We start from the raw sequence: 57671 nt of genomic DNA on the forward strand, positions 1-57671 counted from the left end.
GTAGTGTCAGAGCAACCTTCCGAGGGCACTGTTTCGGAGCTGACCTCGCCGCCACAGCGCGTGCGTTTGCAGCCATAAACCCGCGTGCTCACACAGGAGCCAGGCTTTGAGACTACCATCATTCGGATTGACCTTTTGCTCACCACTCGACTAGCGTACGCGCCGAACACGAAGCCTCGAACGGGCGTGAGTTGCCCACCACGCTGACCCAAACGGGGCCCAGGTTCAGCTGATCCCAAACGGTTGTGCTCTAGCTTGGAGTCCTCTTTACCTGTTCCAATGACATGCCTCCCCCGAGAGGCGCGAATGGGTGAGACTCCGACGCTCTGAAGACGCGAAAGCAGGCGGAACACACGATGAAGACCATCTCCTCAGAATCTCGGCAGCGCAGTGGCTTGTTCATGCTGGCTATCGCCGCCCTCGGCTTCGTCGCCATGGGCTGTGAGAGCGGCGGCGTCGGTGACCCGTGCATTCCCGAGGACGAGTACAACCCGAACTTCGCCAGTTTCTCGAGCGAAGAGGTGAACGTCGAGAGCCGCTCGTTCCAGTGCGAGACCCGCGTTTGCCTCGTGAACAAGTTCCAGGGTCGCGTGAGCTGTCCGTACGGATCACCTGGCCTGCCCGACGGCGTAGCCCCCGCCGATGCGAATGCTGAGCAGATCAAGAACCTCTGCTCGATCCCTGGCACCGATCCAGGAAGCGGCTCTGTGCAGGACAAGGTCACCGCCGCGGTGACTGGCCAGCTGGTGGATCGCCGCGAAGACCGGGCGGTCTATTGCTCCTGCCGCTGCGCGAATGCCCAAGGCAACAAGGACGACGGAGCCACCTACTGCGACTGCCCCAGCGGCTTTAGCTGCGAGAAGCTGGTCGACGACGTGGGTCTGGGCGGTACGCAGCTCGCCGGTTCCTACTGCGTGAAGGAAGGCACCAACCAGGTCGGAACCGGAGCAACTTGCTCGGATACCCTGCAGAACTGCGACGCGAAGTACGACTACTGAGTCGTAGCAACGCTGCTCTGCAGCCCCGTCGAGCGCAACGCCCAGCCTTTTGGCTGGGCGTTCTGCGTTTGTGCGCGATCACCGCACTTCATGCAACTCGAGTCGCAGCCGTCCGACACCCTCAGGTGGAACGTCGGGACACGTTGTTGTGGCAAGAGGCGGAGCGCCTGGTGGCGGACTACCTTGAGCGCGTTGGGTTTCAGATCGTAGCCACGAACCTTCGCGTAGGACGCCTCGAGATCGACATCGTCGCGCGGCGCCGCGAGCTCATCGTCGTGGTTGAGGTTCGCACCCGCGGGGAAACGGCGTGGACTCGCGCCTTGGCCTCGATTGACTGGAAGAAGCGTGAGCGCGTCCGCAGAGCCGGGCAGCGACTCTGGGGTAGACGCTACCGTATGGATCCAAGCGCAGAGCGCCTGCGCTTCGACGTCGCGAGCGTTACCTTTGGCGTCGCGGGGGCCCAGATTGAGTATGTCCCTGCGGCGTTCTGAGGGAGCCCCCTCACCCCCAAAAGAAGAAGACCCCGGAGCACTTCGTCGTGTTCCGAGGTCTTGAGGTGAGGAGCCTCGGTAGAGCTCTCAGCCGAGGGCGTCCTGCATCTCCTTGCGGAGGTCTTCGAGGGGCTTGAGATCCTCGTCAGAGGCCTTGCCACGCAGGCTTTCGAGCGCCTCATCGAGCATCGCGATCTCCCCCTCTTGCCGCTTGCGCAGGTCGCGCACCATGTCGGCGAAGGTCTCGAAGAAGTGCACGAGTTCGTCGCCTTTCCGCAGGGCACTGGGGACCTTGAGGTGGCCCTCCCCAACTTCCCGCAGGTGACGCTTCATCTTGAAGATCGGGCCCGCCACGCGGTGAGTCACGATGATACCGGCGAGACCGATCAAGAGCACCAGGGCGATCAACACACCACCCAGCGCCCACGCCATCGTGCTGCGCTGCTGGGCGAGCTGCGTCGACTGTTCCTTTAGCCGGGACGCTTGCGCTTCAAGGTCCGCCTGCTGCTGATTCAGGCGTTCGTCTTGCTTCTTTGCATCCTCGTCGAAGGCATCGCGAAGGGCCGGGTTGTCCTTGTAGTCCGGGTCCTTCACGATGTTCATCTTGACGACCTGGCTGACCTTCTTGCTCTCGTCGACCACGTCGCGCCCGCGCTTGACCACCTCTTCACCGAGGGAAACGCTCTTCTGGCTCTGGCTGATCACCGCGTCGCTGGTGCGCCACAGGATGATGCCCAGCGCTGCTGATAGCGCGATCGCGATCAGCACCAGATAACCGGTGTATTTCAGCTGGAAATGCGGATCCAGCAGGTAGTTCTTGAAGCTTCGTTGGTGGCGACCGCCGGACATGCTGACTCCTCGTCCCGCTCACATGCGGGCATGGTGAGTACCAAGCTACAACTCGGCAGCGAATAGCGTACGGGTAGTCCGCCCGAGCGAGCAACTAAGCTTTCGTCAAAGCCGCCCGGGCTCCCGCTCTACACGCCCGCCTCATAGAAGGAGTTGTGTAAGCGTTACAGGGAAACCCGATGGCATGCTTCGACGCACCTCCGTGTTTCCACGCGGGGCTACTTGAAACGATCCGCGTTGTCCGCGAACTTTTCCGCAGCGCTGCGTCCTGCCTCACCCAAGAGTTCTTTTTGGGCTCCCTTGTCGCTCTCCTCGACATCGGGGAAGCCGACAGTGACGCTAAAGCTGCCCTTCAACGCCTTGTTTGGATAGGTGAAGACGCTAACCGAGAGCTTCACCTTCATGGTCCCGCCTGAGTAGGTGAGCTTCGCCTTGGCCATCAGATAGAAGCCGTCAACGCCCTTGTGCTTGGCCAGCAGCTTCTTCGCGTCGCTCAGCTTTTCGCCGGACGGCGCGACGGCAAAGCCACTCAACTTGGCGAGCTTTTTGACCAAGCCGCTGCGGACCTCCGTCTCCACCAGGTCGTCGGAGACGTCGCTGCTGTTCTTGATTTCGAGGGCTACGTAGAACTTCGTATCCGCGGTGATTTCGCCGCCGCCCTTCTTCAGCGCCTTCTTGATCTTCTTGATCGACTTCTTGATCACCGACTTCACCGAGGAGGAGCTCTCCTTCTTCAGTCGGTCTTCAAGGCACTCCACGCCACCCTTCTTGAGCTTGCCCAAGGCAGCTGCCGCCGCCGCTCGGACCGTGGTGTTGTCGTCGTCCAACCCACCACACAGGGGGTCGATGGCACGCTTGTCTTTGGTCGCACCCAGCGCCAGCGCAGCCTGCGTGCGAACGCGAAAGTCATCGCTTCCCTTCAACTGCTGAGCGAGCCGATCGACCTTGTCTTCGGCAAACGCGTGCGAGCTCGTGGTCAGCACCAACGAGAGGCACAAGAGCCAAGGCCACACTCGGGCGAACCACGAAGTCATTCCCCTCGAGAGTATCACGCCACCCCTCACCTTGGATCCTCGACATGAGCACGCGTACGCGGCGGCGTTTGACTACTTTTCCGCACCAGCCGCTCAGCCGTCCGCTCCCAGCGGCTGTGTTCCCAACAGCTGTGTTCCCAATCACGGCAGAGCAGCGAATGCGCGGAAACGGACCTGGACACGGAGTCGCAGAGTCCTGACATGAATGAGCACGAGCTGGGGAGGGAGTCAGGCATCAGTCGGACCAGTGGGGAACGCGGCGGCTGGTTCTGGTTGGACGACCCATCCGGTCATGTGTTCAAGGCGAAGCAGTGGATGTGCTTGAGCTCGGCCGCTTTGGTGTAGGCTGAGTCGTGCACAGCGAGTCCAAAATCCCGGTGACCTCGAGCGTCCAGAGCCGACGTCGGGCGCTCGCTGGCCCACGCAGAGACGTCGTCCTCGCGTGGTGGCTGGGTGTAGTCACTTGCTTGGTGTGTTGCCTCGCACCCAGGCCTGCACACGCGGTGAAGGTGCGTATCCGTGGGACCGCCTCGCTCGAAGCTCGGCTGATCCCGACGGAATCTGGCGTTGAACTGAGATCGCGCCTCACTGACGACACGGGCCGACCGATCGGGAAGGCGCATGTCCGCCTGCGGCTGAGCCCCGCGCAGCCCAAATTACCCGCGGCAACCGTCTGCGGAAACACTCCCCTCACGGCGCTTCATCGTTCCCTCGGCGAGTTCATCCTCGACAGCTCCGCGGAAGGCACTTTTTGCCTGCGAATTGTCGAGTTGAGTGACGACGCCAAGCTCCAGCTTACCTTCGACGGAGATGCTGACTACGACTCGCTGACCAAGCAAATCGAGATAGACAAGTCACGCACTCCCCTCGCCCTGCGCTTTCAGCCGATGCCGGCGACGCTGGCGCTCGAGCGCGAACAGCACTCGGTGTGGGTGGCTACCCGTTCCGACACGGATCTGGGTCTCGAACCTCAAAAAGCACAACTCAATCTTTTCCTCAAGGAATTTTCTGGGGAGGAGAGTCGCCTCGGGCAGGTGACCGTCAGCGTCGGGCAACGAGCGCAGTTCCTGGTGCCGACGGCGAGCCTAGGAGCGCCCGGTGCGGCTCAACTGATCGCGAGGTTCCCTGGAACGCGCGCGCTATCGCCGGCCGAAACCGAAGCGCCAGTCTTGCGCACCACCCAGGTTACGTTGAGCCTCGATGAAGCGCCGACCTCTGACACGGCTCGCGGAAGGCCGCTCGATCTGGCAGTCATGTCAACCGTCGGCCCAGTTCCGTCGGGAAGTGTCGAAGCGATCTATGACGGCCGTTCGATTGGTACCACACCCGTTCGGGATGGGCGTGCCTCCTTGGTGCTAGAGCTCGAGGGAGACGGAGGACCGGCACACTTGACGCTGCGGTTCCTGCCAAGCTCACCCGCGTGGGTCTCCTCGGGGAACCTCGAAATCGAGGTCCCTGTGCCTCCGCCGAGTCCCTGGGGGCGCATCGCGCTGATCACTGGCGCGCTGTTGATCACGGCTTGGCTGGTTCGCGCCTGGTATCGCCCCGGGCGCCATGAGACGAAGGAAACGGACGAGCGCAGGAGTATTCCGAGCGGCAAACCAGCGGTGGAGTTGCTTGAGCCTGCGGGGGCAGACGGGGGCTGGAGGGGCCGCGTCAGCGACGCGCACGAGGGGACGCCTGTCTCTGGAGCGACCATCACGTTGCTGATCCCGGCGTTCTCCTCTGACGGCGTGGCCGCACGCGCCACCACGGGTACAGACGGTCGCTTCGAATTGCAGCATGTGGACTTCGCCACGGCCGAAGGTTCGCGATTCAGAATCGAAGCGCCATGGCACAGCACCCTCGAGCGTCCGGTGCCCCGACCCGGGGCGATCGCGATTTCGATGGTCTCTCGAAGAAGGGCCTTGCTCGATCGTTTGGTGCAATGGACGGGACGCAAGGGACGGCCCTGGTCGTCGGATGGAGGTGCGACGCCAGGTCACGTGGCGAGTGTGGCGAAATCGAAGGGCCAAGCGGATGTCGCCGAGTGGGCCGCGGAGATCGAACGAGCCGCCTATGGGCCGATCGCGCCCGACGCTGACGCCGAACAGCGCATCGGCGAGCAGCAGCCCGGGCGTGCCGAAGCCGATTAGAGCCGCTCTTAGCGGTAATGAGCCGATAGAAAGCGGCGAAAGCGCCAGTTTGGCTTGCAGTCGTTGACGCCTCTGAACGCCGCTCCCTATAGTCCGCGGCGCCAGCGAATTCGGGACCCTCCGGTCTCGGACCATCGCCCGCTGAAAGCCAATGATCTACGTCATTATCGCAGTCGTCATCATTGCCGTCGTCGCCTTCTTCTTGATGAACAAGAAGGGCGAGCCGCAGGTTCCCGCGGCCCCGCAGCCACAGAAGCTGCCGGAGAAGGCACCCACCAAGTCGAAGCCTGCCGCGAAGGCCAAGCCTCCGGAGCCGGAGGACGACGAGGACGACGAAGAAGAAGAGGCTCCTCCCCCGAAGGCGAAGGCCGAAGCGCCGAAGCCCGAGCCCGAACCAGAACCTGAGCCGGAAGAGGAGGAACCCGTTGCTAGCGGCGATGGGCGTCCTTCCCTCACCTCGCGCCACGATATCAAGAGCCTCCGCAAGGGTCTCGCCAAGAGCCGTGAGAGCGAAGGTTTCTTCGGCCGGCTGAAGTCCCTCGTCACTGGGCGCAAGGAAATCGATGCGTCGATCGCCGAGGAAATCGAAGAAATCCTGCTGACGAGCGACGTCGGTGTGAAGACCACCGAGGCGTTACTCGAACGCATCAAGGATGGGCTGTCCAAGGGCGAGCTGAAGGACCCAGATGCGGTCTGGGACGCACTCCGCACGGAAGCGCTGCAGATCCTCGAGGCGGGTGACCCCGGCGCGTTCAAGATGATCGGGGCGCCAACGGTGGTGCTGCTGGTCGGCGTGAACGGCGCGGGAAAGACCACGACCATTGGTAAGCTCGCTACCCGGCTCTCGGCCGAGGGCAAGACGTGCGTGCTGGCGGCGGGAGACACGTTCCGCGCGGCGGCGGTGCAGCAGCTGATCGTCTGGGGTCAGCGCGTCGGTTGCGAAGTCGTCCGCGGGAAGGACGGCGCCGACCCAGGCAGCGTGATCTTCGACGCCGTGGAGAAGGCGAAAGAGCTGGGGGCGGACATCGTGCTCGCTGACACCGCTGGACGCCTCCACACCAAGACCAACCTGATGGTTGAGATGAAGAAGATCGCCAAGACAGCAGCAAAGGCCCTGGACGGCGCACCTCATGAGGTGCTGCTGGTGCTCGACTCGACGAACGGGCAGAACGCCCTCGCCCAGGCAAAAGAGTTCAAAGAAGCGCTGGACTTGACCGGTCTAGTTCTGACTAAACTCGACGGAACCGCCAAAGGCGGGATGATCTTGGGCATCTGCGACGAACTGAAGTTGCCGGTGCGTTTCGTTGGGCTCGGTGAACGACCTGACGACCTTCATGACTTTGTCCCTGCGGACTTCGTAGAAGCCCTGCTTGGCAGGGAGGAATCGAACTGATCGCTTCCCAGGCGTCTCGGTGCGGTTCTCTGAACGAGACAACTAGTCCCCCAACCCCAGAAGCCGGCGGTCCACTGCGTCGTCAGTCCGTGCCTAATGGCTTCCGTTCCTCGAATTTCCGCGCGCTACCCGAGCGGAAAGTTGGCTCTTCGAGGAACGCAATGTTCAGGACGCCGCTAATCGGCGCCATCCCTGAAGACTGGGAAGCTTCAGGATCTTCACGGAAATGAAACGAGCGTCGGCGATTCGGCGCGGAAACCAACAGACAGCTTGGGTCACCTCAGAGACCATCGGTTCAGCACAAGGTAAGTACGGCGGGTTGGTGCACCGCGGAAGCGATCCACCAACACTGTCAACCGACACCCTGGGCTGAGTTTTAGTGTGGATTCAACTTGGATATTGATCGCGCGAAATCCTGCGTGATATAGTCGCCCGGCACTTGCGACTGGCGGATTTCGTCAATCTTTTCACGCAGTTGCGCGACTTCAGTAGCGATGGTCCCTGAGGAGAGCGGAAGAGGCATCGGATGAAAAAACGTCCCATCGGGCTCCTCGTAGCAGCGGCGCTCTGCTTGTGTCCGGCCGGCGCATTCGCCCAGAAAAAGGGCGATGCGGAGGCTGCGGCACCCGCAGACGGGGAGGAAGCCGCCGCTGGCGAAGGAGAAGGCGGCGAGGCAGCTGAGGGTGAAGGCGAAGTCCCTGAAGGCGAATTGCCTGAGGGGGAGGTTCCCGGCGGCGACATCGGCGGCGAGGGACTGGGAGACATCTGCGAGATCGATCCCGCTGCCTGCCCCAAGCTCGACTTCGACAAGGAAGCAGCCAAGGATCTGAACGAACAGATCTACGCCGTGCAGCAGCTTTACGCGCTGCGCGTGCGACGTGTCGAGCTCCAGCCCTACTGGGCGACGAGCTTGAACGATCAGTTCGTAAACCACCCTGGCCCGGGCCTGGCGCTCAACTACTACATCACCAACGTGCTCGCGGTCGGAGCCAACTTCAACTACTACCGACCCTTCAACGCTGACAGCTCGTTCAACGCCCAGGTGCGTCGCGCTGCTCGCGTTGGTGTGCCGCTGAGTGAGTACGACTGGGGTGCGGCGCTGAACTTCACGTACGTGCCTGCGTACGGCAAGTTCGCCGGCTTCGGTGACTTCATCTTCCACTACGACGCGTACGTGGTGGGCGGTGTGGGAGCCATCAGCACCCGACCCATCCCGGTTATCGACCCGGACAACCGAACGTTCGATTTCGAACCCAAGTTGGCGTTCAACGCCGGCATCGGTTTCCGCGTGTTCTTCACTCGTTGGTTCGCGGCCATCCTGGAGGTGCGCGACTACATCTTCAGCGATCGCTTGGAGAACGACGACACGTCCGTGTTGGCGGCTCCGAACGACCCGCTCAACAAGGACAACTGGTACGGCGACAACTCGCTGACCAACGCTGTTCAGGCCCAGCTAGGGGTTGCCATTTTCTTGCCGTTCTCCTTCGAGTACCGGCTGCCGAAGTAGTCGAGGTCTGCACCCATGCGAAAGACGACGAAGAAAACGATGCGCCGGCTACTCGTAGGTTTGACGGCCGGCCTCGCCCTCGCGGCGGTGGGCGAGCAGACTGCTAGCGCCCAGGAAATTCTGCTGACTGGTCCGCTCGCGGGCGCTCCTGCCGTGCGGAAACTGCGACTGTACCGTGAAGGTCGTATCGAGGTGGCCCCGGCCATCTCCTTTACGCTCCTCGACGAGTACCAGCGCACGATGCTCTTCGGGGCGCGCATCAACTACAACTTCACCGACTGGCTCGCGCTAGGCGTGTGGGGTGGGTTTGGTGGCCTCAAGCTCAACACCGGGCTGACGGATCGCGTCCAGGACGTGAACGCCGAGCGTCGCACTCAAGAGCAGGCACGAACCGACGCGGGCCTCGGTCCGTCGGTCAGCCGGCGCCTGACGGCGACCAATATGGGGCCGAAGTTCGAAGACCAGATCGGCACCATCGACTGGATCGCCGCTCCCCAGATCACTGCGGTTCCCTTCCGCGGTAAGCTGGCGCTGTTCCAGAACATCTACCTCGACACGGACCTGTACTTCTTCGCTGGCCCCGCCTTCATCGGGGTGAGCGAACGCAAGGAGTGCGATCCCGACGCAGGAACGCCGTGCCAGGGAAGCAACCTGGACGACAAGACGCCTTATGAGCGTGAGAGCCGAGTGGCGATCGCACCGACCTTCGGTCTGGGCTTCACGTTCTACGTCAACAAGTGGAACGCAATCGGGTTCGAGTGGCGTGGTATTCCCTTCGCTCGTAACACCGGTGGCTTCGACAACCACGGCGGTGGTCCGGACTCGAAGTTCCCCGATCAGAAGGTCAACGCGGACGATCGCGACTTCAAGTTCAACCAGATGCTGACCCTCAGCTACAACTTCTACTTCCCGCAGCAGTACCGCGTCAGCGAGTAGCCCGGCGGCGTAGAACAACGCACCAAGCGCCCTTGGCTTTGCCAAGGGCGCTCGTGTTTTGTGCGCCCACCATTCGTGCGCGATGTCCCAGAACGCGCTTGGCGGCAGCTAGAGGCAGACGCCAAGTACTCCGTCTTCGTCGGCTTGCACGCACTGCTCGAAAGTCCCGCAGTCGTCTCCCGCTAGTCGGCAGAGGGCGTGACAGGTGTAGCTAGCCCCGCTGTCGGTTGACACACAGCCGCCGGTCGCACGATCACCGCTTGGAGCACAGAAGCCTGTTGCTGTGCACTGAGCTCCGAGCGGCGTGCTTTCCACCGAAACGGCTACACAGACGCCTGAGTAGACGCAGCGGTCTCCAGCGTTTGGACAGTTGCCCGGACCATTCCAGAAGTCACACAGGTGGCTGCAGGTTCCGTCAACGCACGCCAATCCCGGAGCGCAGTCTTGCCCGGGAAACGCCGACGTGCAGCTGGTGCCTGCGGCGCCCGAACCTGCGGGCACACAGACTCCGGAGCCATCGATTCTGGGAAAGCAGGAGTTGTTCGGCGGGCACTCATTGCCGCCCACCGTGCACTGGCGGTAGCAACCGCCGCTCGCCGAGCATGCTTCTCCGGCATCGCAGCTTCCTGCTGTGCAGGCAGCCGTGCACTGGAGGGTGACGGGGTCGCACACGTCGGGAGAGCAGTCAGCGTTCCGCCAGCAGCTGCCAGCACCCGAGCCCCCAGACCCGCTGCCTGAGCTCGCGCCGCTCCCTCCCCCACCCCCAGCGGAGCTGCCGCCTTGGGCTGAGCCGCCGCTCGCGGCGGAGCCGGCGTTGCCGCCGATGGCCGTGGACCCGGCGCTGCCTGCATTCCCTCCGGCGCCCTGACCGGCGCTGCCGCCATTCCCACCCGAAGCGAACTCGCAGCGCGGAGCCGCAGGAACACTGCCAGGGTCGGTCAACACGCCGAACACGCAGGCTAGCGTTTCCTCGGGGATTGCCTGACGTGCGATCACTTGCTGCGCGCAGTTGAGGAACGTCGCTGAGCAGGTCAGGCCTGACGCACACTCCTCCGCAACCTGATTCGCTAGTGCATCGCCGAACGGTAGAAACGCCAGCCCGATCCGCGCGTCGCCGCTGCCACCACTCGCCTCGCTACTGAAGAACAGCTCTTCGCAATGTGGCGCGCCCAAGGCGCACTTCTCGCAGAACTTCTGAGCCAAATCTCGATGGGCCTGAGTCGGTGTGAGCGCTGCGGCTCCCTTTGGCAAACAGGCGAAGGGCGATTCGCCAGCGCGAATGCACTGCTCCGTCGACGTCAGGAAATCGTCGGAGACGATCGACGCCACCGCAGCACAATCAGTGACCAGCGCCTCATCACACGGAGTAGTCGCCCCGCATTGATCGAGGTAGGCCCGAGCGGCAGAACACATTCGCTCGGCCGGCGTTTGCTGGTCCGAGGACGTACCGTCGCTTCCGCACGAAACCAACATTCCCAAGAACGCAAGGGCGCCAAAAGAGGCGCGCACAACCGTTTGGCGGACAATCCCATGACTAAGTCGTCGCTTCATGCGGCGGAACCTAGCGGCAACCCGAACAGCCTCACCTGAATTTTCACATGGCAATGCTCGCTTTCAAGACCGATCGCAACCGACCGTTGCGTCGTGCTCGCTGGTCACGGTTTCGCGCCCCACCCACCGCACGGTGGAGCCCAACTCTTGCACCCCCGGTTTCCGCGGCATTTCCAACTATTTCCGCCCGGCAATCCACAGTGAGCCGTGCCAGTAGGCGGGCGAGCTTTGCCGCGAGTCACGGAGATAGGACACTCGGCGCGCCGCGGCTGCCCCTCACCCCCAAAAAGAAACCGCGAGTAGACCCTGAGTTAGCTCAGGATCCACGCGCGGCATGAGCGCTCACGAGCGCTTGGTTAGCCGACTGCGACGACACACGACTGCGACGACACACGACTGCGACGACACACGACTGCGACGACGAGCGACGTGTAGTTAGTCGACGCGGCAATCAGCCGACGCGAACGACCTGCGCACCCTGGAGCTCGAACTCCTCGGGGAGCGCTTCCGCGCACTGCTCGCGCAGGGACTCTTCGATCTCCCAGCCAGCGTCTGCCAAGCGTTGAGCGATGCGGTTACGCACGCGCAGCGACTCGTCTTCGGCGAGCGCCGTGACCAGCGCAGGGATGCTCTCGGGGTTGTTCATCGCGAACACCGTGGCGACGGCGTGGAAGCGCACCGGCTCGCTCATATCCTCGAGGAAAGGTTCCACCGCGACGCGGACGTCTTCGGACTTGAACTCCTCCAAGGCGTTGATCAGCTGCACCTTGGGCTCGGCGTTGCGCACGTACTCGGTGTCGAACTGATCGAGGATCGTCAGCAGCTCATCAACCAGCGCTTCGTCAGCCAGGATCTGACGGAGGATCTTGATCGGCCAGGTCAGGCTCTCTGCCTTCGCACAGTACTTGCGGATGGGCTCCAGCGCCTCTTCCCCTATGGAAACGACACCTGCAACGGCCATCTCCTTCTCCTCTTGATCCGTGATCGACGGCTCCATGGAGAAGGTGAAGCGCCTGAGCAGACCCGCCGCAGCGTCAGCGGTGCCGATCTTCGTCAGCTCCTGGAGCGCCTCTTGGCGGTCGTAGTTCTGCGAGAGCTTGTCCCCGGCCACGCGGGTGAGCCGGTTGAGCTCGCGAGGAGTGGCGCGCTTACCGGCGCTGGATCCCGCCTCAGTCGAGGCCTCTTTCTTCTTGAAGATATCGAACAAGCCCATCGAATCTGCTCCAGGCTGACGGCGCAGGGTGGGTCAGCCGGGCGTGCTTATAGCTCGAATGACCGCGAAGTGCAGTTGATGGTCCAGAAAGCTCGCGAAATGCGCGGTTCCGGGGCTTTTGCCGCACTTCCAGGGAAAAAAAAGCGGCGCGTGAGTCATGTTCACGCGCCGCAGCGAACCTCAAGCGAAGTGCTCGCAGATCAACCGTAGTCGCCAGGCCCTGGAGGCGCTGACGGGCGGCCCTCATCGTCGGTCTCCGGTACACCCATCAGGGCGTTCAACAGCGAGTTCAGTCGATGCACCAACCCGCCGAGCTCTGCGTGCTCGATTTCGAAGCGGTAGTTGGCGTTGCCGTTGATGACCTGCAGCAAGCCCTCTTCCATTTCGCTGATGGGACCCTGGATGTAGTTGCCGAGCAAGAAGCCACCCACGACCACCAGCAGCACCCCGAGGCCGGTCACCGCGAACACGGGCCAGAGCAGCCCGTTGACTGACCCGACCAGTGATGCGGGCACCGTCGCGATCAACACCGCTCGCTTACCGTCGCCGTAACCAGCCAGGCTTTGGGTCGCGTACAGCTCACCGGGGAACGCGTCCTCGACCACCGTGATGTTACCCGAGTCCGCACTCGCTTTGCTTGCTGTGGTGGTCTTCTCACCTGCCCCCGCCTCGAGCATGGGACCTGAGACATCCGCGCTCTTCGCGACCAGCTCGAGCTTCTCCCCGCTCATCACACCGAGCATGAGCGCACGACCACTGGTCAGCTCGCTGGTGCGCGTCAGGCGCTCATCACTGAGCGGCGTGCCCACCACCAGTGCGCCCACCACCTTGCCATCTTCGCCGCGCACCGGCGCATAGCTCGCGAGCATCTGCTCTTGGCGCTGCTTGTTCATCCAGACGTCAGAACCCGTCTGACCGTCTTTCAGCGACTGCCCCAGGGTCGGGTAGATCTCCCCGAGCTTGTCACCGCGCATCAGCGCGGAGCCATTGCGGCCGAGTGCGACCCCCGTGTCGTCGACGAAGAGCACCAGAGACGGCGCCATGCGAGCGAACTGGGCGTCACCCACCGCCGCGTCCCGCAGCTTGTTGGCTTGCGCCGTGGCGGCCTCGCTCTTCGCCTTCTCGGTGCCAGCGGCGAAGACGCCCTGAACTTCCTTGGTGTCCGCCTGGGCGGCCAACCAACGCTCCAGGCGCAGCGCATCGAGCGCCAAGCGAGCGTTCGCGCTCTTGATGGCGCGCTCCACATCGCTCTTGCGATTCTGGGGGTTGGATACGACGTCCTTCAGCGCCGTTAGCAGGAGAAAGTAGGACAGCAGTCCTACGACCAGCACGATGCCTGCGTTGACGATGATGATCTTGCCCCGCATGACCTGTCGCCCCTTCCTGTTGCCCTTTTGCCGGACGGCTGGGAGATCCCTCTCCCCTGCAGCCCACCCTCGATGGGCCTAGACTCGGCGTCGTACCTGCGCGCACCTTCTGATGCGCCTAGAAGAACACAGTTCGCACCTTCGAGGCAGGAACTGCAAGCAATGTTCAAAACCGGCGAGCAGCCTATCATCCCGACTGCGGAGAACGAAACATGGTGACGACGCTAGCGGTGGTGGACGACGCGCTCTTCGATCAACATCGTGCACTCGATCGCTCGGGAGCACCCTCGCCCCATCCTGAGCGGCCAGAGCGCCTCCAAGCGGCGCGTCTAGCGGTCCGGCGGCTGAGTGAACGCTTTGGTGACGAAACACTCCGGGTAAGCCCGCTGAGCCCACGCGACGCCACTCACGACGAATTGAGCCGCGTGCATGACGCGGGTTATTTAAGTGAACTCGAGCAGGCCCGAGGCGGTACCGGGTACCTCGACGCCGACACGTACTACGCCCCGGAGTCGGTGGCCGCAGCGGTCAGGGCTTGCGGAGGCTCCCTTGCGTTGGTCGACGCGTTGCTAGACGGAAACGCAGACTATGGGGTCGCGTTGCTGCGGCCGCCTGGGCACCACGCCAGGCCTGGCGCTGCCATGGGGTTCTGCATGCTCAACAACGTCGCCGTCGCGGCGGCGCACGCCCGCGCGCGCGGAGTCGAGCGCGTGATGATCGTCGATTGGGACGTGCATCACGGCAACGGTACCCAAGAGATGTTCTTCAAGGACCCCTCGGTGCTCTTCGCTTCCTTGCATCAGTTTCCGTTCTATCCGGGCACCGGCGCAACCGACGAGGTCGGCAGCGCTGACGGCAAGGGCTACACCCTCAACGTTCCCCTCAGTGCAGGTGCGGGAGACGCGGCCTATCTAGAAACCGCGCGGCAATTATTGGCGCCCGTGATCGCGGAGTATGACCCGGAGCTGCTGCTGATCAGCGCCGGCTTCGATGCGCACGCTCGGGATCCATTGGCTGGCATGGCGCTCAGCGCCGAGAGCTACCCCCGCATGCTGAGGGAGCTGACCGGCGCATGGGGCCGAAGCGCGCGCGGTCGCTTGGGTCTGCTGCTCGAGGGCGGATACGACCTGACGGGCCTCGAGACCTCCCTCGAGGCGACATTGAGCGGTTTGGTCGATCCGCTCCCGGCTGGGCCGACAACGGAGCGCGCATCTTCGCGTCACGAATCGGAGCTCTGGTCGGCTCGGAGCGCCGCCAAGCGCTTCTGGAAAGTCTGAAGTTTCAAGCCTTCGCGGGCGGTTCCGGCCGCGAGAGCCAGCAAAAGCAAGAGCCATAGCCGGCGCAGCCAGCGGGACTAGTCGGCGAAAAAAGCAGTGGAGCGTGTTGCGCGTCCCCCACCCCGTGAGCTAAGACTCCGCGCTCTCGCGGGGACCCCTCCGCGGACCAACGCACCCGGATCGTCCCCGAGACGAACCAGGCACACGGTGGGTGTAGCTCAGTGGTAGAGCGCTGGATTGTGGCTCCAGTTGTCGTGGGTTCAATTCCCATCATCCACCCCGAATCTCGCTGAAGCGGCGTCGCCCAAAAGGTGACGCCGCGCTGCATTTAGCGCCCCGGGAGGCGCAGGGCACGACTCAAGCGCGCGACCGACCAAAGCGCGAAGAGCGTCTCTGCAAGATCTTCGGGTTTGGGGGTGAGGAGCACCGCGCCGGCGCCCGTGCCGCTTCGTGCGCTGCCCTGGTCTACACGCTCTGTGGTACAGGCAGCGTCATGCACTCGGACAAGCTGGGCCTCGACACCTTGGCAATCCACGCAGGGCAAGAACCCGACCCGAACCACGCGGCGGTCATGCAGCCCATCGTCTTGGCGAGTACCTTCGCTCAGGCAGAACCTGGCAAGCCCAAGCTGTTTGAGTACTCGCGCAGCGGCAACCCCACGCGCCAAGCGCTGGAGGCTTGCCTCGCGGCACTGGAGGGCGGCACTCACGGCTTTGCGTTCGCCAGCGGCAGCGCTGCCACGCTCACGCTGCTCCACACACTGAAGCCCGGGGACCATGTGGTCAGCGGCGACGACGTATACGGCGGCACGTTCCGGCTATTCGACAAGGTGTTGAAGCCGATGGGCGTCAACACCACCTTCGTGGATTTGCGAGATCCGGCTCGCCTGGATGCCGCGATCACGCCTCAGACCCGCCTGGTGTGGATGGAGACTCCCACGAACCCCATGCTGAAGCTCTTCGATATCGAGGCGATCGCCGCGCGCAGCAAGTCTCACGGCATTCCCCTGGCCGTGGACAACACCTTCGCGTCGCCCATCATTCAGCAGCCGCTCAAGCTAGGCGCGAGCATCGTGGTGCACTCGACCACCAAGTACATCAACGGTCACTCGGACGTGGTCGGAGGAGCGTTGATCACTTCCGACGACGCAATCGCCGAACGCGTCGGGTTCTACCAAAACGCCATCGGTGGTGTGCCTTCGCCATTCGACTGCTACATGGTTCTGCGCGGAATCAAGACGCTACCAGTGCGCATGCGCCATCAATGCCAGAGCGCCGCGCTGATCGCCCAGCGCCTCGAGGGCCGTAAAGGCGTGAATAAAGTCCACTACCCCGGCCTCGAGAGCCATCCGGATCACGCCCTCGCGAAGCGCCAAATGCGCCTCCCCGGCGCGATGGTCAGCGTGGACCTCAGCGCGAACGTGGACCAGGCGAAGCGCTTTCTGTCGGCACTGCGGATCTTCACCCTGGCTGAGAGCCTGGGCGGCGTCGAGTCACTGGCCGAGCATCCTGCCATCATGACGCACGCCTCCATCCCGAAGGAGACCCGCGACGCGATTGGCATCGGTGACGGCCTGGTCCGCCTGAGCGTGGGCCTCGAGGACGTTGAAGATCTCTGGGCTGATCTGGAAGGCGCTTTCGCCGCCGCCGGACTCTGATCGCGAAGCCGATTCTGCCCGCTGGCGAAGCCGGCCAGCGACGCGCGTCGGCCCCGGACCACGGTCAGCGCGGATAAAACTGAGTAGGAATTTGAGCCGTAGGAGCTTAATGTCTCGGCATGACTCTTGGGCTCTCTCTTGCTCCCCGTCGTGTGATGGTGCGCGCCGTTGCGCTGCTCCCGCTGAGCCTGCTGGGCGCCAGCGCGATCAGCTGTAGCGACCCGGTCCCCGTCGCCGCGCAGGGTAACTTCAGCTTTCAGCTCGGCACGAACGCAGCGGGGGCGCCAAGTCGCTGCCAGCTTCCGAATAAGGTGTTCGGTTTCGGTGAGCCCTCCACCGCCGACCCGGGCAAGCGCACGGCGGACGGCGAGAGCGGCGTCAGCGTGAGCTGCAAGGTGCGCAAGCAAGGCGACGCATACGTCGTAGAAGGCAACGTCAAGAAAGGCGCCGACACTTTCTACGTCAACAGCACCGACGTCGACGTGACGTCCGGTGTGGGTAGCGCACTGGTCGTCGCCAGCTCGGGGGCGTCGATCGGCTACGAGACGTGCACCCAGCTCAACTGCCCTGGAGTGACGGATCCTCCGTTCTGCACCTTCGAGGTGATCAGCGATCAAATCCGCTCCGGCGCCGTCTGGGCCAAGGTCAGTTGCCCAATGCTCGTTGCGCCGAGTGAGCAGAGCTACTGCACCGCCAGCGCGGTGTTCGTGCTCGAAAACTGCGAGGAATAGCCAGTTCCGCAGGGAACCAAATGGTTCAAGCAAAAAGAGGTCGGACCATCCGGTCCGGCCTCTCTGCGTTTGTACGCCTGTTGTCCCGTTCGAATCACGCGCCTTGCAAAAATCAGGCGCCTCGCGAATCTGCCTGTGAATCAGGTGCCGCCGCGAGAGCTCGGGGGCGCCATTTCGACTGCCGCGATCCCTGCAGGAGGCGTGGGCGCCGTTTCCTCGACGGTTGGCACGTCGTCATCGGCGCGGCTCTCGTCTCCACCCTGCCCCGGGATGGGCATGGTGTCTCCGAGAGAAATCGGGGCGTCGTCCTCGTCTAGCGCGAACACCTGAACCAACACGGCGGTGATGTTGTCCTCGCCCCCGTGTTCGTTGGCCAGCGTGATCAGGCGGCGGCACGCGAGCGTGAGATCCTCCGTCGAGGTGACCACCTCGCGGATCTCATCGTCGTCGATCATGCCGCTCAAACCGTCGGAGCACAGAACGTAGAGATCGCCGCTCTTCGCGTCGTCGCTCTGCAGATCGACCGTGACTTGGTCCTGCATGCCGAGGGCGCGGGTGATCACGTTCTTCGGAAGCTCGCTGCGCTGCTCTTCTGTGAGCTCCGGCATCGCGAGCAGGTAGTCATTCACTAGCGAGTGATCGCGGGTCATCTGGGTGATCTCGCCGTCGCGAATGCGGTAGGCACGGCTGTCACCCACGTGACCAATGAACATCTTCTTCTTCTTCTGGCTGAACAGCGCACCTACGACGGTGGTGCCCATGCCTTGGCACTCGCGGGACTGCAGACTGCGTTCGAAGATCTGACGATTCGCGAGACGAATCCCGGTGAGCAAGCGGTTCTCTTCTTCGCTCAGGCGTGAGTCGAAGTGGAACGGCCAGGTCACGTCCTCGTTTGCGGTTGCCCTGAAGAACTCGGCGATGGAATCCGTGGCGATGCGACTCGCAACGTCACCAGCGCGATGGCCCCCCATGCCATCGGCGACGATGAAGAGCTCGTGGTCATCGAGCACCGCGAAACTATCCTCGTTGTGCTCACGCTGGAGCCCGACGTCGCTGATGCCTGCAGCTTTTGCCCTCAACCGACCCACGCTACGCCCTCACCATCCCAAACGAGCATTCCCTATGCGGGTCTCGTGTTTGTCCGCGGCCAAGCGTGCCTACCTCGAGTGGACGAGACAGGGGGATGAACGCCCGCGACGGAATCACATCACACGATTTCACGTGGTCACCTCGAGTGTCAAGCATACACCAGCTCGCGCCAACCCCTCGGAAGAACCGCCGATGTCTTCAAAGCCGGATCTCTTCAAAGCCGGATCTCTTCAAAGCCGCAGTCCGGTTCGGCCGATCTCCAAAGCGCAAGCCGGGGCTCGGCGAGTCCGCAGTTGTTTCCACTCCCCCGACTCGGAGGGGCCGCTCATCGGACGGCATGGTCGACTCGCCACCTGGCCCGCGGTCGTGACACTGGCTGCCTGATTCGCGTCCCCCGGCGCTCAGGCTGCAGCAGCGCCCTCACACCTCCATGATGTCTTTTTCGCGGGCCGCGACAAACTGATCGACGCTCGCTACCCCCGCACTCACGACCTCTTCGACCTTCTTCTTGGCGCGCTCTTGGTCGTCCTCGCCGATCTCCCCCTCGTTCTTCAGGTCCGAGAGCATATCGATGGCGTCGTGGCGAGCTTTACGAATTGCGACCTTGCAATCCTCGCCGTTGCGCTTGGCGAGCTTGGCTAGGTCCCTGCGGCGCTCCTCGCTGAGCGGGGGGATGGGAATGCGAATGAGGTCACCATCGGTCTGCGGGTTGAAGCCGAGATCGCTCTCTCGGATGGCGCGCTCGATGGCCTGAACCTGGTTCTTCTCCCAGGGCTTCACGGTGATCATCCGCGGCTCAGGCACGGCGACCGATGCCATCTGGGAGATGGGGGTCGACTGGCCGTAGTAGTCGACTCGGATCCCTTCCAGCATTCCCGAGTTCGCGCGCCCGGTTCGCAGCTTCGCAAGGTCACGCTTCAGTGACTCGTGGGCCTTGGTGATGGCTACCGCCAGCTCGCTGAGCACATCGTCGATCATCCGATCCTCCAATGAGGCGAATCTGGGCGATTCGCCGATCAGCGCACACCCCGCTTGGGTGATGTTCGTTCAGTCCTGCGAAGGTGCGCGTCCTGGGCTCGCGCCGCCGTGGGCGCGCTGTATCTACTGCCCCGCACCTTCAGGGGCGCGAGGTGGCGAGGCTTATAACACCCTGATCCACATATCGCGAGCCGTTAGCGCGCGCCGCAACCGGGGTACAAAACCAGGCAAAAAGCCTGGGATCTTGCGCTTCGAGTAGCCCAAGATCGTGCACTGGGCGCGGCGGAGCGCGCGCCTGTGAGGTGCGCGCTTTGTCTGCGCTAGCTGAGGCGGTGCTTGTAGTCGGCGTACCCGAAGCGACGGACCACGCGGCGAGCGTCCCCATCCGCGAGGACGATACTTGGCAAGCGGACACCATTGAACGTGGTGTTCTTCACCATCGTGTAGTGGGCCATGTCGAGGAACACGAGCTTGGAGCCGACGACCAATGGCTCCGCGAAGGAGTAGTCTCCGATCACGTCTCCGGCCAGGCAGGTCAGCCCTCCAAGGCGAAAGTCGTGTGCGAGCACACCAGGACGCGCCCCGCCTCTTATTTCCGCACGGTAAGGCATCTCGAGCACGTCCGGCATGTGGGCCGTGGCGGAAGTATCGAGAATCGCGATCGGGGGCTCACCTGGGATGATGTCCAGCACCGACGCCACCAGCGTTCCGGTGTTGAGCCCGATCGCCTCCCCCGGTTCGAGGTAGACGTTGACGTTCCAGCGCTCTTTGAAGCCCTTGACCAGGCGGATCAGCAAGTCGACGTCGTAGTCAGGGCGCGTGATGTGGTGCCCTCCCCCGAAATTCACCCATTTGAGCTTGGGAATGAACTCGCCGAAGCGCTCCTCGAAAGCGGCCAGCGTGCGCTCGAGGGCGTCGGAGCCTAGCTCGCACAGCGTGTGGAAGTGGAGCCCGTCCAGGAGTTCGATGAGGTCGGGGGTGAGGGCGCTGCGGCGCGTACCGAGGCGCGAACCTGGAGCACACGGATCGTAGAGTGCCGTCTTCACCTCCGAGTGCTCCGGGTTCACCCGCAGACCCACTTCAATGCCCCGCGCGCGAGCCCGCGCGGCGAAAAGCCGGAGCTGAGTCGGCGAGTTGACCACCAGGTGGTCCACCAACGGCAAGAGCTCCTGAAAGTCGGCTTCGGAGTAGGCGGGAGCATACGCATGCACCTCCCCCCCAAATTCCTCTTTGCCGAGACGCGCCTCGTCCGGCGAGCTAGCCGTGATGCCGGGCAGCACCTTGCGGACCTCACTGAAGGTGGACCACGCCGCGAACCCCTTCAGCGCGAGCAAGATCTTGCAGCCGGCCTCGCGTTGAACGCGGCCGAGCACTTCGAGGTTTTGTCTCAGCTTGCCCAGATCGATGACGTAGGCGGGCGTCTCCACCTGGGAGACGTCAGTGCCAGGGTCGCAGGGCTGAGCCCAGGGGATGTCGCTCTCCCCCGCGTGAGTGTCTGCGCCCACGTCAGCGCTCCTCGACGTGCCACGGCAGCCCGTGCTTGCCCAGCGCCTCGAGGAAGGGCTCGGGATCCAGCTGCTCCATGTTGAACACGCCTTGGCCCTGCCACTTCTTGGTGAGCATCATCATCGCACCAACCATGGCAGGTACGCCGGTGGTGTAGCTGATGGCTTGAGAGCGTACCTCGCGGTAACACTCCGCGTGATCGCAGATGTTGTAGATGAAGACGCGCTTGGGCTTGCCGTCCTTCTTGCCCTCGATCAAGCAGCCAATGCTGGTCTTGCCCGTGTAGTTCTTCGCGAGCGACGCCGGGTCAGGTAGCAGCGCCTTCAGGAACTGGATGGGTACGATCTTCTGTCCCTGGAAATCGATGGGTTCGATGCTGGTCATGCCGACGTTCTGCAGCACGTTGAGGTGCGTGATGTACTTCTCGCCGAAGGTCATCCAGAAGCGGATCCGTTTCAGACCCTTGATGTTCTGGCACAGCGACTCTAATTCCTCGTGGTAAAGCACATAGGCGCGCCTCACCCCCACCCCCGGGAAATCGAAATCCTGGTGGATACTCAGAGGCGCGATCTCTTTCCACTCACCCGCCTCCCAGTAACGGCCGTTCTGGGTGATCTCGCGGATGTTGATCTCGGGGTTGAAGTTGGTCGCGAAGGCGTGACCATGGTCTCCACCATTGCAGTCGAGGATGTCGATGGTGTCGATCTCGTCGAACAGCTTCTTTTGCGCATAAGCGCAGAAGATGTTCGTCACCCCCGGATCGAAACCGCTCCCGAGCAGGGCCATGATGCCCGCCTCTTTGAAGCGATCCTGGTACGCCCACTGCCACTTGTATTCGAACTTGGCGACATCCGGCGGCTCGTAGTTCGCTGTGTCGAGGTAGTCGACCTTCCGCGCGAGGCAGGCGTCCATCAGCGCGAGGTCCTGATACGGCAGGGCGACGTTGAGCAGCAGATCCGGCTTGACCTCGTCGAGCAGCTTGATGGTGTTCTCCGGGTTGTCGGCATCCAGCGCGCGCACCTCGATGTCGCGCCCCGTGAGTTCCTTCACCTCGGCGGCAATCGCCTCGCAGCGCGAGAGAGTGCGGCTAGCCAGCACGATCTCGCTGAAGACCTCGGGGACCTGAGCACACTTGTGCACCACCACCTTGCCGACACCGCCTGCGCCGACGATCAGAACCTTGCTCATCGTTCCTCCACTGGATTCCTAGGGCCTTCCCTGGCTTCCGCTGTGCGCGAGCCTAGCGAGAAGACGGCCGCGGACATGCCACATGTTCGTGACGCGGTCGAGCCTTCAGCGGTGGCCAGACTTCAGGGCGCCAACACACATGCAGCGCCGAAGAACTCGCGGATCTCCTGGCTGCGAGCCAGAGCGTCTTTTCGCCCCAACTCGATCAAGCGCTCGGCGAAACCGCCATCGAACAACAGGTACGCGGCCCAGTCAGCCTGGGACCCACGCGCCACGCCAAGCAGCCAGCGCGGGATGCGCGACAGTCGCCAGGAATCCAAATGGCGGTGCAGGTGCTCGGTAGCGATTGCCCCTAGATCCTCCGAGGGGCTGAAGACCAACGTTTCGATGCGTCGATAGGGCGCGCCTCGGGAGTCGACCAACAGGCGCTCCACCTCAGCGAAGCTTTGGGCCGGGAGCGCCTGCTCCAGCACCGCGACCAAGTGATTGAAGCGTTTTAGCACCGCGAGGTCATACACGACCTGATCGAGCAACAGCGCGTTCATCACTTTTCCCGCAAGGAAAAATAGGCTCGGGTATTCGTTGATCTCTACCGGGGGTTCCAGGCCCTCTTCACGGGTACCGGAGAGCGTGATCACTACTAGCCGGTCGGAACCCGCACGAATCGCAGGTGAGATGGGCGTGTTGAAGCGCAGGCCACCATCGCAGTAGTAGGAGGCGCCGATGCGCCGGGCGGGGAACAACAGCGGGATCGCGGCAGATGCCAGCACGTGCTCATCACCGATCTGGCCTACTTCCGCACGGCGACGCGGGTCGCGAGAGGGGCGAAAATCTGCTGCGGGAGCGACCTCGGAGAAGATAGTGGTCTTGCCGGTGGCGACATCGAGGGCCGCGACCAAGAGCGCCAAGGTGCGCCCGGCGTCGACGTTGTCGTGGAGCGACTCCCACTCGATACTGCCTGCGATCATCGCCTCGAGCGGTCGCGGATCCAGCAGCGAGCGACCAAAGTGCTCCTGGTCTTGCCCTCCGTTGCTGCTGCGGCGCAGGCCCGCACGCAAAGAAAGAAAGCCCAGAGGATCGAACTGCAGATGGCGTTCGATCTCCAGGCTGGTCCAGGTGTGGCGCAAGCGCTCGATGTCTAGATCCGCGCGGTGAGTGTTGGCAGCGAGATAGGCCGCATTGATCGCGCCAACGCTGGTCCCCGCGAAGACGCGAAACGGAGACGGGCGGTGCACCGGCGTACGCAGCGCCTCGACAATGCCCTCGACGACCCCGACCTCGTAAGCGCCACGCATCCCACCGCCGCTCAGCACCAGACCAATGCGTGGCTCCTGCGCCACCGGCACGATGCTGGGACGCATGCTGCTGCGCGGACCAACGCTCGCCGGCGGCTCGCTCGTTTGAGCGAGTTTCGGCCGCGTGGAGGGAGGCGCGCTCACACCCTCTCCCAATCACCGCGAGTGCAGTTCCGCGCCCGAGCTCGTGGCTCTGTCGACCTCGATTGGTGCGACGCGCAGCGCATCCTTCGCATCATAGCCGAGGTACGGTTCGCTGCGCGCTGGTCATTAGTGGACATCGAGCGGTAATAGGAGACGTCGTGCCTGAAAGAGACGTGCCTGAAAGAGCCGCAGTGCCTGAAAGAGCCGCAGTGTCTGAAAGAGCCGCAGTGCCTGAAAGAGCCGCAGTGCCTGAAAGAGCTGCAGTGTCTGAAAGCGTGCCTAAAGGAGCTGCAGTGCCCGAGTCGCGCCATCAACTCTGGGTGTCCCACCGGGCTGAGAGCCGCCTCGCTCGTGCCCACGAGTGGTTGAACGGCCACGGTGAGGTAGCGAAGCTCTTACTGGTTGGCTCGCCGCTGGCGCTGTCGCGACTGGTACATCGGAGCCTGCGGGAACCGCGCTCTGAGCCAAGCACCCAGGACGGCAGGGCAAGCTTTGGCTGGCAGCGCCACAGCTTGGCGAGCCTCGCAGGCGTACTAGCGGAGGCGGACCTCGCAGCCCAGCAGCAGCTCCCCGCAACCGAGCTTGGACTCGAAGCGGCCGCCTGCCGTGTGATCGCGGAGCTGAGCACCGAGGGCCGTCTCGGGCGCTTCACTGGCGTGGGCCAGCGCCCGGGGCTGCCTCGAGCATTGGTTCGCACGTTCAATGACCTCGAACTCGGCAGGCTGAGTCTGAGCGAGCTCGAAGGGCCAGCGCCGGACCTCGTGAGGCTGTTGATGCGCCTCGAACAAGAACTCAAGAGGCTCTCCCTCGTGACCCGCGCTCAGGTGCTCGCCCTCGCGACCGAGGCCCTCGCCACCGCGCCACTCGAGTACGGCGCGGTGTTGCTGATCGATCCGAAGATCCACCACGCTGCGGAGGCCGAGCTGCTGCGTGCCTTGGGGGAGCGGCTCCCCTGCTGCGTTGTATTTCCCCACGGCGATAAGCAAACGGAGGACTGGCTTGTTGACGCGTTCGGGGTGTCCCCCGAGTATCTGGAGAGCGACGCGGCCGGCACGAGCCTCGACCGACTACAGCTCGAGCTCTTCAACCCGAGAGAGCTGCCGCTCGGCGAGATCGAGGCTGAGGTCAAGATCCTGAGCGCCCCTGGGGAGAACCGTGAATGCGTAGAGATCGCTCGGCAGATCCTCGAGTTCGCAGCCCAGGGAGTCGCGTTCGAGCGCGTCGCAGTGCTGCTCCGGAGCCCGCAGAATTACGCGCCACACATCAGCGAAGCGCTCACCCGCGCAGGTATCCCTCATCACCTGGCCCGCGGTCTCCAGCGGCCCGACCCGGCGGGGCGAGGCCTATTGGCCCTCCTCGCTTGCCGCGCGGAAGGGCTTAGCGCAGCGCGCTTCTCCGAGTACCTTTCCCTGGGGTGCGCCAGGCCTGCCACCACAGCCCAAGGCTTGGACACCTGGGCAGCGCCGGCCGACGAACACGGCTTGGCACCGAGCGCAGCGCCCCCTGACGCGGAACCGACCGAAGGTGAGCTGCTCGAAGCGGCCCGGGACCAAAACCTGGACGCCAGTGGGACACGCCCGGCGCCTCGCCGCTGGGAGCGACTGCTCAATGAAGCGGCGGTGATCGGCGGCGCCTCGCGCTGGAGGCGACGGCTCAAGGGTGAGGCAGAGCGACTGGAACTAGCCAGCGCCGAGAGTGAGCACGAAGCCGAACGCTCCCGGCTGTCCCGCGACGCAAAGTCCCTACGTGACTTGGCGGAGTTCGCGCTCCCGATCATCGATCTGTTGGAGGCGCTGCCTGACAGCGCCCGCTGGGGCGACTGGCTGGAGAAGCTACGTGAGCTGGCTGCGGGCGCGCTGGAAACCCCGACGCGCGTGCTGCAGCTGTTGTCTGAGCTGGATCCAATGGGCGCAGTTGGCCCGGTCTCGATTCATGAGGTTCAACTCGTGCTCGCCGCGCGCCTCGGTCAACTCGCGGGGCGCCCGGGCGGCTCGCCGGCGGGTAAGGTCTTCGTCTCGAGCGTCGACGATGCGCGCGGTTTGAGCTTTGAAGCGGTCTTCGTTCCCGGTCTAGCGGAGAAGCTCTTTCCGCACAAAGTCGCCGAGGATCCGCTCCTGCTCGATGCCGCGCGGCAACATCATCCCCAGCTAGCTAGAAACGAGCAGCGCGTCGGGGTCGAGCGCTCCATGTTGCACCTCGCCGTCGGCGCAGCGAGCCGCCGGGTCGTGTTCAGCTATCCTCGCGTGGACATGGAGCGCGCCCGCCCGCGGGTACCGTCGTTCTACGCACTGGAGGTCGTGCGTGCCGCTAGCGGTCACCTGCCTAGCTTTGAAGAGCTCGCCCAGCGCGCCCGGGACGCGTCTCACGGTCGCATGGGTTGGCCTGCCCCAGAGCGCCCGGAGCTGGCGATCGATGACGCGGAGTACGACCTCGCGCTGCTCGAGAGCTGTCTCGGCTCTCACGAGGCGGAAGCGCGCAAGGGTGCCGCGGGCTACTTGGTGAGCGCGAACCCTCACCTGGGACGCGCGCTGCGTTTCCGCGCGAGACGCTGGAACCTCAAGACCTGGCGCGGCGCGGACGGTCTGGTGGATCCGAGCCCGGCGGCGCGCGACGCGCTGGCGCTTCATCGAATCGAAGCACGTCCGTATTCTGCCACGGCGCTCGAGCACTTCTCGGCTTGCCCCTACCGCTTCTACTTGTCGGCGGTACTCCGCCTCTCGCCGCGGGAGACGGCAGCGCGAGCAGAGCGCCTTGATGCGTTGACTCGGGGCCGCCTGATCCACGAGGTACAGCAAGCGGTCGCCGAGACGTTGCGTTCGAGCGGACGCCTACCGCTGGTCCCCGAAAGGCTTCAAGAGGCGACGGAGCTGATGGAGGCCTCGCTCGCTCAAGCGGAGGCGCGCTACCGCGAGCAGCTCGCTCCCGCCATCGATCGAGTATGGGGCGACGGCATCGAAGAGATAGCGGGCGACTTGCGGGGCTGGCTAGAGCAGCTCGCCCTGGACCACGACTGGCAACCCATCCACTTCGAGTTGGCGTTCGGTATTCGCCGCTCCGATCGCGATCAAGGCAGCCGCCTCGAACCTGTCAAATTGAGCTGTGGGATCCTGCTTCGAGGCGCCATCGACAGCGTCGAGCGAGCTCGCGGGGGGGGAGAGGAAACGCTGCGCGCGACGGACTACAAGACGGGGGCCCCGTTGGACGTGCGCCGCACCGCGCTCCCGGAGAACCGCGGGCAGTTCGCGATCCGCGGCGGGCGGACGCTGCAGCCACTCCTCTACGCCGAAGCCCTCGAGCGACTGTTCCCGAAGGCACGAGTCTCCGGAGGACGCCTCGCGTACTCCACCCGACGCGGTGAGTACCGGACCTTCTTTGTCCCCTTGGACGACTACACCCGGCAGTCCGTCCAGCTGTTCAGTGACACGCTGAAGAGCCTGCTAGACGGCGCGTTTCTGCCCGCCGCACCCGAGCCTAGAGCCTGCGAATACTGTGACTTCAAGCATGTGTGTGGCCCCTACGAAGAGCAGCGGACCGCGCGCAAGACGGAACCGCATCCGCTGATCAAACAGCTGAAGCGTCTGCGGGAGGAGCCATGAACGAGCTTGCGGATGCAGAAGCGCGGAGACGTATCCGCGAGGATTTAAAATCGAGCTTCGTCGTCGAGGCAGCCGCTGGCACCGGCAAGACGACGCAACTGGTCGAGCGCATCACCACGTTGGTTGAGTCCGGAACGACTCAGCTTTCACACATCGTGGCGTTGACGTTCACGGAGAAGGCGGCGGGCGAAATGAAGCTCAGGCTGCGTGCGGAACTCGAACGCAGACGCCAGCAGACTCAGAAGAACTCCATTCAGCGAACCAACCTAAATCATGCATTGGAGCAGCTGGAGACGGCGCACATCGCGACGATTCACGCGTTTTGCGCCGACTTGCTGCGCGAGCGCCCGATCGAAGCCGACGTCGATCCGGACTTCCAAGTCATCGACGCCGAGGCCACTCAAGAGCACTTGGAGCAGGTGTTCTCCCTGTGGTTCGAGCAGAATCTGGAGAGCCCACCAGAGGGTCTGCGACGCATGCTGCGCCGGAAGCCGCTGCGCCATGGCGAGAGTCCCCGAGAGCTAATCCTGTGGGCAGCGGCCACACTAATCGACCACCGTGACTTCCCCGGTGTCTGGCAAGCGCCGCCAGACTTTTCGCGGGAGCCCGCGCTATTGGAGATGCTCGCCCGCCTGCGCGACCTCGCGAGCATCGCTGACGTCGCCTACGAGCCGAACGCCTATTTGGTGCAAGGCTTGAGTGAGCTCGGACGCCGGATTGAGCGCGTGGCCCCGCGTGGCAGCCAAGACGTTGACTTCGACGCGCTGGAGGCTCTGTTCTCGGAGCTACCCCGTGCCCGTTTCCGCACGGGTAAGAGGGCCTGGTGGGAGTACGCCGGTTCACCCCGAGATGTCGCGCCGGATCTGTCGATTCAAGAGCTGCGCGAGCGGCGCGCGCAGCTGGTGCAAGAACTGAAAGCCCTGAATCGGCTGCTTGATGCAGATCTCGCGGCGAAGCTTCAGCACGCGCTAGAGCCCGTCGTGCTCGGCTACGTGCAGCGTCTGAACAGCGCCGGCGTGCTGGACTTCTTGGACCTATTGCGCAGCGTGCGCGATTTGTTGGTGCGCAACGACGAGGTGCGGCGCGAGCTTTCGAGTCGCTTTACTCACCTATTCGTTGACGAGTTCCAGGACACGGATCCACTCCAGGCGGAAATCCTGTTGCTTCTCGCGGCGGACGATCTTGCCGAGGTGCGGCCGTCGCACATCCGCCCAAAGGCCGGCAAGCTCTTCGTGGTTGGCGATCCCAAGCAAGCGATCTACCGCTTTCGGCGCGCGGACATCATGCTCTACGAGCGAGTGAAGGAGCAGCTCCTGGGGAGCGGCGCAGAGCTGCTTCACCTGAGCACGAGCTTCCGCTCCCGGCCTGCCATCCAGAGCCTTGTCAACCACTGCTTCTCCGAGAGAATGACCGGCGGCGAGACTCAGGCCAGCTACGTTGCTCTGCAAAATTTCCGCACAGAATCCACAGATCAACCCAGTGTCGTTGTGCTGCCGATCCCGGCGCCGTACCCGCACTGGACGGCGACCCCACGGGTCACCTTGGGCCAACTCGAAGCGAGCTTGCCCGACGCAGTGGGCGCCTACGTCGATTGGTTGGTCACACAGAGCGGCTGGATGGTCGACGCGCCCGGCGGCGCGCGCCCGATCGCGGCGCGCGACGTTTGCTGCCTGTTTCGACGCTTCGTCAACTTCGGCGAGGACGTGACTCGCCCGTACGTCCGTGCGCTGGAGGCCCGTCGCTTGCCCCACGTGCTCGTGGGCGGGCGCTCATTCCACGGACGCGAGGAGGTCATGGCGTTGCGCACGGCACTGCAGGCGATTGAGTGGCCCGACGACGAGCTGATGGTCTACGCGACGCTTCGCGGCGCCTTCTTCGCGCTCTCCGATTCAGAGCTACTCGAGTTCAAGGCATTCATCGGTTCGCTCGCCGGAGACCAGCAGCGCCTTGGACGCCTTCATCCCCTGCGCCGCACACCTCGGGAACGCTTGCCGGAGAGTATCCAGGCGGTGGCCGACTCGTTGGACATTCTTGGCTCACTCCACGTCAGTCGAAACCGACGCCCCATCGCGGAAACGATCGGGCGCCTGCTTGCGGAGACTCGGGCGCATGCAGGCGTTGCTATCTGGCCCACTGGAGAACAAGCCCTGGCGAACGTCTTGTCGCTCATCGACAAGGCGCGTCGCTACGAGGCCCGCGGGGCGCTCTCGTTTCGCGGTTTCGTCGAGTGGCTGGAGCTAAGCGCCGAACGCGGACAGGGAAGCGAAGCACCAGTCATCGAAGAGGGTACGGATGGGGTTCGCCTGATGACCGTACACGGCGCGAAAGGCCTCGAGTTCCCCGTCGTCATCCTCTGCGAGCCGGGCGCACCGCTGGAAACCAACCGCCCTTCGCGCTTCATCGACCCGGACGCGGGGCTGTGGGCCCAAGGCTTGTGCGGCCTGATGCCATATGAGCTGCTAGCGCACGAAGATCAGATCAAGGCGCAAGACGACGCAGAAGTGATCCGCCTCGGCTACGTCGCGGCCACGCGCGCTCGCGACTTGCTCGTGGTGCCTGGCATCGGCGATGGTCCCTACCCCGAGGAACGCTGGAGTAGCATCTTCCACCCAGCGATTTACCCCGAGAAACAGTTCCGCGGGGTATCACAACGCGCCTCCGGATGCCCGGATTTCAAGCCTGACAGCGTCTATCAGCGGCCGTTTGGCCCGGATCTCCTGGATCGAGTACCAGTCAAACCGGGTTGGCATCCGGAGCTCGCCGGGGGGGCGGGGGCGGTGTGGTGGTCGCCAGCGGATCTCGAGCTGAATCGCCACGAACGCGGGGGAATTCGCCAGCAAGAGATCTTGGTGGCCGACGGTGAAGCGAGCGCCGCCAAGGCCGCACATCAGGCGTGGTCCGAGGAACGGAAGGCACGTCTCACCCGAGGCGCGACGTCGGGCGCTCATTCGCGCAGCGTGACTCAGGTAGCACACGCCGTCGAGGCACGGGCCCAGGGCGAGCCGGCACCGCTTGCGGAACTGAGCGCCGACGCGGCGCGCGCCCTCGCCTCGAAATATTTCCCTGAAGAAATACTCACGCTGGCAGACGCTGTGCGGGTCGAGGCACCGATCGCGCGCAGCAGCGGACGACCTCGGGGTGCGCGCTTCGGCACGTTGGTCCACGCGCTCCTCGAGCGGACGGAGTTCGATACGTCTGCGAAGGGTGCGGCGAACCTGGCCTCGCTCGCGGCGCTCCTCGCCCGGCAGCTCGGGGCTACTGAGCGGGAACTGCTCGCAGCGCGAGACGCCTGCGCGAATGCATTGAACCACCCGCTGATGCGACACGCACAGACAGCCGAGGACGTGAGGCGCGAGCACTCCTTGAGCTACGTGCGTCCAGATGGCGAGCTCTGGGAAGGCGTGGTCGACTTGGCGTTCCTGGCCGATGGCGCTTGGTGCGTGGTGGACTTCAAGACGGATGTGATCAACGACGCGCCGTACGCCTATCGGCTGCAAGTCGCCATCTACTGTCACGCCATCAGCTTGGCGACGGGCAAACCGACAGCGGGGGTGCTGCTAGGGGTCTGACAACGCAACGCATTATGCGTCCCGCTACCCCACCCAGCGTTGCGCGTTGCGTCAGGTCGTGAACGACGACCTCGTACGTATGGGTTGGAACTTCACATTCAAAGTACCCGAATCGACCAGACCGCTGGCATGCCGTCGGCCGGCGCTGGCCGTGAGCCCAACAAACACCAATATCCACGAGGTTTTCCAGTTCGAAGCCTGGCATCGAGTGAGCTTCGGGCGGATACTCGCTGCCTCGAACTCGTGCGAAGTGGAGGCTCTTGGAAGCGACCCGCCTCGATCCCCCCTGCGGGCGGCTCGAGGAGCGGGGTCAGGCTGCTGCCCAGCAATCGGCGCTGGGGCCAGTATGAGGCGATCTGCGAGCTGGCCGATGGGGGTATGGCGAGCGTACACCTCGCGCGTCGGGTCGGTTCCGAAGGAGACTCCGGGCTTGTCGCGGTCAAGGTGCTTCACGGCCACCTGCAGGACGACGAAGAACATCGCGTTCTATTCCGTAGGGAAGCAGACCTGATCGCACATATCCGTCACCCCAACGTCGCGTCGCTGATCGAGTTCGGCGAGGAGGCCGGGGAGCCCTACCTGGTGATGGAATACGTCGAGGGCTCAACCCTTGGCACGCTTCAAGCACACACCGCCCGCACCGGGAGCTGGCTCAGCCGAAGCGCCGCCCTCACCATTTGCATCGACGCTCTCGCCGGCTTGCACTCTGCACACACCCTGAAGGACGCAGCTGGGAATTCCGCAGGCATCGTGCACCGCGACGTATCCCCACAGAACATCCTGGTCGGGGTCAGCGGTCAGGCGAAGGTCGTGGATTTCGGCATCGCCCACGCATCGGATCTCGATTCGAAGGACAACGATTCGGTGCGGGGACGCCTGGCATACATGTCGCCTGAACACATGCGGGGCGAGGATATCGACCGCCGGGCAGACGTCTACGCTCTGGGAATCGTGCTCTGGGAGCTGCTGACCGCGAAGCGTCTCTTCAAGCACCGCCACGACGGCGCGCAGATCGACGTGATCGAAGCCGTCCCGCGTGTCCGCAGCATCAAGTCTGACCTACCGCAGGACCTAGACGAGTGCGTCGCCAGAGCGCTCGCGCCTCGCCGCGAAGACCGCTTCGACACCTGCGAGGCATTCGCAGACGCGCTAGAAGCAGCGGTAGAAAAAGCGGGCCTGGAGCTGTCCCGCAAAGAAGTCTCTGAGTTGGTGCTTGGAGCGTCTGGGCGCGAGCTCGAGCTGCGTCGAGCGAGCGCTCGTGCCGCCGCAACAGCGGAGTCGGGTCCGCAGTGGAGTGCCCCTTCGGATCCGGCGCCGCAACCGGTGGGATCGAGTGCATCACGGCTGCCGCTTCCCCGCGGCAACTTCTCGACTCCAGGTAGCGAGGCGATGAGCCAAACGCCTCCCCCAGTGGCGGTGGACCTGCCGCGTGCGTCGCACCCGAGCATCCATCCGAGCTACGTGGGCCCTCCACCGGGTGGCAGCGTGCCCCCACCCATGCTGTCGGATATGTCCCGGGCTTCTTACGTCCCTGGGGCCATCCCGGGTGGCCAGCACAGCGTGCCACCTCAGACGACGAGTCGCGCTTGGCAGTGGGTGCTGGTGCTCGGTTTGGCGGCGCTTGTGGGCACCCTGTTGGTGGTCGCCTGGCAGCGCGCCCACCCACCAGAAACCACGGTCATCAGCCCCAACGCGAACGCTGAAACGCCAGAAAAGAAGCCACAAAGCAGCGAAAAGGCGCGCCTCACCCCCGACCCCACGAGCAAGCCAGGGGACGGCGCACTCAGCGTCGACGATATTCCCGTATGGCAAAGCCGACCTCGCACGGCGAGCGAGCGAGCCAAAGCTCAGAGCGGCAGCTCGGATCCCACCCCCGCGGCGACCACCGAGTCGAAGCCGTCCGAGCCGACGCCGCCGAAGAAGCGACCGTCCGACGTCGACCTCGCCAACCCCTACCGCTGAGGCCTTCTGCGTAGGGACGCAGCGACGGACGCCAGCAGAGGGATGTCCGCGGGCGCCCAGTCCAGAGCATGAATCTCATCGGCTGACAGCCAGCGTAGCTCCGCGTGTTCGCGCGCCGTGGGCTGCCCAGCCTCTAGCTGGCAGGCTAATAGCTCCAACTGGACGTCCCCGACTCGCGAGACACCGAGCCGTTCACCGACCTGGACGCTGACACCAAGTTCTTCCTCGATCTCGCGCCGGAGCGCTTGCGCGGGGGTCTCTGGCGGCTCAATTTTTCCTCCAGGAAATTCCCATTTCAGCGGTTCTCGCATCTGCGTGCCCCGCCTTGCAGCGAGCACTCGTGTGTCTAGAAAGATCGCAGCTGCGACGACATGTAGGCGACTCACCCTCATAGACTAAACCGAGACAGGCTACGCCGGGTGCTGCACAGACGCGCCCTGATTGGCTCAAGGAACGCTGCCGTCTGCCGATCTGCGGTTTGTTCGCGCCTTCTAGTGCGCGGCCCGCCCGATTTCCAAGCCGGGCGACGGTGCCCCATCGGGGGCGTGGAGGACGAGTCTGATGTTGCGCATCCGTGGTCGACACATTTTGCCGTTGAGCTGTCTGGCTTTGATTGGCTGTGGATCCGAAGATCCAACCCCCAAGAGCGGGACCGGAGAAGCGGCGGGCGGTAACGGCCACGCGGGAGCTGCGGTTGGCGGACAGGCGGGAAGCCTGAATCCGGGAGGAACGGGGGGACAGCCAACAGGCGGCGCAGGTGGCCAGTCAACTGGCGGTGTTGGTGGGACGACGGGCGGCGCCGCTGGGACTGGCAGTACCGGAGCGGTCGGGGGCGCCGCGGGTACGGCGGGAGCGGCCGGTGCAGCGGGGGTCGGCGCCGCCGCGGGTGTGGGAGGCGTTGCCGGAGTGGCAGGCGTTGGCGGCGTGGCGGGAGCGCTGGTCTGCAACACGTTGTTTTATCGCGATGCGGACTCAGACGGCTGGGGCGCGGCGAATGACACGGTCACGGACTGCAACGCTCCCACGGGCTACGTTGATGTCGCTGGGGACTGCAACGATGCCGACCCGAACAACTGGGTCTCGTGCGCTAGCTGCCGCGATCGAGACGCCGATGGCCACTTCGCTGGTTGCGACGCCTACATCACGATCAAGGGCCTGGACTGCGATGACCTGCGACCTTGGATAAACAAGGATATGGTGGATGCTCCCCCACTCTTCACGGGCGACACGGAAGACTGGGATTGCAACGGCGTGGACGTCAGCGTGGACGAGAGCGTCGGCGCCTTCGTGTCTCCGCAAGGAGACGACGCCAACAACGGCACTCGTTCCGCGCCCGTACGCACCTTGCGACGCGGGATCGAACTAGCGGAGAGCCACCAGCTGTATGCCGTGTTCGTCGCGGCCGGCAGCTACTCCGAGGATGTCCACACCAGCGTTAGCCTATTCGGAGGCTACGACCCCGACACATGGGAACGCGATGCGCTGACCCACGTCACGCGCCTCGTCGCACCAAGCGATGGCGCCGTCCACGTGGACTCAGGTTCTAAGCTCGCGCTGCAGGGGTTTGAGGTCCAAGGCGCGAGTGTGACGACGGCCACGAGCTCTTCGCCCGTGCGCGCGACGAACGCGACCGTCGTGGTCCACAGCGTGCGGATCTCTGGCGGGAACAACAACACAGCTTGGGGTGAGGTTGCGGCGTTTACCGCCAACAACACGAACGCGTTCATCGTGAAGAGCGACGTCTACAGCGGCACCGCAGGCAAGGGCACCTTCGGAGTGCGCGCCACGAGTGGCTGGGTGTACCTAGAGGCCAGTAGCGTGAGCATGAGTCAGGTGACCCCAGCAACTACGAGTGCAGGAGTTTCGATCGCGGGCGGGCGCGGAACTTTCTGGGCGTCTAGTGTAATCGGAGGCCGAGCCGTCTCAACCTATGGAATCCTCGCGGAATCATCCAAGGGCCTCGACGTTCGCGAGAGTTCGGTGCACAGCGGGACGAGCCTCAGCGAGTGGACCGGACAGGACGCCACCCCCGCGGGCTGCGTCGGACTCAAAGTCTCCGGCGGAACGACCAGCGTCACGTCCAGTGTGGTCATGAGCGCCGAGACGGGCACCCAATGCTATGCCAGTCGCGCGATCGATAGCGCGAGCAGCATCGCATTGATCAACGCCTTGGTTCACGCGGGGACCGCCGACAGTGGGGCGGGCTTGCGACAGACCAGCGGGCAGAGCCTGATCGTCGGTTCGACACTCATCGCAAACGATGGCCCGTCGGGTTCTGCTTGGGAGCTGGGGACGGGCAGCATCGGGATCGCCCTCAACAGCATCTTTCAATTCCATGCGGATACTGGAATCAGCGCGAGCGGCACCGTCCAGAGTCTCTTCAACGACATCTGGAGCCCCACGAGCAATTGCCTCGTCAAGGGCGCCAGCTCAGCTTGCGCGCAGACCGCGCAGGCAGTGGATTCGAGCTACTGCTTGCTCGCGACCTGTGGAAACATCTCGCAGGATCCGGAGTTCGACAGCAGCCTGCAAATCAGCGACGACAGTCCGTGCGTCAACGCGGGACTGGACCCGACGCCTTGGTTCTCCGGCCCCATCGTCGACCTCAACGGTCAGCTGCGTCCGCTTGGGGGCCGCTACGACCAGGGCGCGTTCGAAGTGAAGTGAGTTAGGGTGTCGCGCTGGCAGACGTGCTCGGGTTCAAGAGGATGATTCCGTCGTCATCGTTCGCTTCGATTGGACCGCGCATGAACATCATGGCGATCACCCAAACGCCGATGATTGCGACCAACACCAAGAACCACCACCAGAGCGAGGAGCCCGCTTGCACCGACCGAAGCGGAGGTAATTCCTTGGGAGCGGTCTCTGACGGGACCTCACCTGAGGCTTCTCCGGACCCCGGATCGGGTTGAATCGCTGACACGCTGGAGCCGTACCAGACCAACTCGTCTACGTCACGCCAGGCGCCTGCGGCCGCCGGTCGCAGCGTGAGCGTCTGATGGATTTCTAGCGGTGCGCGAACTCAACTCAAGGGGCACGCAGCGTGAGCTGTACGGATTCGGCCAACGCGAACAGACGCTCGCGGTCGAGAGGACAGGGTCCGCGTTGCTCGGTGCTCAGGCCCGCAGCCACACTCGCGAGGCGGACAGCCTGCTCAAGCTCTAGGTTCTGTGCGAGGGTGGCCATCAGCGCGCCAGCGAAGACGTCCCCCGCCCCCGTGGTATCGCACACGGAAGCGTCGATGACTCCAACGTCCAGCCGTCGATCTTGAACGTAAACCGAGGCACCCTGTGCACCTCGAGTGACGGCGAGGCACCGGCACACACCCCGCAAACGGTCGAACGCACTCGGCTCTGCTTGGACCTCTGCTTCGCTCAAGCAAACACAATCGAGGGTCACTCCCAGGTGCACCGCAAGCGCCGCCAGCTCTACAAGCCGTCGGCGCGGAGCGATCTCGAACGGTCGACTCCCCACGGCCCCCGTTCGAAGCCAGCCCTGAGGCATCAAACAGCGACCGCCAGCGGAGAGGCCAGCGACCCAGGACAGCGCGGCCTCGAGCTCTAGCTCATCGAAGACTGGCGCGAGTACGACCCATCCCGCCGGGTTCCAATCGTGGTTCTGGATCTCTGCGAAGCTCAGATGTCCACAGCGCTCCCACAGCCATTGCCTTCTGAGGTCGCCGAGCTCCAGATTCTCGAACTCTGTGGTGCACTGACAGCGCTGGTGCTGCCAGCTCCACTTGGCGGTGCATGCTGGAGCGACGAAGTCCTCCGCGTGAGCGGTCACGACCCGCACGGCGCATCCCAAGCTCTCTGCGGAAACGCCGCCATAGAGAACAGCGCCGCCCGGCACCCAGGATGACGAGGACAGGCGGTCGCGAGTCACCGCTCCCACCAAGGTCAACTCGCCCATCACCAAACGCTAGCAGTTGTTGAGCGCCGAGTTTTCAACAGGCTGCCGGCAGCCTGATTTGTGTTGTAGCTCTCGCCTTCTGAGCGTCCGAAGATCAAACGCGAAGCACCGCGGCGCCCCAATGCAGTCCGGCGCCAAGCGCCAACATGCAGACCGTCTGTCCCGCCCTCAAGCGACCGTCTCGCCGCATCTCATCCATCAAGATCGGGATCGTCGCCGCTGAAGTGTTGCCGTAACGCGAGATGTTGGACGGCACCCTCTCCGCAGGCACTCCAAGGCGCTCACGCACTGCATCGTTGATGCGCTGGTTCGCTTGATGCGCGATGAACCAATCCACGTTCTCCAGCTTGACCTGCGCCTGATTACAAGCCCTGCGTACGCTATCGGGCAGTCGACTCACTGCCGTTCGAAAGACGTCTCGCCCCTCCATCGCCGGAATCATCAAATCCTCATCGACCGTCCGCTGAGACACGAACGGCCTCGAGCGAAAGCCCGCAGGGATATACAGCTTGTGGGCGTGGCGCCCGTCGCTGTGAACATCGAGCGAGAGCAAGCCAGCAGCCTTCTCCTCCGTAGCTTCCACGAGCAATGCTCCGGCACCGTCACCGAACAGGATCGCGAGTCCACGATGGCGCGTTGCGCGTTCCCAGTCTTCCCCGGAGGGCTTGCGGTCTGCACCGTCCAGGATGTCCCAGTCCCGCCAGGGCATGAACCCCGCGTGGGCCTCCGCCCCGACGATCAACACGCGGCGTGCCGCGCCGCTGGCGATGAGTGAACCCGCGAGCTGAAAGCTGTAGATCATGGCTGCGCACTGGGTGCGAATGTCGAGCGCGGGTACGCCAGGACAGCCGAGAGCCGCCCCGAGCAGGGGCCCACTCCCCGGAAACACGTGATCCGGCGTCATCGTGTTGAACAGGATGTAGTCGAGTTCTTCCGGGGTACGCCCCGCGTCCTCCAGGGCTTTCCGCGCGGCAGGAAGCGCGAGTTCACTGACACCTACGCCTTCGGGGCAGTAGTGCCGCTGGGCTATACCCGTGCGCTTCCGGATCCACTCATCGCTGGTCTCCATGACCCGCGCAAGGTCATCGTTCGTATACGGGCGCCCGGGCAGGTAACGGCCGCTGCCCGTGATCTCGAATCCAATCATCTGTTCTCCGAATCGCGCTCACGGTCCGGGCGCGACGGGGCAAGGTCTAGTGCAGTTTCAGGGGCAGCGTCACGCCAACAAATCACTGCATAGCTGCTCACCTCACTCTACGGAACGGCTTTGACGACCAGCCAACCGGTGGCTCAACCTGTTGTTTCCGCCGGTATTCAGCTCAGGCGGCTTCTCGACCACCGTGAGCATCCTTCGAACTGCGGAGTACGACTCAACGGCGACTGGGTGACCTTCAGTGAATCCGCGCCTCGATGGGCAGCGCTGCGACAATCTCCGCCTCACGCTCCGCCAGTTGGTCGAGACGAGCTTCGCACTGCTCACTCCCGAATTCTTCGCTAGCGAGGCGAACGAATAACGTCGCGTGTCCCGCTTCTGAGATCTGCAAGCGACGAAACTGAGCCGCGAGACGCTCCTCGCCCCGCGCCTCGAGCTCGGCCCTCAACAGGGAGAAGCGCTCGCAGGAGCGCTCCTCGATCAGCGCGGCAACGAGCAACCGATCGAGCTTCCGCTCCTTGGGGTGAGAGCGTAGCAGCTTGAACAGCGCCTTCGCGTAGGGGTCTCCTGGGTCTCGCCCGAGTCGCACCCCACGCTCCAAGAGCAAATCGTATACCTCGCGGAAATGTCTCATCTCCTCCTCCGCGAGCTTGCTCATGGCACGGACCAACCCGGTGTCATCCGGGTAGTCGTTGATCAACGCGATCGCGCTGACGCTGGCCTTCTTCTCGCAGTGGGCATGATCACAAAGCGTTGCGTCGAGCGCATCCACCGCCTGCGAGGCCCAACCTGTGTCAGTTGCCAACTTGAGAATGCGCGAGTCCATCGGGACTCTGCCTAGCGTCGCCGGGGGGAACGTTCAAGTTCGTCCCGGCGACAGGCGAATCCCCGTCCTGGCTGGTGACCTCCTGAAACGAGGCTATGCTGCGCCCACCATGCTGCTCAAAGGCCTAACTCAGGTCCCTACATCGAGGCTCGAACGGTTGCTGAAGTTGTTGCATCAGGAACAGGTGGGCCTCCCGTTGTCCGGGGCCAGCTTGATGACCGCAGGCATGAGCGACATCGCCGACGACGTCGCGCTCCTCAAAGGGCTCGAGCGCGGAGCGGTTCAGGCGGTGTTGGTCGCGGTCATCGCGGAGCGCAGGCGCAAGCGACCAGCGATTGACTGAAGGCTGCTCGCGCGCCACCAGGCGGCGGCATCCGACGAGCGCGAAGGCTCAGCGGCGCTTTGCGGCCTGTTTCAGTGCTTTGGCGAGTGTGTCGAGCTGCCCTCGCAGCGCGTTGACGCGATCCACCATCTCGTTCAGTGCCGCGGGCTCCAAGCTCGACGCACTCTCGAGATCGCCAAGCAAGTCCTCTCGACCATCTGCAAAGCGATCCAGTTGGCGGATCGCCTTTGCAAACCGGGGCAGCGGCTTGCGACCTTTGCGTGCCTTCCGCGTGGCGCGTAATCGCGTCGCTTCGGTACGCAGCTTTTCCACGGACCAGCGTTGCTTTTCAGTTTGGCTCACGAGGCGCCGCTGCTGAGCCGCAGACAGACCGAGCACCAAGCTGAGGTGACTCATGCCGACGTGCTCCCAGTCGGGTTGCATGCCGAGATCGCGACACATCTCGTAGATTGCGGCGCAGCGATACAACGCTTGAGCGCTCATGCGCCCTTCGAGCTCAGACGCGATCTTGCGGAAGGTGGTCCGGCCGCGTCGACCGTGTTCCGGGCGTTCCCCGGCGTACAGATCTTCCACGATCAGCCTTCCGACTGCGTAGGCATCCTCCGGTCGTAACTTTCCGCGACGCGTGTCGAAGACCGCCTCCGGCCAGGCGATGTCACGCGGCTTGGCGGCAGAGACCTTGTTATCGGACTTGTTCGTGCGCCGACCTGCGCGTGATTTTACCCGCATAAGACCATGGATTAGCCCAGAGTTCACGTTCGTTCAACGGTGTTTCCGTAAGGGATTGTCGTTTGCGCGCAGCGGCTGTCGTTTGCAGCGGCTGTCGTTTGCAGCCGCTGTCGTTTGCAGCCGCTGTCGTTTGCAGCGGCTGTCGTTTGCTGCCGCTGTCGTTTGCTGCGGCTGTCGTTTGCTGCGGCTGTCGTTCGCGCCATGTTTTTCCGCAAGCGTGATTCGTGTGTGGTGACGCTGGTTCCCCGAGGTTTCGCTGCGTTGAATTTCTTGCTGCGTCGATTGTTTCGCTGCGTTGAATTTCTTGCTGCGTTGATTTTCTCGCCGCAGTGTTTCGCTGCGTTGATTTTCTCGCCGCAGTGCAGGACCCGAACGGTTGCGAGTCCATCGACCTCGAAGACTCAACGCACCTAGAACCGCCGGGTTGACGGACCTCCAGGCAAATCACCTTGTGTGGCAGATCCACACAAGACGCCACCCACGCCCCTTGATTGCCCCCAACTGAATCCAGTCAGTGTAGCGAACCAACACGAGATCCAGCAAATGCATCGATCTGCCTGGATACCGTGGTGGCTCAGTTCGCGCCTGGGAGGCGCGAACGAACAACAATTCCCCCTTGTCGTAGCCGCCCATTTCACCAGAGCAGCAGCCATGCTGCTTGCAACTGGCCGTTTCGGAGCCGCTTCGGCTCGGCGGACGCTACCGCCGTTGCGGCGGCAGTGTGCTGTCACGGTGCTTTCAGATCGTTCACTGGGCAATCGCGCTGCGCTGCCAGCTCGCTCACTGAGACCACCGTGCGTGTGTGGTCGCGCCTCTTCGCTTTCCCTACGGTGAAGCCTCGCCCGGTTGGCAGACCTCAGCTTCGTTGCTCCCCTGAATCCGGTACTGGTTGAAGGTTGTGGTTGGTCCGGTGTTTCCGGACAGTGGTCGAATCGTATGAGTATTACGCAGTAGATTCTCTGACTCGTGCTGACCGACAGTCTTGAGTATCCGCGCGCAGAAGGAGACCCACCATCCCTTGGTTGGGTTAGATGTCTTGGATTCTCATGGCAGTTGAGGCGAGATTGCTTCGCTGACCAAGAACTCCGCCCGGTTGCTCGGTTTGACCATGCTCACTTAAACCGGAGCGGGGTGAGCGAGGTCGCTGCGTGAGTTCGGTTGGGCCCTCGTGGGTCGAGGCGGGAAACCGTGGGGTACCCGCGCTGCGCGGAAACCACTTCTGCGAAAGTGTTTCCGCGTTGAACAGTGCGGCCCTCAGCACCCGGTCCTCGCCCCACCTCTTCTTGCAGCACCCCACGAGCCACCGAAATCCAAAACAATTTCAGGGCACTGGACTGGCCTAGGTCTTTCGGAGCGGTCGCCAAAGTCATCCTCAAGAACGACCAGCAGGTCCGCAGACTTGAGTGTTCCCATGAAGTATTTGGCGTTTGCTCCCGACTCTCGGGCGCGCGGTGCTGCTCGTTCGCGAGACGCTTGGCTCGTCCCACCGCGGGTGAGCTACGACGACGTATGCGTAGTCCGCGCGGATCCGAGCCAGCGCTCCATACGCATTGGCACACTGCCGGGACGAGGGAAGCCAGCTGGTACCCGCGCGCTGGATTTCGTTGCCCAGTACAACGTCGGCCCTGGAGCGCTCGCGCGGAGGTAGCGCATGACGCAGGCGGCGCTCTTGGCAGAGTAGGTCGTGTCCAAGACCATGTCAGGCAATCCGCTCCGCCAGACCTCGATTGCTTGACGGCCCGATTCGGTTGGCTCCCCGTAGCCGCCGCCGAAGAACGCCGTTTCAACACGAAATTTCCGCGACAACTCTTCCCGGCTGCAAACCAAAGCCGCTTCCCCGGTGAGCGCGGCGAGGTGTTGTGACGTCTGAACGGCTAGATCGAGGATCCTCCACGGCGCGGTCACCGGCCAAGGCGTGACACGAACGCTGTGCAGCTGCGGAATGGTATCCCGAAATGCGACACCCAGGCGTGCGGCGAGCTGCAGGCCCACCAGGAGGCCCGCCGAAGTACAACACGACCCGACGCCGACGACGATACGACGGGGAGCGGGACACTCGCCGCGAGCCACTTGCTCCGCCAACTCGAGGCCCGCGGAAACGTACGCGAGGGCGCCAAGGGGAGTGGCGCCCCCGGGCACCATCACCTCCGCCACGCCCCCACGCCGCCGCTCAGCGCGGCGCGCCAGAACGATCCCCAACGGCAACGCCGACCAGTGTGGGAGACAGATCACGTCGGGCTCGAGGCTCAGGATCCACTTCAGATTCTCGTGCGCGGCATCCGACTGGGGCTGCGGATACAATACCACGCCGCCCTCCAGCCCAAGCCTCGCTCCGTGGAGTAGGGCTGCGACGGCATGGTTCGAGCCAAAGGCTCCCGTTGAGTAGACTCGCGTCGCCCCGTGCTTCCGCGCGGACCCGAGAAGCACTTCGAGGGTGCGTACCTTGTTGCCGCCATAGATCGGATGCGACAGGTCGTCCCGCTTCAGCCACAAGTCACCAGTACCCGTCGGCGCGATCTCTCGAGCGAGCTCCCCCGCGGACACCACTGGAGTTGGGAAGAGCCCCAACGCGGTCCAACCCGTGTCGAGCAAGCGCGGGAAGCGAGCAATGAGGGGCCGCGAGTCGATTGCCGACGCGTTGGCAACCCTGGTCCCGTCAGCCTGGCTCACACCGCACAGGGTAGCCCCTGAGCGCGGCTGGCCGAAGCTCTATTCGAGGTCGTCTTCCGCCCCGTCACTCGGGCGAGGCTCCAGAGGCGCCTGGTCTTCACCCTCTGGGGCCCCCGCGTCGGGCTCTTCGGGCTCCGGGCAGCGATCCCCGGTGTAGCCCTCGAAGCCCTTCGGGATCTTGCACGGGTGAACCTTCACGATGCGGGTGCGCGGCTTGTAGACAACCTTGCGGCCTTCCTCGTTCTTTTTTCCGTCAGGATACGTGATGATACGCGTAGCCACGACGGACCACCCGTCCATTCCCCCGTAGAGGACTTTCTCCTTCTCGGGGTCCAGCTTGTCATCGGCCTCGTACTCCACGTCAGGCTTCACGATGTCGAAGCGACGACTGACGATCCTCCGCACCTTCCGGCCGCCGTTGTCGCCGAAGATCTTCACGCGAATGAATGTGGACCCATACTCGGTCTTGATGAGCATGCCGGCCTGAGTGTCATTCCTGAAGATCAGGTCCGGCACGGGGAACGAGAGCGTTGCCTCGTGACCCTCCGGATAGCGCGTGAAATAGTAGCTATGAGGCTGACGCTGGATGATCTCATACGCTCCGTCGAGCACGGCGTTGAACATCGTGGTCGCGAACTGCGAAATCCCGCCGCCGTAGCTATCCACCATTTCCCCACGAGAAATCGTCGGAGCCTCGACGAAGCCTTTGCCGTGGGTACGCGGGCCAATGTACTCGTTCACGCTGAAGCGCTCTCCCGGCTTGACGATCGTGTCGTTCAGCAGGTCAGCGATCAGGTGGATGTTCTGCACGCGTTTCTGGCAACACGCATGGTACGTCGTGAAGCTCGAGACGAGTCCCTTGATGCCCAGCGCCTCAGCGTCTTGGGTGGTGAACGAAGGTGGCGCGCTACGCTGAATGGGTAGTTTACCAGTGTCCTGCCCCGCCCGCGCCGCAGCTTCGAGTTCCCGAGCAACCGCAGTCGCGTCGAGCAAGGTACCCGGCCGTGAGGGTTCGATCTTCACCCGATCCCCTTCGGCGACAAACCGCGCGTTCTTGGGCTCATCCTCGAGATTCTTGCGTAGTGGCTCGAGTTTCTTCTCCACTGCGGTTGGATCGAAGTAGACCTCGAGGCCCCCCGCCGACGCCGGTCGGGTGCGAACGCTCGACTTGAGTTCCCGTACGGTAAATTTTACCTCAGCATCTTCCTCGGTGTTTTCCAGACGGATTGGCTGCTTGACCAGCGAGTTCGCCAGCGCCAGCGCCGCGTCAACCTCTGCGGCGGTCACCTTCGCCTCCCGCCGCACGAGCTCCGCCCTGGCGAAGCGCGCGCCGTGCGCGGAGCCATCAGCTAGCGCCTCCAACACGGCTTCACGGGTCGCGGCGTGGTCGACCACCCAACCCGCAGCAGGCGGCTTGCTCACCAGTCGATCGCCTTGGAGCACGATCGCGCCCTCGAAGGGCGGCTGGGCAAGCGCTGCCTGCTCGAGACGGGTCAGCTCAGCGTCGAAGCGCGCGTCATCCAGGCTGACCACGAGGTTCACAGAGTGCCCCTTGGCGAAAGAGCCGAGCCACCAGACGAACTGCGAGCCCACGCCCCCGGAACGCCCGGCGGCCAGCGCTTGATCCACGCTCTGTTCCAGATCACAGCGGGCGCCGATCGCCTCAGCATCCAGCTCCAAGAGATTCGCTCCAATCCCGAGCTTGAGCTGACCTTGCTCGACGCGCTTTCCCAGAGGCTCCACCTGGGCCTTCGCTTCGCCTCGATCGAGCCCCGAGAGCGCCACGGACCCGAGGCTCACTCCTCGCTGAACCTCTCCTAGACTGAACAGGCGGTCGACACCGAACCCCAGGAGCGGGATCACGCAAGGCAGAACACCCAGCGCGAGCCACAGCCAACGTCGGCGGGGGCGCACAGCCACGGGCAGCGGCTCCGCCGCGGAACTCACCTCGGGCGAGTCTGCGCTCGGTTCTAGCGTCGGCGCATCGCCTTCTGAAGCGGACACGGCCCGTTTATAGCGGCAGATGCGCTGAAGCCAAGCTCCACGGGCAATTCGCGCCCGGGAGGGCGCGCCCGGGAGGCGCGAACAAACAATCAGGGCGCGCCCGGGAGGCGCGAACAAACAACCAGGGCGCCTGGAAAGTCCCAAAGCGAGGCATCTCGCGACGGCGTCCCGGCCCCGGCGCACGCGAGACTTGCTCGTGAATTGCCTGCCTGGTCTATAGTCGGGCGGAGCTATGCAGCGAGGAAGGAACCAAGCCATGAGTCAGGCAACGGCCGGGGGCCAGGGCAGCGGAATGATCGCCAAAGAGCGTGGATGGGTGCGTGCAACGCGATGGCTCCTCCTGGGAGGTGTCGCCGCCGCGACCGTGCTGGTTTCAGGCTGTTCCCAGAAGAACCAGGACAAGTGCAACGAAGCGCTTCAGGTGACTCGCCAGAGCATCACGTCCAAGGACTTCAACCTCGCGCGCCAGTGGCGCGAGCGTGCCTACACCTACTGTGAAGCAGCGTCCGCGAGCGCTCTGGACGGTGAGATCACCGCCGCAGAAAAGGCCGAGCTCGACGCAGAGGCAAAGAAGAAGGCGCGTCAAGCAACGGCGGACGCCATCACCGCGCTGGTGAAGCAGCTCGCTGAACAGGGCAAGGACGACGCGAGCAAGATCGCCAAGAGCGCAACTTGCCCTGACAAGAAAGAGAAGAAGGAAGGCTGGTGCGACGCCACGCGTACCGCCGCCGGCGACCCCACGCCGATCAAGGTCAAGTACTGGAACGAAGAGCCCAAGGCCTTCATCCTCTCGACGAAGCCTGCGGGCCCTGCAAGCTGCGACGCGCTGGGCCCGAACACCGTGGTCCGAACCTTCGGTAGCACGGTGGACGGCAAGGTGGCGGAGTTCAAGCACTGCAACCTGAGCGGCGGCCTCGGCGGACTGCAAGCTCTGGTCGGCAGTAGCGAAGAACTCAGCTTGGTGCAGGTGTTCACCGCCGAGTACCTCGCGCGCGACCCGAAGCTCGCCAAGCGCCTCAAGGGCAGTTGAGCATCAGTCCCAGATCAGCTGTCCACGATTGACCCACTCCAGCACCAATTCGAGGTGCTGCGGGTGGGTTAACTCTTTTTGGAGCGTCGCAGTCGGCAACGCGAGCTGATTGGTGATGGCAGCGGCGAAACCGAAGCTCTCAGCGCCAAGCTCGTGGAGCTCTCCGTCTACCGAGATGCGGACCACCGCTCCCCTCACCCCCCGAACGAACAACCAGCGCGACGCCGGGTGCTGACGCAAGCGCGCCCCACCGGCCAGGCGCGACAGCAGCGCTGCGGCGTCCAGGTCGCTCTCGGGCGGCTCGACGTATTGGCTCTCTTTTGGTTCCGTGAGAAAACGCGCCAGAGAAACGTCAATCAGCTCGTCCAGCTCTTCGGGCGGTAACGCGAGGAGTGCCCTCACCTGCGCCCGGTAGCGCTGCAGGGTCTCCGGTGTGAGTTCGCCCGGGTTTGGGGGGGAGGACACGAGTCCATCCAAGTATCCGTTCCGCCCGAGCGGCGGCGCGCGGCGGAGCCACGCCTCAGAGAGCTCAGCAGCGAGGGAGCCCGTGCTGAGCAGCTCGGAGGCCTCAACCGCACGGAAACCGACTGAAAACGTCATGCACTCCTCGAGCGCAACGCCGTCATGGCCGACCGCCGCGGGCAGATACAGGCAGTCTCCCGGAGCGAGTTCGAAGCTCTCCTCTGCCTCGAAATGCCGGAGCACCTTGAGCTCGCACTCCTGGCACAAAGCCTCGGCGTCCACGTTCGAGCTCAGCTGCCAACGGCGTCGCCCCAAGGCCTGACACAGGAAGACGTCGTACGAGTCGATGTGCGGCCCCACGCCGCCGCCAGGGGCAGCGTAGCTGACCATCAAGTCATCGAGTCTCCAGCGCGGGACGAAGTCAAACCCCTCCAAGAACGCGTGCGCCGCCGCGAGGTGCTTGTCCACATCCTGCACGAGCAACGTCCAACCAGAGGCCGGCAGCTTGGAGAAATCCCGTGCAGAAAATGGACCTTGGCGCAGAACGAAGTGGTCGCCCCTTTGCTGCACGAGGCGGCTCTCGACGTGGGGCTCGCAAGCGAGCCCGGCGAGCTCGTCCGCGTCGATGATCGTGGTCAAGTCACCGCAGAGCTGTGGCAAGCGCTTCGCACGTTGCTGCCAGATGGTCGTAACGAACTCGTCGATGTCTGACACACCAGCGCAGCTGAGGAGCCGCTCGCGAAACTCCGATCCCGTGGGCCCGTCGCTCAAGCAGCGCCCTTTGCGGGCTGAGACGCCGCCTTGGGCTTGAGAACCTTGGTCACCACGAACCCTGCGAGCAGGCCCACGAGAGCGGCAATCAACGCGGCGATCATCAAGCCAAACACGCCATCGTAGGGACGTTCTGGGTCCACGAGCTCCGGCGCGTACGCAGCAAACGTCAGCGCAATCGCGACCCCGGTGGCGACCGGAGCGCGCAGCCCGCGCCGCGCGACCATCGCCTGCACGATCACCGCCAACGCCAGGAGACCGATCAGCGCAGCCTTCGGCAGCTTCGGGTAGATCGGCGGAGGCAACAACTCGACGCCAATCGGCTGCTTGATGTCGCTGTCCGCATGGCTCACCGCCACCTGCACCGGGCCCTCGCCTTCCAGATTCAGGCGCTCACGCCACGCATGCTGAACGGAGACCTGACCCTGCTTGCCCACCACATGACGTTCGAAGGAGTGCTCTAAGGTCTGCTCGTGGCCGGCCCGACTCACCGTCAACGCCAGGCGGCCTTTATCCGCACGGAGAACCTTCCCGTGCACCACAAGCTCGACGTCATGGCGCGCGTCGGGGACACTGAGCGCGCGCGGCGCCTTGTCGGTGAGATCTCCCGAAGCCAAGGGTGCGCGGACTTGGAACAACCCGTAGCCCACCCACACCGCAGCCAAGAGGCTCACTCCGCTCAGCGCGAGCCCCACGTTCTTCAGCGTTGGGTGCGTGTCCAAGAGCCCGACCGAGGTGTAGAGCACCGCGAGGAGAGGCACCCCGAACACGATGGCGCGCGCGGTGAACGGTCGAATGTCCTCGAGCTTGCCCGCCGCAGTCATCAAGACGATCGCAACGAGCACCAGCGGGATCCTCAGCTTGTCGAGTAGGTCGCGGGCGCTTTCAGCGGACGAAGATTCGGTCATGGGGGGTTCTGGGCGGACCATACGCCTCGCGGCGCAAAGTGCAATCGCGCCCGGAGCGCGCGTGCAAACAACCTTGCAGCGGATGGCTCGCGATGGCGGAGCCTGATGAGCCCTGTCAGCCCTTGCGACTGAAAAACTCCATGGCCGCTCGCACGTTCTCGTCGGATCCGTAGCAGCTCTGAAGCACCCCATCCTCCGCCGCCAAGCAAGCGCTCCACTCCGCCGTCTGCTCCCCTTGGCGGATGAGCGCCTTGGTCTTCTGCACGCCGCCCGGAGGTAGCCTCGCGATGTCCTGGGCGATTTCCAAGGCGCTCTGGAACAGCGAGTCATGGGGGAAGAGCCGCGTGACGAGCCCCCACCGCTCAGCCGTCTGCGCATCGATGGGTTTCGCGCGCAGCATCAGCTCATTGGTGCGCTGGCGTCCAATCAACCGGGGCAGCGAGAACGAACTCCCGAACTCGAGCACCAACCCCAGCTTCACGAACGGACAATCGAAGCTCGCGCGCTCCGACGCGTAGACCAGGTCGAAATGGGGGAGCAACGTGACGCCCATGCCAACGGCCTTGCCTGCGACCACCGCGATCAAAGGCGTACGACATGCTTGAAGGCACTCATGAACGCGGTCAGGGGCGGTTAGGGAGTCCGGCCCGCGTTCTCCGACATCAGGACTCTGACCAAGAAACAGGCTGAGATCCGCACCCGCGCTGAACACATCGCCCTGGGCGGTTACGAGGATGGCGCGCACCTCGCTCAACTCGTCCGCTTGCCGTACGGCAAGAGCTAGGTCGCTCGCCAAGCCGACTGAAAATGCGTTCTTCTTCGCTGGGCGCGCGAGCCGAAGCTCGCGAACCAAGGCGTCCGAATCCGGGAGCCGATGATCGACAACCTCGATGTCAGAAAACTCCATCGCTGGAGTCTAGCGAAACTTCGCCCCCGAGAGAGCTACTCCGAGTCGCCGGACGAAGGCGCGGGGGCTGGCACTGGAGCGGCGCTCGCGCTCGTCGGGGGCTTGGCCGTGCTGGGAGCGGTCGGCGGAGGCGTAGCGCTGCTAGTTGCAGTGCCGCTCGCCGTCGGCAACTCCTGAAACTCGGGTTCGTCGAGCTCAACCCAGTCGTCGGGTGGCCCAGCGTCGGGCACCGCTGTCTTGCCGAGAGCAGCGTCCAGGTCCATCCCCGCATCGGGCACAGGGACGGCGGGCTTTGCGCCGGGGATGGCTTGAAGTTCCACCACGACGCGCCGGCGCTTCCCCTGGAGGGTCAGCGTCTTCGAGTGAAACCCGTCGCGCCTCACCTCGACCTGGACCTTTTCCCCAGGGATCACATGGATGGTGATGGGCATCGCGCCCAAGTCGCGTCCCTGACGAAACACGTGAGCGTCGATGGGAGCGATCACCAGCGCGACGGGAACGGCGTTGCTGCGCACGACGGGCTCCGGTTCTTCGCTCGCAACGGCTGGGGAGGACGCCGTGGCTGACGCCTCGGTGTCCTCAGGCTCGGGTCCCAAGCTGGGCCGCGTGAGGACCACGGCGCCCACGCCAACGAGCAGCGCGAGGACCGCCACCAGGATCACGCGGCCGGCGCCGCCTCGCCTGCCGAAGCGCTCCCTCGCCCAGCTTTCGTCCAGCTTGAACCGCTCGGGGTGCCGGCGCAGCTCGTCCAGGCACTGAGGATCGACGCCCTTTGCCAGGAACTCCAGTTCGAGTCCCAGCGCGGGCATGCTGCCGAAGCGGTGTTCCGACTCTTTCGCCAGGCACTTGAGGATCACCGCCTCGAGCCCGGGGGAAATTTCCGGATTGAAGCGACTGGGCGGTGGCGGCGGGGTGAACATGTGCTGGGTCAAGAGCCCCATCGGGCTGTCGGCGTCGAATGGCACCTCGCCGGTCGCCATCTCGTACAACAAGATCCCCAGGGAATAGACGTCACTCTGCGCGTCCACGTCGGCCCCTGACGCCTGCTCGGGCGACATGTAGTGGGGCGTGCCGAAGATGGTCCCGGCGCGGGTGATCTTGTTCTGCCCGCGCGCGACCTTGGCGATACCGAAATCGAGCACCTTGACGTAGTCAGGGCCGTTGTCGCCATCGAGCAGGAAGATGTTGTCGGGTTTGAGATCGCGGTGGACGATCTGAGCGGCGTGCGCCGCGCCGAGCGCACGCGCGATCTGCTGACCGATGTGCACGATGCGCGCTTGGGAGAGCGGCGCTTGGTCCCGAATCACACGCCCGAGCGGGTGACCATCCAGATACTCCATGACGAAGTAGGTGGACCCGTCGGGCAGCTCGCCGAAGTCGTTGATGTCAACGATGTGGCTATTTCCGATGGCCGAGGCCGAGCGTGCCTCGGTAACGAAGCGCTCGGTAACCTCCGGATCCGTCGCGAAATTCGGCAACAGAATCTTCACGGCGATCAGCTTGTCGATGACCTGATGGCGCGCCCGATACACCACGCCCATGCCACCTTTGCCGAGCACCGACTCGATCGCGTAGCGATCGTCGATGACACAGCCGATATACGCCTGTGCGGGGTCGCTCGGCGGCTCTGCGGTATCTCCTGGGCGCATCAGGGTAACGCGCTTCAACGCTTGCCGCGCGGCACCGATGTCTTGTTCTGTGGGGCGCAGACTCATCACCGCGGGGTCGTCCGAGTCTCTGCGCGTAGCAGGCGCGATCGCCACCAGCGTGTTCAGCGCCTTCGGGTCCGGTTCGGTGTCTGGAGCCGGAGGCGGCTCCGCGCCCGAGCGAGCCGTAGGCGGCGGGCCATCAGGTGACGTGGGTTCGACGCCGGACGCTGCACCCGCGCTGTCCTGCTCCCCCTCGTCTGGCAGGTTTTTCTGCTCCTCCTGGCTCATGCTGCTGACGGACCCTGAAGCGAGCGCACTGCTCACGCTCCTCGGCGGGTGTGTAGCATGCAAGCGGTCAAAAACAGGTAACCGCCTGCACGCTATCCGTTCAGAAGTCTCGGCCGCTCAGCTCAGCAGCCTTGGGCGGCGTAGCTCGGCTCAACGATGCCACGCCCCAAGAGCTCGGTTAGCGTTGACGCGCTCTCTTCGGCCAACTCGGTGCCAATCCCCTCTGCCTGCATCTGCCCGTCGACGAACATCCGCGCCACTCCGTAGATCATGGCGTTCGCAGCCAACATGATGCTCTCCGGGTCGCCTTGGATGATCGCCCCACGGCCTTGTGCAGCCACAATCAGTGCCTTCAGCTGATCACGGCCGCGGCGCAGACCGTCACGCAGGGCTTGTGAGTAAGCAGCGTATTCGGGCACGCAAATCACCCGGAAGTGTGCGGGATGCGCCACTGCGAAGCGCACGTACGCCAATCCTGCCTGACGAAACGCCTCCAGCGGGTCGCGCTCGGCCAGGTCACCGATCGCCGCTTCGGTCACCTCATTGAGGCGTTTCACGCCTTCCTCAGCGACGGCCGCCATCAGCGCGTACTTGTCGGGAAAATGTCGGAACGGAGCACCGCTAGACACCCCCGCCCGTCGGGCAACCTCTCGCACGCTCACCGCCGCGGGCCCCACTTCTTCCACCAGCTCCAGGGTCGCTTGAACCAATGCCTCTCGCAGCGGCGGCTTTTTCCCGGTGACGTGGCTTGGACTGGCGGTGGAGGTGGGAGTGGCGATTTGCGGTTCTGGATTGGTCACGGGGGCTCCAAGCTCGCCACTGGGGGTGGCGTCTCAATGCGCAGTCACGCTGCGTCGGGTACTAGGCAGCTCACGCCAGCAGGGCGTGAGCGCGGTCTTTCGTTTTCTCAGCTGATGGGAGATCGTTCGGGGGGTGGGGGTGAGGGAAGCACCGCTCACATTCGTCAATCTAGCAGTTGACGGACTCCCACCAGGCACTATGTGAGCACCGCTTTCGTAAGCACTGCTCTCACTGAGGAAGAATCGATGATGCAACCGAGCACCCCTCTCAGTCATTCCCGCTTTGTGCCGCACGGTCCCGGCAGCGACGCGCCCCAGGAGGCCCAACGTCTTGAAATTCCTCGGGCTCAGCGCCGCTCATTGGCGCGAGAGCACGGCTTTGAATCGCTGCTCACAGAGGGCCGACTCCCTGAAGGCCTGCGCGGAACACTGGTGCGCAACGGACCAGGTCTCTTCGAGTCCTTCGGCGTGCCCTACCCCCATCTGTTCGAGGCGGACGGGGCGCCGAGCGCGGTGCGCTTGGAGAACGCTGGGGCGTTTGGAGCACAACGCCTGGTGCAGAGCGCGGAGCTTCAGGAAGAGCGTGTCTCTGGCAAGCCGCTGTACGGCAGCGTCGCCGCTTGGCCGCGGCGGTTGGTGAACGGCCTGAAGATGCGCACCAAGAACACCGCGAACACCAGCGTGATGAGCTGGCAGGGCCGACTACTCGGCCTGATGGAAGCCGCGCCGCCCACGGAGCTTGATCCGACGGACCTCAGCACCCTCGGAGTCACTCGCTTGGGGGACGTCGTGCGCGGACCGTTCTCCGCGCACCCGCATCGCGTCGTGGGTCGGCGCGCTAGCTACAACTTTGGGGTCTCGTACGGCCGCGAGGTCCACCTCGACATCTACGAGCTGCCAGACATCGGCGACGCGCGGCACCTCGCGCGCCTGCCTCTTCCGCGCCCGGTGATGCTCCACGACTTCATCGCCACCGAGAATCACTTGGTGTTCCTGGTCGCGCCGGCGGAGGTTCAGGTTTGGCGCGCGCTGCTCGGCATCGGCAGCTTTTCGAAGTTCTTCGAGTGGCACCCCGAGCATGGCACGGAGGTGATCGTCGTCCCCATCGATCGACCCTCCGAAGCCAAACGTTTCCGCACAGAAGCGTTTTACCAGTGGCACTTCGCCGGGGCATTCGAGCGCTCGGGGAAGCTCTTGTTGGACCTGGTTGCGTACCCCGACTTCGGAAGCTTCGCGGATCTAGAACAGGGTACCATCAGCGAGCCCGGGTACTATGAGCGGGTGATCGTCGACCCAAGCGAGGCCACCCTGCGCAGGGAACGGCTGTGCTCGGTGCCTTGCGAGTTCCCACGCATCGACCCGCGTTACGAAGGCCGAGAGTTTTCCCAGGCCTGGGTCGTGACGGCGCGTGGCGAGCAGACCGGGCTCGCGCGTATCCAGACGGCAACCGGAGCGTGTGAAGAGTACCTCTTTCCGAAGGGCGTTTTCGCTTCCGAAGGGATCCTCGTGCCGCGCAGCACGGGAGCGCCCGAAGGCGATGGTTGGCTATTGAGCTTGGTCTACGAAGAGTCGACGGATCGCAGCCACCTCGCGGTGTTCGACACCCGAGAGCTATGTGCGGGCCCCGTGTTTCGCGCCTTCTTTGATCACCATGTGCCGGTCACATTTCACGGGATCTGGATCGGGGAAGCGGCGGCGTGAGGCTCATACCCTAGGCAAACGTTGTCACTCAGCGGACGGCTATGGCACGGTCCGCGCCGATGCCCACGCTGCGAATCGAAGACGCCTCGAACACCGGAGGCGTACCCCTCGAACTCTACTACGAAGCCTTCGGCGAGCCGGGTCGGGAGCTGCTGCTCTCGATCATGGGCCTCGGAGCGCAATGCGTGCAATGGGACGAGGACTACTGTCGCTTGCTGGCAAGCCACGGCTACTACGTGGTGCGCTTCGACAACCGTGACATCGGTTTGTCGAGTCACCTCGATCATCTGTCGACGCCGCGCGTCTTCGAGCTGATCGAGAAGGTGAGCGCTGGTGAGTCGCCGAAGGTGGACTACACACTCACCGACATGGCGAGGGACGCCGTCTCTCTGATCCAAGGCCTGGGCTACGAGCAAGCGCACATCGTTGGCGCCAGCATGGGCGGGATGATCGCCCAACGCTTGGCCATACACTTTCCCGAACGCGTCCAGAGCCTCACCAGCATCATGTCGACGACGGGTCACCCTTCCCTTCCCTCGGGGAAACGTGAGGCGTTCATGGCGCTGATCGCCCCGCCACCGCCCGAACGCGAGGCGTTCATCGACTACAGCGAGAAGCTCTGGCGCGTGATCGGGAGCCCCGGGTTGGTGGGCCCAGAGCGGGCACGCAAGACGGCGGGGCGCGTCTTTGATCGAGGAACCCACCCAGCTGGCTTCGTGCGGCAGTTTTCCGCTGTCATCGTTGACGGGAGCCGACGCGAGGCGCTCGCTCAGGTGAACGCGCCGAGCCTCGTGATCCACGGCAGCGCGGACCCGCTGATCCCCGTGGAAGGCGGAAGAGACACCGCGGAAGCTATCCGAGGTGCCTCCTTGCTCGAACTACCTGGCATGGGACACGATCTACCCGAACCGCTGTGGGAGACGATCGCCGAAGCCATCGCCGCCATCGCGCGCCGCGCCCCGCGGGACTGAGTGCGATCTCAGCGCGCGCCCCAGCCACCATCCACGTCGATCACCTGACCGCTCAAGTACGCCGCCTGCTCCGAGAGCAGGAAGCGAACGCAGTTCGCCACGTCTGCCGGCTCCCCAACCCGACCAAGCGGTACTTCCGCCCCGTAGGCCGTCAGTTCGGCTTCAGTCATGTGTGCGGTCATATCCGTTCGAATCAGCCCGGGGGCGACGGCGTTCACCCGGATCCGACGGGGCCCCAGCTCGCCGCACAGCTGCTTGACCGCGCCTTCGAGCCCGGCTTTGGCAGCGGCATAGCCCACATGGCCAACCAAGGCGTGACGCACCAAGTTGCTGCTGATGAAGACCAGCGCCGCGCCGTCAGCGACCAACCCCGCCTCGAGCAGCCCACGGAGCAGGAGGAGCGGGGCCTCCAAGTTGGAGCGCAGCTCGGAGAGCAGCGGGTCGGGGCTCTGCCCTGAGCTTCCGACGAAGGGACTGTAGTGCGCCACGCCTGCGTTGAGTACAACCCCGCGGAAATGCGCTGCGCGAGCCACCAGGCTTTCGAGAAGTAAGCTCCGCGAATCCGCATCACACAGATCGCAGGGGACGGCGCCGAATGTATGAGGCGCAGCAGCAAGGGCATCCGCGAGGCTCTGAGCCGCTGTGTGGTTTTGCCGAAACACTCCAAACACGTCGGTCTGAGCGATCAGCTGCTCCGCCACCGCGCGTCCTATCCCGCGGCTTACTCCGGTGACGAGAACGCTCACGCCTCAGCCTTGGAGGGTGAAGTCTGCACCTCGATTTCATCGCTCGGGATGAACGCCGGAACGTCGCAGCAGAACAAAGTTGCCCAGTCGCTTCCAAGGTTCTTGTAGTGGTGGACCTGCCCTTTCTGCCAAGAGACCGGGGCCAAGCCGCGAATGCGCTGGCCGTCGCGAGCCAGTTTGCCTCGGACGCGCCACTCGAGCTCACGCATCTGTTCGTGCCGGTGCGCCGAAATCTCCGCTCCGGGCGCGACGTGCAGCAGGTACAGCCCCGCCTCGCCGGTCTCCAACAAGACCTCCACCCGCCCGAAGCGTGCGGTCTCTTCTCCCCGAGGAAATTGCTCCCGGCGACGATGGAGTTCAACCTCGGCGACCGATGCGCGGCCGACAAGCGCCTGCGGCTTCTTGATGCGAATGCGCACGTCTTCCAGGCTCGGCTGCACACCGAAGAGCATCGCCGCTAGCTCCTCCCCCGCGTTCTCCAGCAAGCGGTAACGCCTGAAGCTGAGCAGGCTGATCACCTGGTCCGTGACCCGATCGTAGTCCAGCGTGTCTGCGATGCGGCCGCTCCGGCCGGCGGTGCTGAGGTCGAGACCCAGCTCGAGATCCACGATGAGCGGTTGGTTTTGATTGCGCTCGTGAGGGTAGATCCCCACCACGCACTCGAGCTCGATACCGTGAACGCGGATCCAGTCGCTAGCCATGGCCTTCCTATAACGCTTAGCCCGAAGTGTAACCAGCGGGAGAGTGCTCCGTACCCCTTGCGTGTCCGACTCGAAAGCAGCTTCTTTGAGCCGCCGCGCCTGGCTCGGCGGCGCACTAGCCCTCGCCTGTTCGAGAGCCACCGAGGCGCCGGCGGAGGTGTCCGCAGAGACTGCCGGCGCAGCGCATGGCGGCGACGCACTTGGTGGCACCGAACGCAGCAACCAGCGACCCGCAAAGGCAGAGGCCGCCGGCTCTGGATTCGCCGTGGTCGAGCTCTTCACCTCTCAAGGCTGCTCGAGCTGCCCTCCGGCGGACCGCGTCTTGCGGACACTGACCGACGACGCAGACCAGTCCGTGCTCACCCTGAGCTTCCACGTCGACTACTGGAACTACCTCGGCTGGGCGGATCCGTATAGCAGCGCCCGTTACTCAGCGCGCCAGCGCAGCTACGCCTCGAGGCTCAGCGGTGGTCGCGTTTTCACGCCTCAGGCCATCGTCAATGGGCGCCACTCAGCGCTCGGCTCCGCCCAGGGCGAAATCGAGGACTTGATCCGCATGGAAAAGAAAGTCGCGTCGCTGGCGCGGCTAGATCTCGAATATGTCGCGGGCACGCTGAGCTACCGCGCCGGTGCATTGCGAGGCGGAATCAGCGGTGGCTTGAAGTTGGCGCTGCTGCTGCTCCAGAACTCGGTGCACAACCCAGTGCCGCGCGGCGAGAACAGTGGCGAGGACCTGAGTCACGTGCACGTGGTGCGAGCCCTGCTCGAGCGCGAAATGGCACTCGAAGACGACGGTACGGCCACGGGAAACTGGAAGCTGGACCTGGCGGGCCTCACCCCCAAACCCGCGGCTAGTCCCAGCAACTTGAGCGCAGCGGCGTTGATCAGCGATCCCAGCGGGGCGATCGTCGGCGCAACGCTCATCGGCCTCAGCTAGATCCTTTTTTCCGCGTGGTCTCAGTCGACGACCTTCGCTCCGAGTTCGAAGCCGGTCAACGTGCGGGGCTCGCCCTTGTCCAGGTCAATGAACGTGACCCTACCCTCTGGGTGCTCTTGAGCGACGAAGCCGCGGCGCGCTCCGGCCACCATACCCGCGGCGAGCGGCGGGCTCGCGAGGGTGAAGTAGTCCACCTGAAGACTCGGGATCTGCACCAGGTACACCCCGTACAGGTGCTTGTCGTCCGAGCGCACGGTGATCAGCGCTCGATCCGAGTTAGGGCTGAGGGCCACACTCATCGGCGCCGCGTCGGTGCCCACGATCTTTGGGGCGCGCAGCTCCGCCGCGGGGACGATGGAGAAACCGCCGACCTTGGTCGAGCCTGGGGCTTGGCCTTGCAACACGACGGCGTGGGTGCCATCGGGTGTCGCGAAGACGGCCTTCACCGGCGCCTTGAGATCGACCGTACGCAGAGTCAGCGTTTGGGTGTCCGCGATGGACAAGGTGTTCGACGAAACGGCGTTCGTGTAGAGCAACGCGGGGTTGTCAGTCGGCGACAGGCTGACGCTGCCGAAGTACTCCGTCGACTCGAGGGTGCTCGCCAAACTTGAATCCGTGAGGATCCCCGGTAGGGGCAGGAGCACCATCTGGGACTTATGCTCTTGCTGACCACCACTGCCGGCCGCGCCGCTTGCGCCTGCAGATCCTGCTCCGCCACCCGCGCCCGCTACGCTGCCAGTGCCGGCTGCGCCACTCGTACCCGCTGCGCCACTGGTGCCCGCTGCGCCACTGGTGCCCGCTGCGCCACTGGTGCCCGCTGCGCCACTCGTACCCGCTGCACCGCTGGTACCCGCTGCGCCACTCGTGCCGGCCACGCCGCCAACCCCAGCGCCGCCGGCCGTGCCGCCGCTCCCACCAGCTGCCGCGCCGCCGCTGCTGGCCCCTGCAGCACCACCCATCCCCGCGGAACCGCCGGCTCCTCCGGAGCCACCAGTCAGCCCTGCCTCGCGCACAACCGCCACGGCCAGCGAACCGGACGCGCTCAGGTCGAGATCCGTGACGTTGCCTGCGAGCTCGATCTGCGAAGAGCTGCCATCATCCAGGTTCACGAAGCGTACAGCTGGACTCAAGTCGCGCCGCACGAGCGCCACGCTGCCATCGGAGGTGATGGTGACGTCACGCGAGGCTGGATTCTCCAAGGGGTCGTCAGTGACTTCGACCTGTCGGGTCACCCGTGGACCAAGCTCGTCCAGTTCGATCACGCTGATCCCCGGCTCGCTGATCACGAACGCGCGGCTCTCGTCGTCGCTGAAAAAGATGCGCTCCGGACGGTAGCCAACGCTGAGACGGGTTGCGCTCTCAGAGCCAGAGGTCAGGCGCAGCACAGTGATGTCTTGGAAGCTTTGAGTGACGTCGGCGTTCGGCACGTTGCGCGCGTTGGTCCAGGCGACGCCCCATTTGCCAGCGCTCGACAGCGCCCAGGCGTTTGCGCCGTCATGGGTTGGCAAGCTCACGCCAGAGACGCCCTCAGGCGTCGCGCGCAGCAACGTGGCGTCCCGACTGCCCGTGTTCAGCACGACCGCAGTGTCACTTCCGCCCGGCACCGCTGCGAGGTAGGTCGGGTTCAAGCCAGCCTCGACGATCCGTACCTCGAAGGTCAGCGCATCGACCAGCGCGACTCGACCGCTGTCAGGGTT

The 57671-nt window shown here is 64.2% G+C and carries 45 protein-coding genes and 1 tRNA gene (1 of these 46 cut by a window edge); 20 read left to right on the plus strand and 26 right to left on the minus strand.

Annotated features, from left to right (window positions below; translation table 11 throughout):
- Positions 1 to 356 precede the first annotated feature (356 nt).
- Together H6718_01045 and H6718_01050 are read left to right on the plus strand one after the other, a co-directional pair.
- Positions 357 to 998 carry a hypothetical protein gene (locus H6718_01045; GenBank protein ID MCB9583948.1) on the plus strand — a complete coding sequence of 214 codons (642 nt, stop codon included), beginning with the start codon at positions 357 to 359 and terminating at the stop codon, positions 996 to 998.
- 125 nt (positions 999 to 1123) lie between these two features.
- Positions 1124 to 1489 carry a YraN family protein gene (locus H6718_01050; GenBank protein MCB9583949.1) on the plus strand — a complete coding sequence of 122 codons (366 nt, stop codon included), beginning with the start codon at positions 1124 to 1126 and terminating at the stop codon, positions 1487 to 1489.
- An 87-nt stretch (positions 1490 to 1576) separates the two neighbouring features.
- Here H6718_01050 and H6718_01055 read toward each other — a convergent pair whose 3' ends face one another.
- Together H6718_01055 and H6718_01060 are read right to left on the minus strand one after the other, a co-directional pair.
- The gene (locus H6718_01055; GenBank protein ID MCB9583950.1) at positions 1577 to 2338 is read right to left on the minus strand and encodes a HAMP domain-containing protein; all 762 of its coding nucleotides are present in this window, start codon (positions 2336 to 2338) and stop codon (positions 1577 to 1579) included.
- Positions 2339 to 2556: 218 nt separating this feature from the next.
- Positions 2557 to 3372 carry a HEAT repeat domain-containing protein gene (locus H6718_01060; GenBank protein ID MCB9583951.1) on the minus strand — a complete coding sequence of 272 codons (816 nt, stop codon included), beginning with the start codon at positions 3370 to 3372 and terminating at the stop codon, positions 2557 to 2559.
- Positions 3373 to 3573: 201 nt separating this feature from the next.
- Between H6718_01060 and H6718_01065 the strand changes: the two genes are divergently transcribed.
- The 5 genes from H6718_01065 to H6718_01085 all read left to right on the plus strand — a co-directional run bounded on the left by H6718_01065 (position 3574) and on the right by H6718_01085 (position 9343).
- Positions 3574 to 3717, plus strand: coding sequence for a hypothetical protein (locus H6718_01065; protein MCB9583952.1), 144 nt, complete (start codon positions 3574 to 3576; stop codon positions 3715 to 3717).
- Between the two features lie 8 nt (positions 3718 to 3725).
- Positions 3726 to 5507 carry a carboxypeptidase regulatory-like domain-containing protein gene (locus H6718_01070; GenBank protein MCB9583953.1) on the plus strand — a complete coding sequence of 594 codons (1782 nt, stop codon included), beginning with the start codon at positions 3726 to 3728 and terminating at the stop codon, positions 5505 to 5507.
- A 178-nt stretch (positions 5508 to 5685) separates the two neighbouring features.
- A complete protein-coding gene (gene ftsY, locus H6718_01075) occupies positions 5686 to 6900 on the plus strand; it encodes a signal recognition particle-docking protein FtsY (protein ID MCB9583954.1) in 1215 nt (404 codons plus the stop codon).
- A 526-nt stretch (positions 6901 to 7426) separates the two neighbouring features.
- Positions 7427 to 8407 carry an outer membrane beta-barrel domain-containing protein gene (locus H6718_01080; protein MCB9583955.1) on the plus strand — a complete coding sequence of 327 codons (981 nt, stop codon included), beginning with the start codon at positions 7427 to 7429 and terminating at the stop codon, positions 8405 to 8407.
- A gap of 15 nt (positions 8408 to 8422) precedes the next feature.
- On the plus strand, positions 8423 to 9343 hold the full coding sequence (locus tag H6718_01085; GenBank protein MCB9583956.1) for a hypothetical protein: 921 nt from the start codon (positions 8423 to 8425) through the stop codon (positions 9341 to 9343).
- A gap of 108 nt (positions 9344 to 9451) precedes the next feature.
- On the opposite strand, the gene H6718_01090 is transcribed toward H6718_01085, so the two are convergent.
- The 3 genes from H6718_01090 to H6718_01100 form a co-directional block, all read right to left on the minus strand.
- On the minus strand, positions 9452 to 10894 hold the full coding sequence (locus H6718_01090; protein MCB9583957.1) for a hypothetical protein: 1443 nt from the start codon (positions 10892 to 10894) through the stop codon (positions 9452 to 9454).
- Between the two features lie 451 nt (positions 10895 to 11345).
- Positions 11346 to 12107 (minus strand): HEAT repeat domain-containing protein, encoded by a 762-nt coding sequence (locus H6718_01095; protein MCB9583958.1) that lies wholly within the window; start codon positions 12105 to 12107, stop codon positions 11346 to 11348.
- Between the two features lie 200 nt (positions 12108 to 12307).
- On the minus strand, positions 12308 to 13474 hold the full coding sequence (locus H6718_01100; protein MCB9583959.1) for a hypothetical protein: 1167 nt from the start codon (positions 13472 to 13474) through the stop codon (positions 12308 to 12310).
- A gap of 212 nt (positions 13475 to 13686) precedes the next feature.
- Here H6718_01100 and H6718_01105 point away from each other — a divergent pair, with 212 nt between their 5' ends.
- The 4 genes from H6718_01105 (at position 13687) to H6718_01120 (ending at position 17139) form a co-directional block, all read left to right on the plus strand.
- Positions 13687 to 14751, plus strand: coding sequence for a histone deacetylase (locus H6718_01105; GenBank protein MCB9583960.1), 1065 nt, complete (start codon positions 13687 to 13689; stop codon positions 14749 to 14751).
- Positions 14752 to 14958: 207 nt separating this feature from the next.
- A tRNA-His gene (locus H6718_01110) sits at positions 14959 to 15030 on the plus strand.
- A gap of 214 nt (positions 15031 to 15244) precedes the next feature.
- Positions 15245 to 16408: a PLP-dependent transferase gene (locus H6718_01115; protein MCB9583961.1), complete on the plus strand. Its 1164-nt coding sequence runs from the start codon at positions 15245 to 15247 to the stop codon at positions 16406 to 16408.
- A 119-nt stretch (positions 16409 to 16527) separates the two neighbouring features.
- A complete protein-coding gene (locus H6718_01120; protein MCB9583962.1) occupies positions 16528 to 17139 on the plus strand; it encodes a hypothetical protein in 612 nt (203 codons plus the stop codon).
- A 140-nt stretch (positions 17140 to 17279) separates the two neighbouring features.
- On the opposite strand, the gene H6718_01125 is transcribed toward H6718_01120, so the two are convergent.
- The 5 genes from H6718_01125 to H6718_01145 all read right to left on the minus strand — a co-directional run bounded on the left by H6718_01125 (position 17280) and on the right by H6718_01145 (position 23261).
- Positions 17280 to 18218 carry a Stp1/IreP family PP2C-type Ser/Thr phosphatase gene (locus H6718_01125; protein ID MCB9583963.1) on the minus strand — a complete coding sequence of 313 codons (939 nt, stop codon included), beginning with the start codon at positions 18216 to 18218 and terminating at the stop codon, positions 17280 to 17282.
- A 430-nt stretch (positions 18219 to 18648) separates the two neighbouring features.
- Positions 18649 to 19206: a ribosome recycling factor gene (frr, locus tag H6718_01130; GenBank protein MCB9583964.1), complete on the minus strand. Its 558-nt coding sequence runs from the start codon at positions 19204 to 19206 to the stop codon at positions 18649 to 18651.
- Positions 19207 to 19526: 320 nt separating this feature from the next.
- Complete coding sequence (nspC, locus tag H6718_01135) at positions 19527 to 20678, minus strand: carboxynorspermidine decarboxylase (protein MCB9583965.1); 1152 nt, start codon at positions 20676 to 20678, stop codon at positions 19527 to 19529.
- A gap of 34 nt (positions 20679 to 20712) precedes the next feature.
- A complete protein-coding gene (locus tag H6718_01140; GenBank protein ID MCB9583966.1) occupies positions 20713 to 21900 on the minus strand; it encodes a saccharopine dehydrogenase family protein in 1188 nt (395 codons plus the stop codon).
- A 122-nt stretch (positions 21901 to 22022) separates the two neighbouring features.
- Positions 22023 to 23261: a patatin-like phospholipase family protein gene (locus H6718_01145; protein ID MCB9583967.1), complete on the minus strand. Its 1239-nt coding sequence runs from the start codon at positions 23259 to 23261 to the stop codon at positions 22023 to 22025.
- Between the two features lie 371 nt (positions 23262 to 23632).
- Here H6718_01145 and H6718_01150 point away from each other — a divergent pair, with 371 nt between their 5' ends.
- From H6718_01150 to H6718_01160, 3 genes are all read left to right on the plus strand, one after another.
- Entirely contained in the window at positions 23633 to 26935 is a 3303-nt protein-coding gene (locus tag H6718_01150; protein ID MCB9583968.1) for a PD-(D/E)XK nuclease family protein, read from the plus strand.
- On the plus strand, positions 26932 to 30504 hold the full coding sequence (locus H6718_01155; protein ID MCB9583969.1) for a UvrD-helicase domain-containing protein: 3573 nt from the start codon (positions 26932 to 26934) through the stop codon (positions 30502 to 30504). Before H6718_01150 ends, H6718_01155 begins: the two co-directional genes overlap by 4 nt.
- A gap of 378 nt (positions 30505 to 30882) precedes the next feature.
- Complete coding sequence (locus tag H6718_01160) at positions 30883 to 32466, plus strand: protein kinase (GenBank protein ID MCB9583970.1); 1584 nt, start codon at positions 30883 to 30885, stop codon at positions 32464 to 32466.
- Here the strand turns inward: H6718_01160 and H6718_01165 are convergent.
- Positions 32457 to 32858: a (deoxy)nucleoside triphosphate pyrophosphohydrolase gene (locus tag H6718_01165; protein MCB9583971.1), complete on the minus strand. Its 402-nt coding sequence runs from the start codon at positions 32856 to 32858 to the stop codon at positions 32457 to 32459. The two genes, H6718_01160 and H6718_01165, sit on opposite strands and share 10 nt — an antisense overlap.
- A 169-nt stretch (positions 32859 to 33027) precedes the next feature.
- On the opposite strand from H6718_01165, the gene H6718_01170 reads away from it, so the two are divergent.
- Entirely contained in the window at positions 33028 to 35133 is a 2106-nt protein-coding gene (locus tag H6718_01170; GenBank protein ID MCB9583972.1) for a DUF1565 domain-containing protein, read from the plus strand.
- Position 35134: 1 nt separating this feature from the next.
- Here H6718_01170 and H6718_01175 read toward each other — a convergent pair whose 3' ends face one another.
- The 4 genes from H6718_01175 to H6718_01190 form a co-directional block, all read right to left on the minus strand.
- Entirely contained in the window at positions 35135 to 35389 is a 255-nt protein-coding gene (locus H6718_01175; GenBank protein MCB9583973.1) for a hypothetical protein, read from the minus strand.
- A 104-nt stretch (positions 35390 to 35493) separates the two neighbouring features.
- Complete coding sequence (locus H6718_01180) at positions 35494 to 36378, minus strand: hypothetical protein (protein ID MCB9583974.1); 885 nt, start codon at positions 36376 to 36378, stop codon at positions 35494 to 35496.
- Positions 36379 to 36472: 94 nt separating this feature from the next.
- Positions 36473 to 37522 (minus strand): ketoacyl-ACP synthase III, encoded by a 1050-nt coding sequence (locus tag H6718_01185; GenBank protein ID MCB9583975.1) that lies wholly within the window; start codon positions 37520 to 37522, stop codon positions 36473 to 36475.
- A gap of 247 nt (positions 37523 to 37769) precedes the next feature.
- Positions 37770 to 38357, minus strand: a complete 588-nt coding sequence (locus H6718_01190; protein ID MCB9583976.1) for a tRNA-(ms[2]io[6]A)-hydroxylase — start codon at positions 38355 to 38357, stop codon at positions 37770 to 37772.
- A 109-nt stretch (positions 38358 to 38466) separates the two neighbouring features.
- Between H6718_01190 and H6718_01195 the strand changes: the two genes are divergently transcribed.
- Entirely contained in the window at positions 38467 to 38700 is a 234-nt protein-coding gene (locus tag H6718_01195) for a hypothetical protein (protein MCB9583977.1), read from the plus strand.
- Between the two features lie 48 nt (positions 38701 to 38748).
- Here H6718_01195 and H6718_01200 read toward each other — a convergent pair whose 3' ends face one another.
- The 3 genes from H6718_01200 to H6718_01210 form a co-directional block, all read right to left on the minus strand.
- The gene (locus H6718_01200; protein ID MCB9583978.1) at positions 38749 to 39429 is read right to left on the minus strand and encodes a hypothetical protein; all 681 of its coding nucleotides are present in this window, start codon (positions 39427 to 39429) and stop codon (positions 38749 to 38751) included.
- Positions 39430 to 40926: 1497 nt separating this feature from the next.
- Positions 40927 to 42099: a pyridoxal-phosphate dependent enzyme gene (locus H6718_01205; GenBank protein ID MCB9583979.1), complete on the minus strand. Its 1173-nt coding sequence runs from the start codon at positions 42097 to 42099 to the stop codon at positions 40927 to 40929.
- Positions 42100 to 42138: 39 nt separating this feature from the next.
- Positions 42139 to 44103: a VanW family protein gene (locus H6718_01210; GenBank protein ID MCB9583980.1), complete on the minus strand. Its 1965-nt coding sequence runs from the start codon at positions 44101 to 44103 to the stop codon at positions 42139 to 42141.
- 256 nt (positions 44104 to 44359) lie between these two features.
- Here H6718_01210 and H6718_01215 point away from each other — a divergent pair, with 256 nt between their 5' ends.
- Positions 44360 to 45133: a hypothetical protein gene (locus H6718_01215; GenBank protein MCB9583981.1), complete on the plus strand. Its 774-nt coding sequence runs from the start codon at positions 44360 to 44362 to the stop codon at positions 45131 to 45133.
- A gap of 3 nt (positions 45134 to 45136) precedes the next feature.
- Here the strand turns inward: H6718_01215 and H6718_01220 are convergent, their stop codons facing one another.
- The 5 genes from H6718_01220 to H6718_01240 all read right to left on the minus strand — a co-directional run bounded on the left by H6718_01220 (position 45137) and on the right by H6718_01240 (position 50918).
- Positions 45137 to 46366: a cupin domain-containing protein gene (locus H6718_01220; protein ID MCB9583982.1), complete on the minus strand. Its 1230-nt coding sequence runs from the start codon at positions 46364 to 46366 to the stop codon at positions 45137 to 45139.
- Complete coding sequence (locus H6718_01225) at positions 46363 to 47274, minus strand: hypothetical protein (GenBank protein ID MCB9583983.1); 912 nt, start codon at positions 47272 to 47274, stop codon at positions 46363 to 46365. The genes H6718_01220 and H6718_01225 overlap by 4 nt, the downstream gene beginning before the upstream one ends.
- A gap of 115 nt (positions 47275 to 47389) precedes the next feature.
- Positions 47390 to 48181 carry an enoyl-CoA hydratase/isomerase family protein gene (locus tag H6718_01230; protein MCB9583984.1) on the minus strand — a complete coding sequence of 264 codons (792 nt, stop codon included), beginning with the start codon at positions 48179 to 48181 and terminating at the stop codon, positions 47390 to 47392.
- A gap of 35 nt (positions 48182 to 48216) precedes the next feature.
- The gene (locus H6718_01235; GenBank protein ID MCB9583985.1) at positions 48217 to 50154 is read right to left on the minus strand and encodes a protein kinase; all 1938 of its coding nucleotides are present in this window, start codon (positions 50152 to 50154) and stop codon (positions 48217 to 48219) included.
- An 86-nt stretch (positions 50155 to 50240) separates the two neighbouring features.
- Entirely contained in the window at positions 50241 to 50918 is a 678-nt protein-coding gene (locus tag H6718_01240) for a TetR/AcrR family transcriptional regulator (GenBank protein ID MCB9583986.1), read from the minus strand.
- A gap of 360 nt (positions 50919 to 51278) precedes the next feature.
- Here H6718_01240 and H6718_01245 point away from each other — a divergent pair, with 360 nt between their 5' ends.
- Together H6718_01245 and H6718_01250 are read left to right on the plus strand one after the other, a co-directional pair.
- Positions 51279 to 52619, plus strand: coding sequence for a carotenoid oxygenase family protein (locus H6718_01245; protein ID MCB9583987.1), 1341 nt, complete (start codon positions 51279 to 51281; stop codon positions 52617 to 52619).
- A 59-nt stretch (positions 52620 to 52678) separates the two neighbouring features.
- Positions 52679 to 53590: an alpha/beta hydrolase gene (locus H6718_01250; GenBank protein MCB9583988.1), complete on the plus strand. Its 912-nt coding sequence runs from the start codon at positions 52679 to 52681 to the stop codon at positions 53588 to 53590.
- An 8-nt stretch (positions 53591 to 53598) separates the two neighbouring features.
- Here H6718_01250 and H6718_01255 read toward each other — a convergent pair whose 3' ends face one another.
- Positions 53599 to 54336 carry an SDR family oxidoreductase gene (locus H6718_01255; protein ID MCB9583989.1) on the minus strand — a complete coding sequence of 246 codons (738 nt, stop codon included), beginning with the start codon at positions 54334 to 54336 and terminating at the stop codon, positions 53599 to 53601.
- Entirely contained in the window at positions 54333 to 55037 is a 705-nt protein-coding gene (locus H6718_01260; GenBank protein ID MCB9583990.1) for a dihydroneopterin aldolase, read from the minus strand. Before H6718_01260 ends, H6718_01255 begins: the two co-directional genes overlap by 4 nt.
- Before the next feature lie 61 nt (positions 55038 to 55098).
- On the opposite strand from H6718_01260, the gene H6718_01265 reads away from it, so the two are divergent.
- Positions 55099 to 55974 carry a DUF1223 domain-containing protein gene (locus H6718_01265; protein MCB9583991.1) on the plus strand — a complete coding sequence of 292 codons (876 nt, stop codon included), beginning with the start codon at positions 55099 to 55101 and terminating at the stop codon, positions 55972 to 55974.
- Between the two features lie 20 nt (positions 55975 to 55994).
- Here H6718_01265 and H6718_01270 read toward each other — a convergent pair whose 3' ends face one another.
- On the minus strand, positions 55995 to 57671 hold the 3' portion of the coding sequence (locus H6718_01270) for a hypothetical protein (GenBank protein MCB9583992.1). It continues 294 nt past the right edge of the window; 1677 of the gene's 1971 nt are visible here — the last part of the coding sequence; its start codon lies beyond the right edge, outside the window; the stop codon is at positions 55995 to 55997.

The sequence above is a fragment of the Polyangiaceae bacterium genome, assembly GCA_020633205.1.
Lineage (GTDB): Bacteria > Myxococcota_A > Polyangia > Polyangiales > Polyangiaceae > JAHBVY01.

What these genes read in the sequence shown, in the direction of transcription:
- H6718_01045 (MCB9583948.1), top strand. Translation starts at nt 357, where the DNA reads ATGAAGACCATCTCCTCAGAATCTCGGCAGCGCAGTGGCTTGTTCATG.
- H6718_01055 (MCB9583950.1), bottom strand. Translation starts at nt 2,338, where the DNA reads ATGTCCGGCGGTCGCCACCAACGAAGCTTCAAGAACTACCTGCTGGAT.
- H6718_01060 (MCB9583951.1), bottom strand. Translation starts at nt 3,372, where the DNA reads ATGACTTCGTGGTTCGCCCGAGTGTGGCCTTGGCTCTTGTGCCTCTCG.
- H6718_01065 (MCB9583952.1), top strand. Translation starts at nt 3,574, where the DNA reads ATGAATGAGCACGAGCTGGGGAGGGAGTCAGGCATCAGTCGGACCAGT.
- H6718_01080 (MCB9583955.1), top strand. Translation starts at nt 7,427, where the DNA reads ATGAAAAAACGTCCCATCGGGCTCCTCGTAGCAGCGGCGCTCTGCTTG.
- H6718_01085 (MCB9583956.1), top strand. Translation starts at nt 8,423, where the DNA reads ATGCGAAAGACGACGAAGAAAACGATGCGCCGGCTACTCGTAGGTTTG.
- H6718_01090 (MCB9583957.1), bottom strand. Translation starts at nt 10,894, where the DNA reads ATGAAGCGACGACTTAGTCATGGGATTGTCCGCCAAACGGTTGTGCGC.
- H6718_01095 (MCB9583958.1), bottom strand. Translation starts at nt 12,107, where the DNA reads ATGGGCTTGTTCGATATCTTCAAGAAGAAAGAGGCCTCGACTGAGGCG.
- H6718_01100 (MCB9583959.1), bottom strand. Translation starts at nt 13,474, where the DNA reads ATGCGGGGCAAGATCATCATCGTCAACGCAGGCATCGTGCTGGTCGTA.
- H6718_01105 (MCB9583960.1), top strand. Translation starts at nt 13,687, where the DNA reads ATGGTGACGACGCTAGCGGTGGTGGACGACGCGCTCTTCGATCAACAT.
- H6718_01115 (MCB9583961.1), top strand. Translation starts at nt 15,245, where the DNA reads ATGCACTCGGACAAGCTGGGCCTCGACACCTTGGCAATCCACGCAGGG.
- H6718_01120 (MCB9583962.1), top strand. Translation starts at nt 16,528, where the DNA reads ATGACTCTTGGGCTCTCTCTTGCTCCCCGTCGTGTGATGGTGCGCGCC.
- frr (MCB9583964.1), bottom strand. Translation starts at nt 19,206, where the DNA reads ATGATCGACGATGTGCTCAGCGAGCTGGCGGTAGCCATCACCAAGGCC.
- H6718_01140 (MCB9583966.1), bottom strand. Translation starts at nt 21,900, where the DNA reads ATGAGCAAGGTTCTGATCGTCGGCGCAGGCGGTGTCGGCAAGGTGGTG.
- H6718_01145 (MCB9583967.1), bottom strand. Translation starts at nt 23,261, where the DNA reads ATGCGTCCCAGCATCGTGCCGGTGGCGCAGGAGCCACGCATTGGTCTG.
- H6718_01155 (MCB9583969.1), top strand. Translation starts at nt 26,932, where the DNA reads ATGAACGAGCTTGCGGATGCAGAAGCGCGGAGACGTATCCGCGAGGAT.
- H6718_01160 (MCB9583970.1), top strand. Translation starts at nt 30,883, where the DNA reads ATGGCGAGCGTACACCTCGCGCGTCGGGTCGGTTCCGAAGGAGACTCC.
- H6718_01165 (MCB9583971.1), bottom strand. Translation starts at nt 32,858, where the DNA reads ATGAGGGTGAGTCGCCTACATGTCGTCGCAGCTGCGATCTTTCTAGAC.
- H6718_01170 (MCB9583972.1), top strand. Translation starts at nt 33,028, where the DNA reads ATGTTGCGCATCCGTGGTCGACACATTTTGCCGTTGAGCTGTCTGGCT.
- H6718_01180 (MCB9583974.1), bottom strand. Translation starts at nt 36,378, where the DNA reads ATGGGCGAGTTGACCTTGGTGGGAGCGGTGACTCGCGACCGCCTGTCC.
- H6718_01190 (MCB9583976.1), bottom strand. Translation starts at nt 38,357, where the DNA reads ATGGACTCGCGCATTCTCAAGTTGGCAACTGACACAGGTTGGGCCTCG.
- H6718_01195 (MCB9583977.1), top strand. Translation starts at nt 38,467, where the DNA reads ATGCTGCTCAAAGGCCTAACTCAGGTCCCTACATCGAGGCTCGAACGG.
- H6718_01200 (MCB9583978.1), bottom strand. Translation starts at nt 39,429, where the DNA reads ATGCGGGTAAAATCACGCGCAGGTCGGCGCACGAACAAGTCCGATAAC.
- H6718_01215 (MCB9583981.1), top strand. Translation starts at nt 44,360, where the DNA reads ATGAGTCAGGCAACGGCCGGGGGCCAGGGCAGCGGAATGATCGCCAAA.
- H6718_01225 (MCB9583983.1), bottom strand. Translation starts at nt 47,274, where the DNA reads ATGACCGAATCTTCGTCCGCTGAAAGCGCCCGCGACCTACTCGACAAG.
- H6718_01230 (MCB9583984.1), bottom strand. Translation starts at nt 48,181, where the DNA reads ATGGAGTTTTCTGACATCGAGGTTGTCGATCATCGGCTCCCGGATTCG.
- H6718_01250 (MCB9583988.1), top strand. Translation starts at nt 52,679, where the DNA reads ATGCCCACGCTGCGAATCGAAGACGCCTCGAACACCGGAGGCGTACCC.
- H6718_01260 (MCB9583990.1), bottom strand. Translation starts at nt 55,037, where the DNA reads ATGGCTAGCGACTGGATCCGCGTTCACGGTATCGAGCTCGAGTGCGTG.